Annotated in this window: 45 protein-coding genes and 2 pseudogenes (2 of these 47 cut by a window edge); 18 read left to right on the forward strand and 29 right to left on the reverse strand. The window is 59.4% G+C overall.

Annotation, left to right across the window (positions count from 1 at the left end):
* Together LD110_RS09520 and LD110_RS09525 are read left to right on the forward strand one after the other, a co-directional pair.
* Nucleotides 1–756 carry the 3' portion of an IS1380 family transposase gene (locus LD110_RS09520; RefSeq protein WP_225498559.1) on the forward strand. 639 nt of this gene lie to the left of the window's left edge, so the window shows 756 of its 1395 coding nt (coding positions 640–1395); the start codon falls outside the window, past its left edge; its stop codon occupies nucleotides 754–756.
* 642 nt (nucleotides 757–1398) lie between these two features.
* Nucleotides 1399–3945: a carboxypeptidase regulatory-like domain-containing protein gene (locus LD110_RS09525; RefSeq protein WP_225498560.1), complete on the forward strand. Its 2547-nt coding sequence runs from the start codon at nucleotides 1399–1401 to the stop codon at nucleotides 3943–3945.
* Nucleotides 3946–4082: 137 nt separating this feature from the next.
* On the opposite strand, the gene LD110_RS09530 is transcribed toward LD110_RS09525, so the two are convergent.
* Together LD110_RS09530 and LD110_RS09535 are read right to left on the reverse strand one after the other, a co-directional pair.
* Nucleotides 4083–6506 carry a fibronectin type III domain-containing protein gene (locus LD110_RS09530; RefSeq protein WP_225498561.1) on the reverse strand — a complete coding sequence of 808 codons (2424 nt, stop codon included), beginning with the start codon at nucleotides 6504–6506 and terminating at the stop codon, nucleotides 4083–4085.
* A gap of 241 nt (nucleotides 6507–6747) precedes the next feature.
* Nucleotides 6748–9285, reverse strand: coding sequence for a carboxypeptidase-like regulatory domain-containing protein (locus tag LD110_RS09535; protein WP_225498562.1), 2538 nt, complete (start codon nucleotides 9283–9285; stop codon nucleotides 6748–6750).
* 835 nt (nucleotides 9286–10120) lie between these two features.
* Here LD110_RS09535 and LD110_RS09540 point away from each other — a divergent pair.
* Nucleotides 10121–11572: an O-antigen ligase family protein gene (locus LD110_RS09540; protein ID WP_225498563.1), complete on the forward strand. Its 1452-nt coding sequence runs from the start codon at nucleotides 10121–10123 to the stop codon at nucleotides 11570–11572.
* Nucleotides 11573–11927: 355 nt separating this feature from the next.
* Here LD110_RS09540 and LD110_RS09545 read toward each other — a convergent pair.
* The 6 genes and pseudogenes from LD110_RS09545 to pdhA form a co-directional block, all read right to left on the reverse strand.
* Nucleotides 11928–12533: pseudogene (locus LD110_RS09545) on the reverse strand (response regulator transcription factor); the annotation flags it as partial.
* A 106-nt stretch (nucleotides 12534–12639) separates the two neighbouring features.
* Entirely contained in the window at nucleotides 12640–14166 is a 1527-nt protein-coding gene (locus tag LD110_RS09550; protein ID WP_225498564.1) for an O-antigen ligase family protein, read from the reverse strand.
* A complete protein-coding gene (locus LD110_RS09555; protein ID WP_225498565.1) occupies nucleotides 14163–15002 on the reverse strand; it encodes a sialate O-acetylesterase in 840 nt (279 codons plus the stop codon). Before LD110_RS09555 ends, LD110_RS09550 begins: the two co-directional genes overlap by 4 nt.
* 136 nt (nucleotides 15003–15138) lie before the next feature.
* Nucleotides 15139–16590 (reverse strand): dihydrolipoamide acetyltransferase family protein, encoded by a 1452-nt coding sequence (locus LD110_RS09560; protein ID WP_225498566.1) that lies wholly within the window; start codon nucleotides 16588–16590, stop codon nucleotides 15139–15141.
* Between the two features lie 2 nt (nucleotides 16591–16592).
* Nucleotides 16593–17720, reverse strand: a complete 1128-nt coding sequence (locus tag LD110_RS09565) for an alpha-ketoacid dehydrogenase subunit beta (protein WP_225498567.1) — start codon at nucleotides 17718–17720, stop codon at nucleotides 16593–16595.
* Nucleotides 17717–18943 carry a pyruvate dehydrogenase (acetyl-transferring) E1 component subunit alpha gene (gene pdhA, locus LD110_RS09570; RefSeq protein WP_225498568.1) on the reverse strand — a complete coding sequence of 409 codons (1227 nt, stop codon included), beginning with the start codon at nucleotides 18941–18943 and terminating at the stop codon, nucleotides 17717–17719. Before pdhA ends, LD110_RS09565 begins: the two co-directional genes overlap by 4 nt.
* A gap of 204 nt (nucleotides 18944–19147) precedes the next feature.
* Between pdhA and LD110_RS09575 the strand changes: the two genes are divergently transcribed.
* From LD110_RS09575 to LD110_RS09590, 4 genes are all read left to right on the forward strand, one after another.
* The gene (locus LD110_RS09575; protein WP_225498569.1) at nucleotides 19148–19612 is read left to right on the forward strand and encodes an Lrp/AsnC family transcriptional regulator; all 465 of its coding nucleotides are present in this window, start codon (nucleotides 19148–19150) and stop codon (nucleotides 19610–19612) included.
* A 1228-nt stretch (nucleotides 19613–20840) separates the two neighbouring features.
* Nucleotides 20841–22370: a polysaccharide biosynthesis tyrosine autokinase gene (locus LD110_RS09580; protein WP_225498570.1), complete on the forward strand. Its 1530-nt coding sequence runs from the start codon at nucleotides 20841–20843 to the stop codon at nucleotides 22368–22370.
* 71 nt (nucleotides 22371–22441) lie between these two features.
* A complete protein-coding gene (locus tag LD110_RS09585; RefSeq protein WP_225498571.1) occupies nucleotides 22442–23083 on the forward strand; it encodes a CatB-related O-acetyltransferase in 642 nt (213 codons plus the stop codon).
* Nucleotides 23073–23963 carry a glycosyltransferase family 2 protein gene (locus LD110_RS09590; protein WP_225498572.1) on the forward strand — a complete coding sequence of 297 codons (891 nt, stop codon included), beginning with the start codon at nucleotides 23073–23075 and terminating at the stop codon, nucleotides 23961–23963. The genes LD110_RS09585 and LD110_RS09590 overlap by 11 nt, the downstream gene beginning before the upstream one ends.
* Before the next feature lie 105 nt (nucleotides 23964–24068).
* On the opposite strand, the gene LD110_RS09595 is transcribed toward LD110_RS09590, so the two are convergent.
* From LD110_RS09595 to LD110_RS09635, 9 genes and pseudogenes are all read right to left on the reverse strand, one after another.
* On the reverse strand, nucleotides 24069–25301 hold the full coding sequence (locus tag LD110_RS09595; protein ID WP_225498573.1) for an oligosaccharide flippase family protein: 1233 nt from the start codon (nucleotides 25299–25301) through the stop codon (nucleotides 24069–24071).
* Between the two features lie 21 nt (nucleotides 25302–25322).
* Complete coding sequence (locus tag LD110_RS09600) at nucleotides 25323–26066, reverse strand: Coenzyme F420 hydrogenase/dehydrogenase, beta subunit C-terminal domain (RefSeq protein WP_225498674.1); 744 nt, start codon at nucleotides 26064–26066, stop codon at nucleotides 25323–25325.
* A gap of 12 nt (nucleotides 26067–26078) precedes the next feature.
* A pseudogene (locus LD110_RS24055) lies at nucleotides 26079–26456 on the reverse strand (coenzyme F420 hydrogenase/dehydrogenase beta subunit N-terminal domain-containing protein); the annotation flags it as partial.
* A 105-nt stretch (nucleotides 26457–26561) separates the two neighbouring features.
* The gene (locus LD110_RS09610; RefSeq protein WP_225498574.1) at nucleotides 26562–27653 is read right to left on the reverse strand and encodes a polysaccharide pyruvyl transferase family protein; all 1092 of its coding nucleotides are present in this window, start codon (nucleotides 27651–27653) and stop codon (nucleotides 26562–26564) included.
* Nucleotides 27654–27692: 39 nt separating this feature from the next.
* Nucleotides 27693–28127, reverse strand: coding sequence for a DapH/DapD/GlmU-related protein (locus tag LD110_RS09615; RefSeq protein WP_225498575.1), 435 nt, complete (start codon nucleotides 28125–28127; stop codon nucleotides 27693–27695).
* Between the two features lie 103 nt (nucleotides 28128–28230).
* Complete coding sequence (locus LD110_RS09620) at nucleotides 28231–29292, reverse strand: glycosyltransferase family 4 protein (protein WP_225498576.1); 1062 nt, start codon at nucleotides 29290–29292, stop codon at nucleotides 28231–28233.
* The gene (locus tag LD110_RS09625; protein ID WP_225498577.1) at nucleotides 29279–30409 is read right to left on the reverse strand and encodes a glycosyltransferase family 4 protein; all 1131 of its coding nucleotides are present in this window, start codon (nucleotides 30407–30409) and stop codon (nucleotides 29279–29281) included. Before LD110_RS09625 ends, LD110_RS09620 begins: the two co-directional genes overlap by 14 nt.
* Nucleotides 30406–30897: a DapH/DapD/GlmU-related protein gene (locus LD110_RS09630; RefSeq protein ID WP_225498578.1), complete on the reverse strand. Its 492-nt coding sequence runs from the start codon at nucleotides 30895–30897 to the stop codon at nucleotides 30406–30408. Before LD110_RS09630 ends, LD110_RS09625 begins: the two co-directional genes overlap by 4 nt.
* 170 nt (nucleotides 30898–31067) lie before the next feature.
* Nucleotides 31068–32258: a glycosyltransferase gene (locus tag LD110_RS09635; RefSeq protein ID WP_225498579.1), complete on the reverse strand. Its 1191-nt coding sequence runs from the start codon at nucleotides 32256–32258 to the stop codon at nucleotides 31068–31070.
* Between the two features lie 299 nt (nucleotides 32259–32557).
* On the opposite strand from LD110_RS09635, the gene LD110_RS09640 reads away from it, so the two are divergent.
* The 4 genes from LD110_RS09640 (at nucleotide 32558) to LD110_RS09655 (ending at nucleotide 37407) form a co-directional block, all read left to right on the forward strand.
* Nucleotides 32558–33988 (forward strand): sugar transferase, encoded by a 1431-nt coding sequence (locus LD110_RS09640; protein ID WP_225498580.1) that lies wholly within the window; start codon nucleotides 32558–32560, stop codon nucleotides 33986–33988.
* A gap of 128 nt (nucleotides 33989–34116) precedes the next feature.
* Entirely contained in the window at nucleotides 34117–35883 is a 1767-nt protein-coding gene (locus tag LD110_RS09645; RefSeq protein ID WP_374200322.1) for a DUF4012 domain-containing protein, read from the forward strand.
* Between the two features lie 162 nt (nucleotides 35884–36045).
* Complete coding sequence (locus LD110_RS09650) at nucleotides 36046–36663, forward strand: LPXTG cell wall anchor domain-containing protein (RefSeq protein ID WP_225498582.1); 618 nt, start codon at nucleotides 36046–36048, stop codon at nucleotides 36661–36663.
* A gap of 306 nt (nucleotides 36664–36969) precedes the next feature.
* A complete protein-coding gene (locus tag LD110_RS09655) occupies nucleotides 36970–37407 on the forward strand; it encodes a VanZ family protein (RefSeq protein ID WP_225498583.1) in 438 nt (145 codons plus the stop codon).
* Between the two features lie 15 nt (nucleotides 37408–37422).
* Here the strand turns inward: LD110_RS09655 and LD110_RS09660 are convergent, their stop codons facing one another.
* The 7 genes from LD110_RS09660 to paaA form a co-directional block, all read right to left on the reverse strand.
* Nucleotides 37423–38232: an alpha/beta fold hydrolase gene (locus tag LD110_RS09660; protein ID WP_225498584.1), complete on the reverse strand. Its 810-nt coding sequence runs from the start codon at nucleotides 38230–38232 to the stop codon at nucleotides 37423–37425.
* Between the two features lie 308 nt (nucleotides 38233–38540).
* Nucleotides 38541–39320, reverse strand: a complete 780-nt coding sequence (locus LD110_RS09665; protein WP_225498585.1) for an enoyl-CoA hydratase/isomerase family protein — start codon at nucleotides 39318–39320, stop codon at nucleotides 38541–38543.
* A gap of 9 nt (nucleotides 39321–39329) precedes the next feature.
* Entirely contained in the window at nucleotides 39330–40535 is a 1206-nt protein-coding gene (paaE, locus tag LD110_RS09670) for a 1,2-phenylacetyl-CoA epoxidase subunit PaaE (RefSeq protein WP_225498586.1), read from the reverse strand.
* Between the two features lie 9 nt (nucleotides 40536–40544).
* Nucleotides 40545–41012: a 1,2-phenylacetyl-CoA epoxidase subunit PaaD gene (gene paaD, locus LD110_RS09675; RefSeq protein ID WP_225498675.1), complete on the reverse strand. Its 468-nt coding sequence runs from the start codon at nucleotides 41010–41012 to the stop codon at nucleotides 40545–40547.
* Nucleotides 41013–41248: 236 nt separating this feature from the next.
* Entirely contained in the window at nucleotides 41249–42199 is a 951-nt protein-coding gene (gene paaC, locus LD110_RS09680; protein ID WP_225498676.1) for a 1,2-phenylacetyl-CoA epoxidase subunit PaaC, read from the reverse strand.
* 29 nt (nucleotides 42200–42228) lie between these two features.
* Nucleotides 42229–42702: a 1,2-phenylacetyl-CoA epoxidase subunit PaaB gene (gene paaB, locus LD110_RS24060; protein ID WP_374200324.1), complete on the reverse strand. Its 474-nt coding sequence runs from the start codon at nucleotides 42700–42702 to the stop codon at nucleotides 42229–42231.
* A 110-nt stretch (nucleotides 42703–42812) separates the two neighbouring features.
* Nucleotides 42813–43808 (reverse strand): 1,2-phenylacetyl-CoA epoxidase subunit PaaA, encoded by a 996-nt coding sequence (paaA, locus tag LD110_RS09690; RefSeq protein ID WP_225498588.1) that lies wholly within the window; start codon nucleotides 43806–43808, stop codon nucleotides 42813–42815.
* 210 nt (nucleotides 43809–44018) lie between these two features.
* Between paaA and LD110_RS09695 the strand changes: the two genes are divergently transcribed.
* The 4 genes from LD110_RS09695 to LD110_RS09710 all read left to right on the forward strand — a co-directional run bounded on the left by LD110_RS09695 (nucleotide 44019) and on the right by LD110_RS09710 (nucleotide 47356).
* Nucleotides 44019–45326, forward strand: coding sequence for an amidase domain-containing protein (locus LD110_RS09695; RefSeq protein ID WP_225498589.1), 1308 nt, complete (start codon nucleotides 44019–44021; stop codon nucleotides 45324–45326).
* Nucleotides 45327–45393: 67 nt separating this feature from the next.
* Nucleotides 45394–45756 (forward strand): hypothetical protein, encoded by a 363-nt coding sequence (locus LD110_RS09700; protein ID WP_225498590.1) that lies wholly within the window; start codon nucleotides 45394–45396, stop codon nucleotides 45754–45756.
* Between the two features lie 384 nt (nucleotides 45757–46140).
* Nucleotides 46141–46377 (forward strand): hypothetical protein, encoded by a 237-nt coding sequence (locus LD110_RS09705; protein ID WP_225498591.1) that lies wholly within the window; start codon nucleotides 46141–46143, stop codon nucleotides 46375–46377.
* Between the two features lie 148 nt (nucleotides 46378–46525).
* A complete protein-coding gene (locus tag LD110_RS09710; RefSeq protein ID WP_225498592.1) occupies nucleotides 46526–47356 on the forward strand; it encodes an alpha/beta fold hydrolase in 831 nt (276 codons plus the stop codon).
* Between the two features lie 20 nt (nucleotides 47357–47376).
* On the opposite strand, the gene LD110_RS23880 is transcribed toward LD110_RS09710, so the two are convergent.
* From LD110_RS23880 to LD110_RS09725, 3 genes are all read right to left on the reverse strand, one after another.
* The gene (locus LD110_RS23880) at nucleotides 47377–48678 is read right to left on the reverse strand and encodes a cell wall metabolism sensor histidine kinase WalK (protein WP_225498593.1); all 1302 of its coding nucleotides are present in this window, start codon (nucleotides 48676–48678) and stop codon (nucleotides 47377–47379) included.
* Between the two features lie 612 nt (nucleotides 48679–49290).
* A complete protein-coding gene (locus tag LD110_RS09720) occupies nucleotides 49291–49722 on the reverse strand; it encodes a chromate resistance protein ChrB domain-containing protein (protein ID WP_225498594.1) in 432 nt (143 codons plus the stop codon).
* Complete coding sequence (locus LD110_RS09725) at nucleotides 49719–50234, reverse strand: Chromate resistance protein ChrB (protein WP_225498595.1); 516 nt, start codon at nucleotides 50232–50234, stop codon at nucleotides 49719–49721. The genes LD110_RS09720 and LD110_RS09725 overlap by 4 nt, the downstream gene beginning before the upstream one ends.
* 149 nt (nucleotides 50235–50383) lie before the next feature.
* Here LD110_RS09725 and LD110_RS09730 point away from each other — a divergent pair, with 149 nt between their 5' ends.
* Both LD110_RS09730 and chrA read left to right on the forward strand, forming a co-directional pair.
* The gene (locus LD110_RS09730) at nucleotides 50384–51412 is read left to right on the forward strand and encodes a YncE family protein (protein ID WP_225498596.1); all 1029 of its coding nucleotides are present in this window, start codon (nucleotides 50384–50386) and stop codon (nucleotides 51410–51412) included.
* Complete coding sequence (gene chrA, locus LD110_RS09735) at nucleotides 51409–52656, forward strand: chromate efflux transporter (protein WP_225498597.1); 1248 nt, start codon at nucleotides 51409–51411, stop codon at nucleotides 52654–52656. Before LD110_RS09730 ends, chrA begins: the two co-directional genes overlap by 4 nt.
* A gap of 62 nt (nucleotides 52657–52718) precedes the next feature.
* On the opposite strand, the gene LD110_RS23885 is transcribed toward chrA, so the two are convergent.
* Nucleotides 52719–54764: a family 16 glycoside hydrolase gene (locus LD110_RS23885; protein WP_225498598.1), complete on the reverse strand. Its 2046-nt coding sequence runs from the start codon at nucleotides 54762–54764 to the stop codon at nucleotides 52719–52721.
* A 952-nt stretch (nucleotides 54765–55716) separates the two neighbouring features.
* On the opposite strand from LD110_RS23885, the gene LD110_RS09745 reads away from it, so the two are divergent.
* Nucleotides 55717–56316 carry a low molecular weight phosphatase family protein gene (locus tag LD110_RS09745; RefSeq protein ID WP_225498599.1) on the forward strand — a complete coding sequence of 200 codons (600 nt, stop codon included), beginning with the start codon at nucleotides 55717–55719 and terminating at the stop codon, nucleotides 56314–56316.
* Between the two features lie 60 nt (nucleotides 56317–56376).
* Here the strand turns inward: LD110_RS09745 and LD110_RS09750 are convergent, their stop codons facing one another.
* Nucleotides 56377–57671, reverse strand: the 3' portion of a protein-coding gene (locus tag LD110_RS09750; RefSeq protein ID WP_225498600.1) for a TrkH family potassium uptake protein. It continues 202 nt past the right edge of the window; the window shows 1295 of its 1497 coding nt (coding positions 203–1497); the start codon falls outside the window, past its right edge; the stop codon is at nucleotides 56377–56379.

A 57671-nucleotide genomic window follows, 5' to 3' on the forward strand; every position in this document is an offset into this window, starting at 1 on the left:
GTCAAGGACGCCCTGAGACAACTCCCGTCCGGGCACCGGTCCGGGAGGAAGATCATGATCCGCACCGATTCGGCCGGCGGCACGCACGAATTCCTGCACTGGCTCAGCGCAAAGCACCGGAACCTGGGCTACTCGGTCGGTTTCCCGATCCACGGCGCCGTCGAAAAGGTCCTGCCGCTCATCCCGGACAGGGCGTGGACGCGGGCCTACAACCCCGACGGGGAAGAGCGCGACGGTGCCTGGGTCGCCGACATCACCGGCATGCTCGAACTCTCGGCATGGCCCAATGGACTACGGGTCATCGTCCGCAAGGAAATCCCGCACCCCGGCGCGCAGCTGCGCATCACCGACCTCGACGGCATGCGCTACACGGCGTTCGCGACAAACCAGGCCCGCGGACAGCTCGCTGACCTCGAGGTGCGGCACCGGCTGCGGGCCCGCTGCGAGGACCGGATCCGGGGCGCCAAGGACACCGGCCTTCAAAACCTGCCCCTGCACTCCTTTGGAGCGAACACGCTCTGGTGCCACCTGGTCATGCTCGCCGCCGAGATCACTGCCTGGGCGCAAATGCTTGCCTTCGCCGGAACCAAGGTCAGACGGTGGGAACCCAAAAAACTGAGGGCAAGGGTCTTCGAGATCGCGGGGAAGGTCAGCCGGCACGCCCGCCTGGTCATCGTGCATCTGGCCACATCAGCTCCCGAAACAACCCTGCTAATGAACGGCCTCGCCAGACTGAGGACCATCACGCCGCCATAGCCGGCCGGACAGCGACGAATCGACAGAGGAAGAAAAACCCGGGCGGCAGTGGAACCGCCCGCGCCCAACCGCCACGGTCAGCGGCCGTACCGTCACACCCTCATGCCAGAATCGACCATGTCAGGCAGCCGGTAAGCCCTGGACCCGTCGAAATCCCGCCTCATGAAAGATCGAGGCTAGGGCGTGGTGGCACCAGTTTCTGTTGCCTCAAATCATCGCGGTGTCTGCTGCAGATAACCGACCCCATGATTTGGTACTCGTGGCCGCAAGGGATTCGGAAGTCGGCACAATGCGCATTTGGGTGCGAATTCTTTCGGCATCGACCCGGTCTGGGCTGAAAGACAGCGGCCACATTGTCGGAACTTCCTTCTTCCTACTCCTAGACTAATTCCCAGTTCCAGTCCACCGACTAATGGCCACTCTCCGGGGTCATCGTGAATAATGGGGGTTCTTTTGAAAGCGCGATCTACTCCTTTGCCCAATTATCCGTTCAATTGGCCAGCGCCCGTTCGCTTTCTGCTGTGCGCTGTCATGGCATGCCTTCTGATGCTTTCCAGCCTGGCCGCCTCGAAACCGGCCGTTGCTGTGACGCCCGCCGTCATATCAGGGAAAGTGTTTGTTCCGGCCGGGCAAGACCCCTCTTTGACCATTGTTGACTTTCACAGCTTCACGCCAATCCCGCCAGAAGCTGCAAGCGTCCAGCCCGGAGCTGACGGCAATTACACAAGCGCCTCCCTGCCGGCAGGGACATATTGGGTCTCAGTGCGTGCAAACTTTGCAGATGTAGTGGATGGTGTTTACAGCCCGGATGGATCGGGCCAACGCAGCTACATTGACCTCAGCAGCGGAGGCACACGGACAGGTGTGGACATTACCTTGGAAGCTGCAGGCCACATAACCGGGTCAGTGTCGCTACCAGTCGGCGTAAACCCAGCGGATATTGAGATCTACGCCGCCGGAACTAATGGAGGCGAGGGAAACGCCTACCTGACAGACGGACATTTCGACATCGGCCACCTAAAGTCCGACACATACACGGTTTCGTTCTTTAGCACGCAAAATTCAGTAGCCAGCCAGTTTTACAACGGAGTAGCGGCAAAGTCCGCGGCGACGCCAGTCCAAATTGGGACTGGACAGACTGTCCGGAACATTAATGCCGCGCTTACAGTACCGGCCACCATCAGTGGACGCCTCACAGGGCCAGATGGCCAGGCCGTGTCCGGGGCAATGGTGGAGGCATTATTCGATCCTGGCAATGGATCTCCGTTGGCAGGGGTGGTATCAACCGAAACCGACGGCGCAGGCTCATACACTTTCAATAGGCTTGGGGCTGGCAGTTACCGGATCAAATTCCTCTCCAACATTCCAGGAACAATAATTGAGGAATTTTATGGGCAGACCGATATTGCTCCCACGGGAGTTGCCGTGACGGTGGTCCCCGGGCAGGTGGCCAATTCTATTAACTTCCGGCTAAAGCGTCCTGCCACAGTGGGAGGGAATGTCTGGGGCAGCCAGTTCTACCCCTCCGTTGATCTGCTGGATATGAACGGGAGGCTCGTCCAACGTACCCACTCGGACGGTCGGGGAAGGTTTGGATTCGGCAACATCTATCCCGGCAACTACAGAGTTGCCTTCGCCCGGGAAGACGGTTCCGCCGATGAGGTGCAGTACTACGACGGGAAACCCGAATCGGCGGGGATGGGATCCGGCGCGGTGTTGTCCCTCGCCGAAGGAACATCCACCAACCTGAATGGCGCCACGCTGCGGGCTGGGGGCCGTGTCACAGGTTCCGTCGTCGGACCGGACGGCAAACCGTTGGTCAATGCCATGGTTCAGGCGTTCACCGACGGCGGCGTGCTGGTGGCCCGGAGCGCAACTACAGACCAGTTTGGCGGGTTCTCGATCAGCGGCCTCAGCACAGGGAATTACAAACTGGTGGCCAATCCAGACGGGCGCCTGCCCGGGATCGGGAGCATGTACCTCGGAGACACCAGGGACGCTACTGCGGCACGGTCCTTCGCAGCTGCCCCCGGAGCTCTGACCGAAGTCGGTGTTATATCCTACGCTCCCCCGGCGCCGACGCCGTCGCTGCCTGGCCTTGCTGTCTCCATTCCACCCACGCGGTTCCTGGATACACGGAATACCGCGAAGGTAGGCCCAGGCGGATCGGTGTCCTTCACCATCGCCGGGGCTAATGGGGTCCCTGCGGATGCCTCGGCGGTCGTTATGAACATCACGGTGACCGAACCCAGTTCGTTCGGTTTTGTCACTGCCCACGCGTCGGGCACGCCGAAGCCAAACGCGTCGAACCTGAACTACGCCACCGGGCAGACTGTGCCGAACCTGGCGGTGGTTCCCATCGGTGCTGACGGTAAGGTGACCCTCTCCAACACATCATCAGGCAGCGTTCAGCTCATCGCCGACGTGGCCGCCTACTACCGCGGCGGCGTTCCGTCGGTTCCCGGGGCTTTCCAACCGATTAGTCCAAGCCGATTCCTTGACACGCGCACGGCATCTCGGGTGGGTCCCGGAGGATCTGTGGCGGTCCAAGTGGCAGGAACAGGAGGCGTTCCCGCCAACGCTGCTGCAGTGGTGATGAATGTGACAGTGACCGAACCTTCATCCTTTGGTTTCATCACCGCCTATGCTTCAGGATCTGCAAAACCCAACGCATCCAACGTCAACTACGCGGCAGGACAAACAGTTCCGAACCTCGTGGTAGTGCCCGTGGGTGCCGACGGGAAAGTGATCTTGTCCAATACCTCGTCCGGTTCGGTGCAAATTATTGGCGACGTGTCCGGGTACTTCTTGCCGGGAACTGCCACCGAACCAGGTGCCTTCGGGAAAATAGCCCCTACGCGCTTCCTGGACACCCGTACGTCCTCTGGTCCTGTTGCGGGCGGAAGCCGCGTCTCGTTTGCTGTCGCGGGAGTCAAGGGTGTTCCAGCCAACGTGGCCGGGGTTTGGGTGAACCTAACAGTCACCGAAACCCAGTCATTCGGGTTCCTGACGGGCTTCGCATCCGGGTCCGCCAAACCGAATGCATCCAACGTGAATTACGCCGGCGGACAGACTGTTCCAAACCTGGCTTACCTGCCCGTCGGGGCGGACGGCCGCGTCAGCGTGGCCAACACGTCTTCCGGCACCGCACAAATCATTGCCGATGTTTCGGGGTATGTGTTGAAGTAGCCATCCCGTCGACACAGGCAGTGATGTGCTGTAACCGTTCACGCGGGCGACCCCGGCCAGGATACTTCCTGGCCGGGGTCGCTTGGTTTGCCCGGCTTATCTGCCCGTGACCACATTCAAGGTCGGGCTACCTATTCTCAGCGCAGGTAGTAGCCGGAGACGTCCGCTATCAACTGCACACTCCCGGAGGACCGGTTGAACAAGGTCACCTTTCCGTCCGCGCCAACCGGAACCGTGACCGAATTCGGCACCGTCTGCCCCTCGGCGAAATTCACATTCGACGCATTCGGCCGCGCGGTCCCGGAAGCATACGCGGTGACAAAGCCAAAGGACTTCGCCTCCGTCACCGTCAGGTTGAACACCACCGCCGAAACATCGGCCGGCACACCATTCACCCCGCCAACCAGAAACGACACCGTCGAATCCGCACCCACCGCAGCCGAAGCGCGCGTATCCAGAAGCCGGGAAGGGCCGATGCCCTGGAAAGTGCCCGGAGCCGTTGGTGTCCCCGGCAGGTAGTAGCCGGAGACGTCCGCTATCAACTGCACACTCCCGGAGGACCGGTTGAACAAGGTCACCTTTCCGTCCGCGCCAACCGGAACCGTGACCGAATTCGGCACCGTCTGCCCCTCCGCGAAATTCACATTCGACGCATTCGGCCGCGCGGTCCCGGAAGCATACGCGGTGACAAAGCCAAAGGACTTCGCCTCCGTCACCGTCAGGTTGAACACCACCGCCGAAACATCGGCCGGCACACCATTCACCCCGCCAACCTGAAACGACACCGTCGAATCCGCACCCACCGCAGCCGAAGCGCGCGTATCCAGAAGCCGGGAAGGGCCGATGCCCTGGAAAGTGCCCGGAGCCGTTGGCGTCCCCGGCAGGTAGTAGCCGGAGACGTCCGCTATCAACTGCACACTCCCGGAGGACCGGTTGAACAAGGTCACCTTTCCGTCCGCGCCAACCGGAACCGTGACCGAATTCGGCACCGTCTGCCCCTCCGCGAAGTTCACATTCGACGCATTCGGCCGCGCGGTCCCGGAAGCATACGCGGTGACAAAGCCAAAGGACTTCGCCTCCGTCACCGTCAGGTTGAACACCACCGCCGAAACATCGGCCGGCACACCATTCACCCCGCCAACCTGAAACGACACCGTCGAATCCGCACCCACCGCAGCCGAAGCGCGGGTATCCAACAAACGGGACGGAGATACTGCTATGAGTGATCCGGCGTCTTTGGGCGGCTGGAACACCTTGGGTTCCGTCATAAACGCGTTTGGTTCTGAATTCTCCGCGCAACCAACGGCGTTACATGGATCGACGACGACATGATAGAAAGTCCCGGGCTTGAGGCCTCCGATGGTGCCACTTCGCGTTCCATCTATGGGGACAACCGTCGACATCACCTTCCCGCCCACGGTAGTAGGACTCTCTTCAGCCGTAATTCGATAACCAGTCAGCGGAGAACCTCCGTCAAAGGAAGGAGCACCCCAAGACAGCGTCAGCGATGTTGTTGTTCGTGACTTCAAGGTGGGGGCATAGATGATCTCCGGCGGCGTTGGTGGAACCTTTATCACAAAGGGCGGCGAGGCCAATGACGACTGGTAGCCGCTCATCGCTGAGATGGTGATGCTGTACGTTGAGCCGCCGCGTAGGTCAGAGATGGTGGCGCTGGTGGCGTTGGCTGGCTGATCCACTACCCGGGGAAACTGTACGTCCGTACTGGTCAGTATCAGGCGGTAGGCAGTTACGGACAAACCACGTTCGCGCGCGGGGGACCAAGAAACAAGAATCTTTCCGTAGCCGGTGGAAACGGCCTGCGGCTGAAACATCTGGGCAGCTGGCTGGGCCTGGATGGCCCGCGCTGTGGCCGGGGCTGTGGCCAGCTGTATGGTCGAGGTGGTGTAACCCGAATGCACCTCTGTTCCCTTGTTGTAGAGAACTCCGGCCAGGCTGAGATTCGAGAAGTCGCACACCACGTCAACTTCATTGCACACGTCCACCGTAAGGCCGGACAGGGCGGACGAATAATGCGCCGCAGGATAAGCCGGCAATGCAACAGTTATTCCGTTGCCCGGTTGAGCATTGCCATAGTTTGGTCTGCCGGAAGTTGCGGTTCGTGCAGGATCTGCAATCATAATTACTCCGGAAATTCGCCAGGCCCAAGAGCTTAGGAACGAGCTGGTTTGGTTGATGACAAGGGCTCCCTGGGAATAACCGACAAGCACCCATTTCTCGTCTGGACAACGCAGTGCTTCGTCTGACAAGTGATTAATGAGCGACACCGTACCGTCTCCGACGGAAGCGAAGTAGTTCCAAGGAGACTGAAGCAATAGCGCTATGGCAAGGTCATCTTTCAATACATCAATTGATGCTGCCGGGTAGTTCAGAGCCATGCTTCGCACGGTTTTCTTGGATGAAATATTTAGGGAGAGTTCGTCCACGGCGATTTGCACTTCCCTGCCGAACCCGGATTGCCCAGAGCCGGCAACACCCATGATCAAAACGTCCCGGCAGGTGGGATCCATGGAAGTTGCAGCAGGTAGAGCGGCGCGGCTCACAGTTTCAGCGTGGGCCGGAGCATTGGCTTGGAAAACAAGTTGCAGAAGAAGAATCAAAGCAGTCAACGCCGTCAGACCGGCGCGACGTTTCCGGAAGCTCATAAATAATCGCTTTCGCTGAGGATGGTTTCAAGGCCAAAGATGGACTCTTCGGAATTTCCTAAGAAATCGTGTGGTGCATGAGGTCCAGAAAGACCCGGGTCCCTATCTATGGGACCCGGGTCTGACTAGCTTGGTTGCTTTACTTAAGGGTGTAACCGGAAACGTCGGCGATGATGTGGACCGTGGAATACGTTCCTGATTCGGTGTTGGCTATGGTGACCTTGCCGTCCGAGCCGATGGGCAGATATGCCAGGTTCGGCACGGTTTGGCCTGCTGCGTAATTTACGTTGGATGAATTTGGTTTGGCTGCGCCGGAAGCGTACCCGGTGAGGTATCCGAAGGAGTTGGACTGGGTCACCGTGAGGTTGACCCAAATGCCGGCCGCGTTGGCAGGGACTCCGTTGAGGCCAGCGGCTTGGAAAGAGACGGCACCGCCGGAAATGACCGGGCTTGTTGACCGCGTATCCAGGAACCTGGTGGGCGTGATCTTCCCGAAGGCACCGGAGTCCACCGGGTCGCCGGGCAGGAAGTAACCGGAGACGTCAGCTATGACCTGGGCGGTACCGGACGAGGTGTTCGAAATAGTGACCTTCCCGTCTGGTCCAACCGGCACGACGGCCAGGTTCGGCACCGTCTGGGCCGGGCCATAATTCACATTCGAAGCGTTGGGCTTCGCTGATCCGGACGCGTAGGCGGTGAGAAACCCGGCAGCTTTTGTCTCGGTGACGGTGAGGTTCACGACGACGGCAGAGGCGTTGGCCGGGATACCGTTCACTCCGCCGGCCTGGAAGGACACGTTACCGCCCGCTGCGACCGGTCCCGTGGAGCCGCGCGTGTCTAGGAACCGCGAAGGTGCCGTGGCAACGAACGCTCCTGGCGCCGTCGGCGTTCCGCCCTTGAAGTAGGCCGAGATATCGGCGATCACTTGTGCGCTGCCGGACGAGGTGTTGGAGATGGTCACCTTCCCATCAGGCCCGACGGGTACGACCGCCAGGTTCGGGACGGTCTGTCCGGGCCCGTAGTTGACGTTCGAGGCGTTGGGCTTTACCGATCCGGAGGCGTAGGCAGTAAGAAAGCCTGCTGCCTTCGTTTCGGTAACCGTCAGGTTCACCACCACTGCAGAGGCGTCGGATGGGATACCGTTCACGCCCGCAGCTTTGAAGGAGATGGATCCTCCGGCCGCGACCGGTCCCGACAACGAGCGCGTATCCAGGAAACGGGTAGGCGTGATCGGTACCGAACCACCCGGGATGCCGGGGGTCGGGGCCGGGGCATAGGAAAGAATCCCCACATCCTTGGTGGCGCCTGCCGTTGCTGAGACCAAAGCGGCCGTGGCTGAGTCTTTAGTGTTTCCCGAATAGAGGAATCCGATATCGGGAATGCGACCGTCGGCGTTGACCTTCAACTTGTATTGTCCTGTGGTCAAGCCACCAATGGTGAAGCGGCCGTCAGGTCCTGTGCGGGCGCTACGGGTGACGAGACTGCCGTCTTCGGTGTAAGCATGGACCGCGGCGTCTTGGAGCGGCTGGCCGTCGGGACCGTTCACTTGTCCGGAAAAGCTGCCGCCCAGAGTCAATTGAGAATCGGCAAGGTTGGTCGCCTGCCCAGCTGTCACGCTAACAGCGGCGCCGGAGGCGAGCCCTGCGGACTCGTGTTGCCCCTGGTAAAACTGCGCTTCCTCCAAGGCGTAACCACTGCCTCTGTTAAAGGCAACGCGGTAGGTGCCAGCCGCTAGTCCTGAGAGTTCAAACTGCCCGGTGGATCCACCATAAGGACCCGTGCTGGCAACTGCGAAGCCCTGGGAGTCCAGTACCTGTATTTCCGTGGAATAGCTCGGTTGCTGTCCTTCGAGGTTGAGGAGTTTTCCTTTGATCGATCCGCCAATTGACAGCGAAGCGCTAATGTTGCTTACGGTCTGGCCGCTTTGGACCGTCACCTTCGTGGCCTGTGACGGAGTTGATGAGTTGCTGTACCACTTCGCCGCAAAGGAGATTGGGGTTAAGTCACTGCTCGCACCGCTACCCGAGAACCGGACCCTGTAGTCTCCGGGCCATAGCGGGCCCGATGTATAAGTCCCATCACTGCCCAATGGTGGGCCGGAGTTATACCGAGCGTCCACGTTGTAATCTGCCGCATCGCTCCAGCGGGTTGTTGCGGCAAACAGCTGATAGGTGCTCGCCTGCGCAGGGGCTGTGACGCTGCCTTTGATGAATCCACCCAGCACGAGAGGTACCGTCACAGGCAGGTTGGTTTCCTGACCGAGAACAGGAAAAACTCGTTGGGCAGATGGAATATCAGGCACACCGGGATAGAAGGTGTGTGGGATTTTATCGCTGGAGAATGACACCGTGGTGCGTCCCTCGCTGACACCCAATACTCGAAAGGTTCCGTCTGCCTTTACCTTCGCGCCTTGGTTTCCGTATCCGACCGCGATGGAAACGTTGGTGGCGATTTCACCTGCGGGAATTGAGACTTTGCCCGAAACAATGGCGCCAACGGACATTGTGGTATTGGCGACGCTGGCTTGTCCTTCGGTCAGCGTTCCGTACGCATACTCCGGAAGAACGTTGATCTGGTTTTGTCCATCGAAGTTAACGTTGTAATTGCCCCCTGGCAGCCCTGTAAAGGAATATGTTCCGTTCGCTGCGGGACTGGTTTGAGCCTCAACACAATCCATGTAGCTTGGTGGGCACGCCCGCAGATGAACCAGAACCTTCGTAACGTCCTCACCTATGGGCACAGTTACCGTGCCGGAAAGTGATGCAGTATTCGCTGCTGAGGCAGGACCAGCCCCCAATGGGACTAATAGGGTTGCCAATAATAGGGAAAGGAAGGGCACAGGATACAGCACCCTTCGTTTAGGGACTCGCATTAAGGAAACCTCCGGTCGTTCTGATGCGCAAACGGCAGAGGTCAGGTGCCCCCCCACCTAAAATGAGAGCTTATAGTACAGTCGATGGACAAACGGAAGATGTTCGAATATTTCTTTCCCTTTTCTGCCATTGGACGCACTGTGTCCAATGGCGACATAATCCAATCCTGATGACCGTGCCGAGATAAGGTGACGTCCATGCCGTCATTCGAGGGGTTCAGTTCTGTTGCTTGGTAAATGGACAACGTCCCGCCTTCGACCAGACGCGTACGCCATCTTCCTTATAGTCTTTTCAGTTTGTGCATTCCAGCCGGGCGGTCTTTTCCGCTTCGCATGGATTAAGCTGACCATCGCATTGTTGGGTTGCGGAGCTGCGATTTGGGCCAAACGGCATGGGCGGCTTCCTACGGCCATGAAAGTGGCCCTGGGCATTTGCGGAATCGCTTTTGTCATCGCGTGTCTTGTTGGGCCGGATCCTTTTGTGTCCCTTGTTGGTCGCTGGCCCCGCTATGAAGGCCTGGTGGCGCTCGGGACGTACCTCGGCTGTATGTATACAGGAGCAAAACTCCTTCCGGGAAGTCCCGAAAACGCAGGCCTCCTGACGAAATGTGCCGCGGTAGCATCCCTTGCCCTTGCTTTAGTGGCTACCCTCGAATTCTTCGGTTTGCGCCCTCTTGGCGGGGGAGAATTCGACCGCCCCGGGGCACTTTTGGGTAATGCAACGGACCAAGGAATAGTTGGAGCACTCCTCTTTGCCACGCTGCTATTACCGGCTGTTCGTAAACGGAGCTGGCTGCTTGTATCCGGCGCCGCCGCAGCAGCTATAACGGTGGCCACGTCCGGATCTCGCGCGGCTTTTGTTGCGGGGTTCATGAGCCTGGTTATTCTCTTTGCCACGTCGTGGAAGTCCTGGTCCCAGGGGCAGCGTCGCGGCGTTGCCCTTTTCTCCTTGGCGGCCATCGCCGCAGTTGCGGTTGCATTAGTTGTGCCCGCCAGTCGTGCGAGACTCATGGCATCTTCCACGGTCGAGGGTCGATGGTTGTTGTGGACTGAGAGTCTGGCCCTTTTCCAAGACCACATTCTGACCGGTGTTGGCCCAAGTAGGTTCGTTGACCTACTTCCCGCCTATCACGACACAATTTGGGCCGCGCAGGTGGGAACGGATTACCCGCCTGATGCACCGCATATGTGGATACTCCAAGCGGCCACTATGGGGGGATTAATCACGCTGCTGCCGGTCATTGCCTGCGCGGTCGGAACCCTATTCTTTGGCATACGCAACCTGGTTACCGCCCAAAATCCACTGGAGCGGGAAAGCAAGCTGTCATACTTGGCGGCCGCGTGTTCCTACGGCGTTGCGCTGATGACGGCTTTCACGTCTCCAGGTAGCGGCCCCCTTGCGTTCTTCCTTGTTGGAGGGCTGGTGGGTCTCAGCCGAGTCCCTAGACCAGTCAAGCAAACCAACCCAAAGCTGCGTGCAGGGGCTCGCGCGGTAGGAGTGCGTGTAGCGCTGACGGCCGCAGTGGTGGTCGGTCTGGTCCAAGCGATCCCCGCAACCATCGCCGAGTGGCCAATGAAAGCTGGCAAGGACCTGGTGGCCCACGGACAGATCCCACGAGCGGACCAGCAGTTCCTGGCGGCGGCAGCCTTGAGACCTTGGGACGCGGATACAGCCATGCTTGCTGCGCAGGCTTTTGCAGCGGCGTCTTCTGAGGGCAACAGCAATGCTGGGAAATCTGCTGTGACGTGGGCTGAGAAAGCCCTAGCGATTTATCCGGGTTCTGTGGAGTCGAAGCTGGCGCTTGCCGTAGGACTAAACGCCACCGGGCAAGCCCAAAAAGCGCGGGACATCCTCAATGAAACCATTGCCTCAGCACCATACAACGCCGAACTGTACATGCAGCGGGCAGTTTCGCAGGCCATCCTCAAAGATCCCGAAAGGGCAGTGTCCGACGCCCGCCGAGCCACCGAACTCAATCCGCGCGATGCCGCCCCGTGGAATCTTCTCTCGTCGATCTACAACTGGACTGGAAACACCCAGGAAGCCCACGTTGCCAGAATGAACGCCGAGAACGCACGGAGTGGTCGGTAGCTCGGATCAGGGCTCGGGGACCTCGCGTGACTCGGAGTAGATCTGGCAGCAATTATGGAAGTCAAAAACTTAACCACATCTGCTCAAAGAGTGCATAGTGGGTCGACCACGCCGAAATTGCTGTTCTCCTAAACAATTTGGCCGTCTGCGACCGTGGCCGCTTGGCAGAAGCCGTGGCTCTCTACGCTGCTGAAGCCCTAGCCCCTTTCGAAAGGAACCTCGGCGCCGACCACCCTGACAAGCAAAGGTGCACCAACAATCGTCAGCGGTTCGAAGCCAGTGTCGATGCGGGAAAGCCCTATAGGGCCATTGCCCGCCAAAGCATGGAATGATGCACTCCTAGGCAGTTTGGCCACTAGTTTCCCGAGGTTTCTTTTCTGATGGTGTGGGCGGGCAGATCGCTCTCCAACATGTAGCCGGCACCGCGAACGGTCGCCAGCGTCTGCAGGCCGAACGGCGCGTCGATCTTTTTGCGAAGGTAGCCGATGTAGACCTCGACTACGTTGTCTCCGCCGTCGAAGGCTGAATCCCACACGTTGTCCAGGATGTCGCCCTTGGACACCACCTGACCTTGGTTTCGCATGAGGAAGTGAAGCAGTCCGAATTCGCGGGCAGTCAGGCTGATCGCGGTCTCGCCGCGCGTCACTCGTCGGCTTACTGGGTCAAGTCGGAGGGTTCCTGCTTCCAGCACCACGGGCCTGGCGGGCGCGCCCCGGCGGATCAGGGCATGGATGCGGGCCACCAGAATTAGGAAGCTGAACGGTTTGGTCAAGTAGTCGTCGGCGCCCAATTCGAAAGCGTCCGTCTGGTCGTATTCGCCGTCTTTGGCTGTGAGCATCAGCACGGGGGTCCAATTGTGGCGTTCACGCAGCTCACGCAGGACGTCGTAGCCGTTTTTCAGGGGCAGGTTGATGTCCAGGATGATGACGTCGTACGCGCTCTCCACCGCAGCCCAAAGCCCGGTGACATCGAGTTAATCAACACACTAGCGGTCACAACGGGGTGGTGGCCCAGTCTAGGCTCATTCCGAGCGGAAATGGGCCACGATATTGTCAAACGGACTTTCGTTACTTGCGATATTCAGGTAATTGGAGCGGCGTATGGGATAGGCGGAGCGGCACAGGCCCCTGGTCAAACTGCTTCGCCGGTGTTGCTCGATTATTGCGAATGGATGACGCGGTTTTGCGGGTGGCCGCATATGCACCGCCCAGCAGCAATCCGAATAGCGCGGCGGTAGGGAAGCCATTTGGCATCGGTGCAACCGTCGAAACAGCTAAGAATGCCAACAACACGGCTGTTATGGTCACTTGCCCTGCGTTGCGCGTTCTGAACGACGTAATGATGGGCAACGCCACTAGTACTAAAAAGCCCAGTAAGAGAACGCCGCCTCCTTTGAGCATGAGCCATAAGTAGTAGTTGTGGGCGTAGTATGGCGCAGTGGTTGCGGTAAAGTAGGTTGCTGGCCCGTACGGCGCCTTATAGGCAGCGCCGAAGCCGTGCCCCCAGATGGGAGATTCGCCGATCACTGGCTGTATCAGTTCGTTCTCCTGAACACGAAACTGAGCCGACCCGTCGTTGCTGATCCCTTCGGACGTTAGCCCTTCGATTACACGCTCGCTGAAGCCGTTGATCTGAGTCTGCAGCCAGTCGGCGTTGATCAAGACTAATGCGCCTCCCAAAACGGCGCTAACTAGCACAGCACCGAAGACTAGTCTTAACAGGGCTGAGATCCGCGAGCCTGCACTTCCTGATGCCAAGAAGGCCCAAAATAAAGCCACGGCCACGGCCACGAGGTTGTTGCGGCTAAACGACACAAACAAGATGGCGACTGCAGGCACCACCAACGTGAGGGCGTCCTTGCCCGACACCGCTTTCGTCACGAGTCCACTGAAGGCGGCGCAGGCAACGGCCAGCGCAAAGAACGTAGCCGGCGTTATCAACCTTTCAGCACCAACTGATGCTCCTTGAAGTGAGGCCACCTCGGAACGGCCCATTAGCTCAATAAACCCGAACGAAGCGCCAAGCGTCATCAACAGTGACGCCCACAAAATGAGTGCCGAGGTCTTGATCAGCCCTTTGATCTTGACGAAGCTCAGGATGCTTGCACCGGAAATGACCCCAAGAATCACATCTATAAGCGGGCGAATATCGATGATCATTGGCCCCAGGGGGTTCCCAACATAGGTTCCCAACAGGACAGCGCCTGCGCAGATCAGTACAAAAAACGCAAGCGGCCATGGCATGCGCGGTCCGTGGGGTTTCCTGATGAGACTTGCCGCCACACATCCCAGCAGAGCAGGCTCGAAAAGGAACAGGCCACCAAAAGGCGTGGAGATAACTGTTGGCACAATGGATGGCAAAGCCAAGAATCCCGTGATGAGGGCGAGATGGAACATCCAAGCGGGCCGATACCAGACGATTAGTATCCAAATCAAGACGACAACTAGCGCCGCCAGCAACCATGGCACGAATAATGCAGCCAATGTACTGCCAGCAGCGGCGGCAACTGCCAAAGTTGCCCACTTCAGATCGTCCCCAGCGAGTCCGTGCGAGCGGTCGAAGATCTTAGCCCCCAAAATGTTCACAGTGCTCATGATATGGCCCGACCGATATCGCCGCGGTGGCGGGCACCGGACGCCAGTTGCTGATAGGCCTCAAAGTATCTGAGACCGAATTCCCTCTGCCCGGCAGCACTAAAGTGAACCTTGTCATTTGCGGAGTTGTACAGCCCTGCCGGAGCCTCGACAAAGGCAGTCAACGACATTCGCCTTGGTGTGTCACGATGGGCAGCATCAATCTTCGGGTAGCCGACAATGCCTTCGGCTAGTCCTTCACTCATTCGGTCCGGACTCATCTGGCCAATGATAAACGGCACTTCTCCGAAGCGTGTCCGAAACCCGACGATTAGGTGGTCCAGCATGGCTGCATATTCGTCTAGTTCAAGGTGCCAGGTGTCGGCTTCCCCCTGATGCCACAAAACTCCACGCAGTCGATTCGCTGGATGCGTCGCCAAGGCTTTGGACAGCTGTCGGCACGCGAATTCGAACAAGTTTACCGCGCCAGACTTGTCATTTGGGTCCCAAGTGAAGCCGTTATGAGGGAAGAATCCGGTCTCCCCACGGGCGGTTGGAACAAGCAGGACGTGTTTACCGCTCGCTCCTGCCGCCCTATTGCCAAACTCGACACCGAATCCAACTCCAGTGGCCCGTGTAAAATGCCACAGCGGATGCGTTCCCTCGAGGATTTGACCGGCTTTCCTGCCACACCCTGCAAACTGGTGCACCATAGAGTCAGCACGATCTAAGTGTGGATCAAAATCGGTGACGCCAGCACCCAGAGCATTAGACTGACCAGCGATGAGATAAACGTCGTATCCATCATTGGAGGGCTTAGCCCGGCGGCCCCCAAGCGCGTTCATTAATCTGCCCACGGTTAGGATCGTAGCGCCCCAATGTAACGCCCAGGAGTCATGGGTGCACTGCATCGCATAAAGTTACGCTCCACACCTAGTTTGAATCAGCGGTTCCCGGCATCGCATTTTGATGGGATTAAGGCTGATTCCCATGTCACAAATCAAGTACGGCCCCGCCCGGGTTCTGGATGCACTCAGCCACGAACCGCAGGAACCCGGCTGCTGTCGCTCCATCACAAACGCGGTGGTCGAACGCAAGCGTCAATTCGGTCACCTTCCGAACTGCTAGCTGCCCATCAACAACCCACGGTTTGTCAATGATTCGGCCGAGGCCCAGGATGGCAACTTCGGGGTAATTGATAATGGCGGCTGATCCATCAACACCGAATACACCGTAATTGTTCAATGTGAAGGTGCCACTCCCGAGTTCCTCCGGTGTTGCCTTACCCTCCCGTGCAACGGTAGTCAGCCGGCGAATTTCGGCGTCAAGCCTTCGCGCGTTTAGTTTCTCGGCGTGTCGAATCGACGGAACCACCAGTCCGCGATCCGTCTGCGCGGCAATGCCAAGGTTGATTCCGTCAAACGCGACAATCTCCTGGGATCCATCGTCCGCCGACTCAATACGCGTATTTAGTTCGGGATAACGTCCCAATCCGGCGGTCACAAACCTTGCGATAAAGGAAAGCAGACTCGGGGTGTTATTCGGGTCCTGCTTCTTGAGGCCGGCTCGAAGGTCGATGAGAGCCGTGGCATCCGCGTCCACCCAGACCGTGGCTTCAGGGATCTCCCTTCTGCTACGGGCCATGGTTGCAGCGATGGCCTTCCGGACGCCTCGAACCGGCTCACGTGAGGTCACACCAAGGCCTGTGCGCGAATCGAAGGAACCAGGAACTGCAACCATCGCCACAGGCTGAGGAGCTTCACGGACTGCCGGCTCCGGAACGGTAGTGTGCGCGATGGCAGCCTCTACATCCCGCCGCATGATGAGACCGCTATCCCCCGTGCCCGCTATGTCCTCCAGCGAAACGCCGTGATCGCGGGCCATCTTTCGAACCAAGGGCGAAATCACTGCACTGAGCTTGCCAGGAATGCGAGTCCTGGAAACTGGGAAATCGAGCGTTGCCTCCGTCCCCGTTGCACCAGTCGCTGTGCTTCGCTTTGGGCGCGTTCTCCTGGCCTCTCCCCCTCCTGATGTCCCATAGCCGATGAGTACATTCCCAGAACCTGCACGCTCTTCAGTTCTATACGTGTCTGCTGCTGCCGCCTCAGAACCTTCAGTCGAGCCGGATTCAGCCGCCTTTTCCCCAACTTCTTCCTTCTCAACCTGCATTTCCTCGGAAGCATTTATCGCCGCAGAAACTGTAATAAGCGGCCTGCCGACGTCGATGGTTTCGCCCGGCTGGCCATGCAATTCGGTGACGATCCCCGCATATGGTGTGGGAACTTCCACCATGGATTTGGCTGTCTCCACTTCGGCAATGGGCTGGTCGACGTGAACCTCGTCCCCCACGGCAACCAGCCAATTGACCAATTCCGCTTCAGTTAGTCCCTCGCCCAAGTCCGGCAGCAGGAAAACTTGCGGCTTGCCCTGCGCAATTTCAGTCATTGTCAGTCCTCCCACTGCAGGTCGTCGACGGCGTCGAGGATGCGGTCGACGCTCGGAAGGTAGTAGTGCTCCAGCTTTGGTGCCGGGTAGGGAATGTCGAATCCGGTCACGCGCCGGACGGGCGCGGCGAGGTAATGGAAACAGCGCTCCTGGATTCGCGCCACAATCTCCGAGGATATGGACGCAAAGCCTGGAGCTTCGGCGATCACTACGGCCCGGCCGGTCTTTCGGACGGATGCAGTGATCGTTTCGTCATCGAGCGGAACGATGGAGCGAACGTCCACAACCTCCAGCGATCGACCCTCTTCTGCGGCCGCTGCCGCGGCTGCCATCGCCGTCGGAACGGACGGACCGTAAGTAATCAGCGTCGCGTCCGTCCCGGTGCGTGCGACGACGGCACGCCCTTCGGTGCGCTGCGCATGGGTGCCGCTTCCGCCGTCGCTTAGTCCATCGTGCTCCCGGCGCAGGGCTTCGAGGTCTACTTGGTCCTTGGACCAGTAAAGCTTCTTGGCCTCCATGAATACGACGGGATCGTCCGAATCAATGGCCTCCCGCAGCATCCGGTAGGCGTCGCTTACGGTTGCGGGAGTGAACACTTTCAACCCGGGCGTGTGTGCGTAATAGGACTCGGATGAGTCGCAGTGGTGCTCTACACCGCCGATTCCGCCGGCGTATGGGACGCGAATAACCAGCGGAAGCTTCAGGCGTCCGCGGGTCCGGTTGTGCATTTTGGCCACGTGGCTGATGATCTGCTGGAACGCCGGGTAAGCGAAGGCATCGAACTGCATCTCGATGACAGGCCTCATGCCATTCATCGCCATTCCAACTGCCATGCCAACAATCCCGGATTCAGCGAGTGGCGTATCGAAGCATCGCTGCTCGCCGAATGTGGCCATGAGCCCATCCGTGATGCGGAAAACGCCTCCCAGCTGACCGACGTCCTCGCCAAAGACCAATACTGTGGAGTCTGCCTGCATGGCGTCTGCCAATGCAGTGTTCAGCGCCTTTGCCATGGTGACAGGCTGTGGACCTGTTGCTTCGGCAACCGCAGCAGCCTTAGCTGCAGCTCTGGCTGTTGCCGCACTAACGTTGCCGTTCGCTTCGGAGCTGGTGGTGACTGTGGGGCTCATCGTGCAGTCTCCTCACGTGTAGTTGCTTCGCGTGACAACTCGTCGGCCAACAGGGCGGACTGTTCCCTTAACTGGGGTGTTGGTTCGCTGAACACGTTGCGGAAGAGTTCCTGGGGATCAACCGGGACGTCCTCGCCCAGGCCCTCGCGCAGCTGTTTGGCCACGGCTTCGGCGTGCTCTGCAATCCTTGCTTCCGCCTCTGCATCCAGAAGACCTCGGCCTTGGAGATAGGTCTTCAAACGGCTAATGGGATCCTTGGCCATCCATTCGGCCACTTCACTCTCCGCGCGGTAACGGGTGGCGTCGTCGGCATTTGTGTGCGCCTGCATGCGATAGGTATTCGCCTCGACGAGCAGAGGTCCTGAGCCTTCCCGGGCCAGCTTGACGGCGCGATCCAAAACGGCCAGCAGGGCTACGAGGTCGTTGCCGTCCACTCGTTCCCCGGCCATTCCATAACCAACGGCCTTGTGCGCAAGGGATGGCGCCACGGTTTGGTGGCTGAGCGGCACCGAGATGGCGTACTTGTTGTTCTGGATGAAGAAAATGACAGGCAGGTGGAAGACGGCGGCAAAGTTTAGCGCCTCGTGAAAATCGCCTTCACTCGTGGCGCCGTCACCGCACATAGCCAGGACAACTGTCTTTTCCCCGCGGAGCTTGGCGGCGTGGGCAACTCCCACGGCGTGCAATAACTGCGTTGTGAGCGGCGTGCACTGGATACCAACATTGTGTTCAAGCGGGTCGTAGCCACCGTGCCAGTCGCCCCTGAAAATCGTCATCGCTTCCACGGGGTCCACCCCGCGTGCCATAACGGCGACGGCGTCGCGGTAGGTCGGGAACAGCCAATCGCCTTCGGAGAGGCACAGTGCAGCGGCTACCTGGCAGGCTTCCTGCCCGTGGCTGGAGGGATAGACGGCCATACGGCCTTGGCGAACCAAGGCGGAGTTTTGGTCGTTCACACGCCGGCCCACCACCAACTGCTCAAAGGCAGCAACCAACTCTGCGTCACCGGGTAGCGGGTACTCGTGACCCGCCTCAGTGCCTTGCTCCTCCCGTGCTTTGAGCTGCCCCTCTGGGTCCACCATCTGAATCTGGCGGTGTGCCGGCAGCATGTAGGCCTCAAGGCTTATACCGAACTTGCGCCGAACCTCTGCCTCCTGGGCATCGGCCTGAACGGCGTTGAGGTCCGTATTTTCGGCTGCTGTGTGGTCTGCGGAGATCGTCATTGGTCCGTCCCTTCTGTAGCCACTATTCGCCTTCAGTATGGTCCTGAACCAAGTTTCGTATCCACAGTTGGCAGGAATCATGGAGATCCTGCCTGAAAGAGCCTAATCTGAAAGACAAAACGCATTTGTGACGGCCCTTACAGCGGTCGGCATAGACGATTTGAAAGTGGTTGTAACCTCGCTCGGGAAGGAAGATGCGAAACTGTGGCGGAATCTGAGATGGAGCCGACTGCTGTTCCCTTGGATGACGTGGACCGCAACATCATTGCGGAGCTGACGCGCGACGGGCGGATGTCCGTGACGCAGGTTGCCGAAAACGTCCATATCAGCCGCGCCCACGCCTACACGAGGATCTCGAGGCTCACTGGCGAGGGCGTCCTGACAAAGTTCACGGCTATTGTGGATCCGATCAAAGCAGGTTTGCGGTCTTCCGCGTACGTGACCCTTAAGGTCCAGCAACACTCGTGGCGGGAGCTCCGCGAACAGCTGCGGGCTATCCCCGAAGTCCACCACATCGCACTTGTGGGCGGCGACTTCGACGTGATTCTTCTAGTCCGGGCCGTAGACAACATTCACCTCAGGAAGGTGATCTTCGATCAACTTCAATCAATGCCAGGCGTCGTGGATACGCAAACGTTCCTGGTGTTTGAAGACTTGGATACTCGCTAATCCGCATTAATCCGACATCTCAACGTAAATTTCTGACGACGAGGAAATAACTCGACGTTTACGCCAAGGAAATGATCACCTGCCTACGATCGAGGCATGGGAACGAAACAGCAGCAGGCATTTTGCGATACATGCCGTGCAACGACCAACCACATTACGTCCTATGGGCATTCGGCCATAGGAGTACTCGTTGCCAGCGTCCGGTGCTCCGAGCATTCAGACCGCACGAAGTGAATCCAATTAGTCGGCGCAGTCGGTGACGACATCGCAACAATGAAGGAGCCAACTTCCCGCGACGAACTGGCCCCGAAAACGGGACTGAGAATTCAGATCAAACTTTCTGGGAGCAGCTCTTTGCGGAACGGCCTCATACACCTTGACGCGGAAACTGGCGCTAACTCACGAAACGCACGACTCCGTCAAGACGGGAGCTAAGATTTCACTCCCCGATGCGATGATGAAAATCGCCTTGCGGCATGTGCACCTGACCGACGCATCAAAGCGACAACCACGGAACGTCACACCCTGTCTCGGGACTCATAGCCCTGAGATCATGCCAAAGCCCGTAATCGCGTTCATTTAGTTGGATTTCGTGGCCGCAGCCCGCGGCGTCGACTCTGGCCCTGGCCCTCGAAGATGAGTGGATTTAACGCCCCATAACAGTCATTAGAAGCGACTTCGTCATTGGCTGGTTTCATACGAGACTGCCATTGGTTGCGGCGTTCTGTCAGCGGTCACGACAATATGGGCGTAGTCAGCCTCTATCTTCAGGTGTAACGCCCCGCACAAATTCATACAGCCACCCTTGGCCCTAGGTACATGACCACTAAACTTCAGCAAAGTCGTAACACGATTTGCTGCCAGCCGTAGACTGATGTCTACCTCCACTCGGAGATGCTGGCACACGATTATCTGTTCAACGAAAAAAGGCCCTGAGAACGCGGTGGATCGAAGAATCTTGGTGCGCTATTAGCGATTTCAGGACGATCTTCGACATGTACGTCACGGCCATACAGTTCCTGAGAGGCTATCGAAGACGTACCGCCCGACCTGATGGTGTTAGTAGTTTTGGCGTGACTGAAGTCGCCTTGAAAAGCGGTTCTTCTACTAACTTAGACGTGCCCCACGTTCCGCGGAAGCCTATCTATCCGAGTCGGATGACTACGCTCCGTAACACAATTCTTGCCCGGTAGAATGTACTTGACGGGTCCGGTAATAAGAGCCGAGCATGACCGGCGTCAAGACTGCCGTTACAGAAATCGACATAAGGGGAACCGGTTTGGATTTACGCGACTATTTGCGGGTCTTGCGTCGCAATTGGCTGGTGATCGTCGCTGCAGCCTTGACGGGCACGCTACTCGGCGGAGCTGCGACGTTACTCACGCGACCGACATATACAGCTGAGACGCAGCTGTTCGTTGCAATTCAAAACTCGGGTTCTGTTCTCGAACTTCAGCAGGGCAATACTTTTAGTCAGGCAAGAGTTCAGTCCTACGTTAAGACAGTCGGCTCACCCGCCGTACTACAGCCGGTCATAGACTCTCTGGGCTTATCGACCACAGCCGACGAGCTTGCCCAACGAGTTAAGGCTAGCTCGGACATGAATACAGTGCTCATCAATATCGCCGTCTCGGACGGGTCACCCGTACAAGCCGCAGCCATAGCCCAAGGAGTAGCGGACAGCCTCGTCAAGGCCGTTGACTCACTTGAAAGACCTAAAAATGGCGGATCTTCACCTGTTGGTCTATCGATCATTAAGCCAGCAAAAGCGCCGACGCAGCCTTCAGCGCCTAACACGAGGCTGAACTTGATCGCAGGTTTCGTTATTGGGCTCATTCTGGGAATCGGAGCTTCAGTGTTGCGGACCACGCTAGATAGTCGCATCAGGGGTGAGGCCGACCTGCGCCACGTGACCAAAGCACCCCTACTCGGGGGGATTGCGTTTGATGGTGAAGTAACAAAGAAGCCCTTGCTTACTCAGTCGGCGCCCCAAAGTCCGCGAGCCGAAGCATTCCGGCAACTGCGAACCAACCTTCAGTTCGCGAATGTTTCAGGTCGAGCGAAAAGCGTCCTTGTGACCTCTTCTTTGCCTGGTGAAGGTAAAAGTACTACGGCGACCAATCTGGCTATTGCCCTAGCCCAGGCCGGACAGACCGTTTGCCTCGTGGACGCCGACCTTCGACGCCCGAAGATCAACGAGTATTTAGGCTTAGATCGCAATGCGGGTCTAACTACCGCTCTCCTAGGGATCGCTGATGCTGGCGAGCTGTTACAGCAGTGGGGTGAAGACAATCTGTTCGTTCTTACGTCAGGGCAAGTTCCGCCAAATCCAAGCGAACTACTCGGTTCCACTGAGATGGAACAGCTCATCACTCAGTTGGAGCTGTCGTTTGACACTGTAATCGTTGACGCTCCCCCATTGTTGCCTGTGACCGACGCTGCAGTGCTGTCTCAGCATGTCGGAGGTGTTCTGGTCGTCGTTGGCTCACACAAAATTCGCCAACAAGACCTTGCCAAGGCTCTTGGCTCGCTTGAAATGGTGGATTCAACAGTTCTTGGCATCGTACTTAATCGGCTGCCCGTCAAGGGTCCCGATGCTTACTCCTACACCTACTACAGTAATGACGCGCAGGTGGAACAGCGCAACGAGGAGGGTCCAGGCAAGCGCAAAGGACGGTCGAACCGTTCACCCCGTCGGCTCGAGGATTTGCCATCACAAGAGCGTCCGGCACGCATATTCCCGGCCGGACGGCGCTAGCAATCATCAGGGTCCAGATGCACTGATTTCCATGTCGAACTAGCGCGTCATTCAGGAGAATTGTGCCAAACATGAGGCAGTCCACCGTCGGCAAGATCTTTGCGATGCACTATCTGCGGGTTCCGTTCCGACAACGTGTACTGAATAAAGTCGTCTCGCTGGAAGGCGGAGACATGTACTCAGCAACGCTGCGAGAGATACTGGAGAAGTACCATGGCATAAAAGTTGGAGACTTCAGCTACGGCTCGCTCCTTAACCTTGGTTACTGCGATCCACAAACTGTCATTGGTGACTACGTTTCAATCGGTCCAAATGTCAGGCGATTCGGAGCATCCCATCCCCTCGGATTCCCCGCTTTGCACCCACTTTTCTACAACCCAGGCCTTGGCCTTGTGGCAGCACATCAAGACGTAGAGCGAAGCCAATGTTGGATTGGTCATGACTCGTGGATTGGCGCCAATGTCACCATTCTGCCCGGCTGCACCCGAATCGGTATTGGTGCGGTCATAGGTGCCGGAAGTGTCGTAACTCGTGATGTACCCGATTTCGCAGTTGTAGCCGGCAACCCGGCGAAAGTGCTGAAGATCAGATTTACCGATGAGAAACAAGCTGAGATTCTTGCAAGCGAGTTTTGGACTTTGAACCCGTCTGACGCATTTCGAACTGTTACCTTAATCGGGTCCCGAATGGAGAAAAGTGACCATGAAAACTGAGTCAGTGGCCGCAATAGTTGTTCACTACGAGAGTCCGTCAACCCTGGAGAACACTCTCGCCAGTTTGGCGCTTCATATAGACAAGAACAAGATTGTTGTAGTCGACAACTCGTCAACCTTGGAACGCAGCCAAATCGATGCTGACATAACCATCCTGGATGACGGGACAAATCGAGGGTACGCTGGCGGGGTCAATCGCGGATTCAGACATGTTCAAGAATACATGCCTGAGGTCACAGAAATCCTCGTGTGCACACATGAGGCGATTTTCCGCAGCGGTTCTGTTGCCGGGTTGATGAACACGGCTGCCCTCCATCCCGATGGGCATGTCGTGGGACCAAAACTAGTCAGTCAGAATGCGGAAGGTAATGAAGTCGTTTGGTCAAACGGGGGCAAGCTGGCACTTCCCTTCTATTACCCCACCCACAACACGCGCCCAGGGGCGTCCGGCACTAAGCGCGCCGATTGGATTGACGGTGCTGCGTTCTTGATCGACGCCAAATCGCTTGCACGTCTTGGGGGCATCCCTGAAGAATTCTTCATGTACATGGAAGACGTTGCTCTCGGAGTCAAGTGCGCGAGCGCTGGCATCCCCGTTGTAGTTAATTTGGATACAGAGGTCGAGCAAACGGCTAATGGGCCTAAACGGAGCTTGGCCATACGAAACCGCACCTTGCTAGCCCTTCGTTACTTCAACTTCTGGAAACGGATGATTGTTCTGATCGAAGTCTCAGCGAGGCAATTGTTGATGTCCGCCTATCCCTCGCAGAATTTCAGAGCGAAGGCCGTAGAAAGTCGGAAAGCAATTCTTGAAGCGAGGCGAATTGCCGCTTCATTACCTCCCATTGGTTCAGGTCAAGCTACTACTGGGAAACTGTAACCGTTCACTATTAAGGGCTTTGAACAGAATTGTCTGTCTCTCTTGAGTGAAACGGGGAAATCTGCGAATCAATAGTACGACCGTTCACAGTGGGCGGATGGCTGATCAGCAAGCCCTACCATAGAGTTCCCGCCAGGACGATGGTGAAAACCGGAACAACTTTCCGCCAACCAGCAGGAAAGTGTAGAAAGCGCCCACAACTGTGAATGCAACACCGAGGAATGAAACAGCAATAGCAGCACTAGTGAAGAGTCCAACGACTGCGCACGCCACGGCTATCGCCATGAGGACAATCGGAAACCATGCGTCACCAGTTGGCGAAACTGCAAAGTGCTGAAGAACTGGCGCCATACCCGCAAGTCCCACAGTTACGGAAGCGGCTGGAACCAGTAATTCCAGCGCCGGCCGAAATGCTTCCCCGAAGAGTATTGGAATCAGCAGGACAGCGGCGACGGTGGCCGAGGCTACAAGGGGCACACTAATGCACAGCGACACCTGCCAAGATAGCCAAGTTCTGTCGCGAAGCTTCATCTTCGGTGATCGTGCGTACGACGTCTGAATAAGCGTTAGATAGATTTGATAGGCCGTTTGAGGTATGAGTGCCACGACCGAATAGTAGCCGACCGTTTGCACTGTCGCCTGTGTAATGAAGATCAGGCTATCTGCCCGAACTAGTCCGGCCTCTAGGACTTGGGATCTCCACGCCCGCCAAGCTCTGCGGACCAAGACCCTGACCCTCTCAGCGTCGAACGGCGACTCTGGCGTGTTGCGTAGAAGCCTGCGCCTTGGAACCACAATCAAAAACATTTGCAAAAGCAATGAACCCGCGTTGAGGCCAACAACCACCGAAAGCTGAAGTACGTTTCCGAGGAATGCAGCGACAATCCCCACGCATAAGAAGAGGGATGCAGTAAGATTCGCCGCACCAAATTGCTTTGTGTGTCCAGCTACGATCAAAATGTTGGCGTCGATTGATTTGCTGGCGCTCATTCCGGCCAATGATAAAAAGATAACCGTCGCGATCCCCTCTGCCGGATCGAGTCGAAGGTAGCTGGTCAGCCCAACGCCCAGCACGGCCGCCACGGCCGAGGAGTAGATGAGAAGCCGCCTACCGCGCCTACTCCAGCCGTGAGCCTGTCCAAGATCTTTTGCAACATCTTGACGGGCCAGCAGGCCCAGCCCGAAGGCGCCGACCAAGCCGATGAACACCGAAGAGATCATCAGGATCGCCAGTTCACCCCTCGCCTGGGGGCCCAAAGCACGGGCGGTCAGGGGTGCAGTAACCAGGCCGGCTATTAGTGGCGCAATATTGCCGGCGAGGTGAAGAAGGATTCTCATCCTATGGCTTCCGGCGAGAAGTCAACGGCGAGCATTACGCGTCTCAGCCAACGATCTCCTAAAGGATCCATAGGCATACCGGGCTGAGCGGACAGGGCGAGCGGCGGCCAGCCTCATGAGTCCGTAACCTCTAAATGACGGTGTTCTCCACCCGGCCAGCCGTCGTCCGACTAACCGGGCCCACAGGGTTTCCCGACGTTCAACCTGATACGGCTGGATTGAACTGATCTCTCGGAGGTCGAGGGGCTCTGCGTGAATGGCGTTGGCCTTCATCGCGGCGACGATCGTTTCGTGCCCTCGGCGTGTGCGGGCGATGAGCGCGCTAACCCCCGCACCCTCCTCGAACGTAGGATATCCGCGTTCATCGGTGGTCCAGAAATCACCTGCAACGATGTCTGCACTCTCGCCAACGCCATCGGGGCATACCTTGCAACGCCACTGCATTGAGGGACCTAGCTGTTTTCCCCAAGACTCCTCGTACGACGTTGCCGCGGCAACACCATCAACAGTTTCCGCATAAAACTCCCCGGGCCATCCATGACCGCGATACCTCAGTGTCCTTAGCGGCGATTCGTCCGGGATCCCCAGCTCTGATAACAGGCGATCTGTCGCCCACTGGCTGGGAACGCCGGCACAGAAGAAGGACAGGAGTAGAGGTCTATTCTCAAGCTGCCTAAAGTCGCTGAGCTGCTTAAGCGCGGCAGCTTCGCAAGGCTTACCGATAACGGCGACGTCGGCATCAAGGCTTGATTCGTTTTCTGCCACCGACACAGGAGCGTAGCGGGAACTACTCTGGCGTTCCCTAACCGTCGGCATGCCCAACTGCACGACAACTGTGCGACGCGGCTCTGCAGTATCGGCTGCAGCCCCAATTACTTTGGCGGTACGGCCGGAACTCAATAACCAATCAGATAACGCCGACAAGACACCTCCGCTACTGCCCCGGAAACGCGTCTCCGAATCAACAGCCCACGCCCGCCAAGACGAAACTGCCCAGCCGAGCGAAGCCTCAAAGTCCCCGCCCGAACTATCCGGTCGCCGAACAACGAGGCCGGGACAAGTGGCACGAAATTCTTCTGTCGCCCGGGCATCCTGGCTTGGGTCCAATTCAGTCACCCGAATTGGTCTGTTAAACCCTGCATTGTCGAGGCTCATCCTGAGGCCAGGATCAATTAGGGCGCATGCGCCGCATCCCGAGCAGTTGCCGGAACTAACCACCGCACGAACGGCGTTGTCGAATTCTTTCAAGGACTATCTCACCTATACCCGGGCAAAGTCACCCAGACGGTCAACGACCGCTGAAAGCCTTCGTTCCGCCAGTTCCCGGACCTTTGCTGCTTCTTCCCGCAAATCGGGACGAGCAAGGATTTCCAAGGTCTTGGCTACGATCTCTGTGTCCTTTTTTAGATCCAGCGTGTGGTTCCAGCCCAAGTCTCCGAGAAGGGGAGCAAACTTTCTGGAATAAGCAAGCGGTATGGCCGGTGTACCGACAGAAAGTGCGTTGAGACAGGCGTGCATGCGGGCCCCAATCACAACGTTGCACCCAGCCACAAATGCCCGCACCTCGGGCAGGTCGGAAGGCACATAAACCTGGACGGCATCCCCGAATTCCGTTTTGAGGTCTCTGACTGCATCCATGTCGTTGTCTGTTGAAGGGTTCTCAATCACGTGCGGTATCAAGGTGACAGACCTACCCGAATCGAGCAAATTTCTGATCAACTCGCGCGTCATGCTTCTGTATTCAGCTCCAGAGACATGGGAGTCCGTGTTCCACAAGAGACCCGACACGTTCAGCCCAACGTCGGCCCGTTCGGCGCGCAAGGTCGGTTGAGGCAAAGCAAAGACCACATCTGTGGCCAAGCGGTCTGGCTCCCGACCGAGCTCTCGGGCAAAGCCCTGGCTGATGCTGTCCCGTACAAACACGGTTTGTGCGTTCCTGAGCGTGTGGCGCCCTGTCAACCTTCCAATACGGGTTTTAAAGGGCCCGATGGTCTGCGGGGCCATAATGACCGGGACCCCAGCCAACTTTGCCACGTGCCGCGTGTATGCCATTATGGCCAGTCTTTTCAGACCGTAAATGTCCGTGAAACTGTCGCCGGCCCCCGTGTCGAGGACGACGTCGTACTTCGACATCGCAAGACGAAGATCCCGGCTTCTGGTCATCAGTCCCTTCGCCACGATCTTCCCGGACAGCTGGGTACCAAGCGGCCCAACGTCAAAACTTTGAAAGTCAACGGTTGTGTCGTCACCCCATGCCCGTTGGGCGAGAGCAAAAACACCTTGGCTGAGGGCACGAACGCCTAAATTGCTGGAATTATCGTCAGCCCATAGGACCAAGACGCGCTTCGACAAATCTGTCTCCTAAGTCAGTCAGATCTCCGATTTGATTGCCTACTGAAATGGCATATGGAAATCTAGGTCATATTCGAGTTCGCGGGTTCTCTTGCCAATTGGAACTGCGGGAACGCCGGCAACAATGTCATAGGGTTCCACACTCTTCGTGACGACCGCCCCAGCCGCCACGACAGCTCCTTCACCAATCGTCACCGAGGGCAGAATCGTGGCACGCGAAGCCACGTAGGCGCGGTCTCCAATAACAACTGGACCACCTTTAGTCCCAAAACTCGGACTTTGCGGATCGTGCCCAACGGTAAACACTTGGACGTGGCCCCCAATATTGACGTTTGAGCCAATAGTCAATCCACTTCGTCCATCCAAGAAACAGTCATTCCCAATGATCGAGTTACTCTCGATGGAAATTCCCTGGGGTGCGAAGAATGCCAAACGCCAGTGAACTGTGGTCCTAGGAGCGATCTTCATACCCATGACCTGGCGGTAGAAGAAGATCCTGAATCGATGCCACGGAATTCGACCAACCACGAAGCCCAACCACAGTTTGAAGCCTTGAAGATACAAGCGCACTTTCGACTCAACCCACCAACTGCCGACGGAGATGTCCAGTGGCGGTGAGCAGGGAGTGTACGGATGACATGAATGCCTCTTGGCTGAACTGAGCGCTGAATTCTTCTGAGGTGGGCGTAGCCGGGGGCCTTGGATTGTCGTCCAGCAAGTCCTCTATCGGTGCCACATACGCACTCCAATCAGGACTGAATCCGCTTGCGACGTGCTCCGTGCCATACACCGGAGTGCCATACGCCATTGCTTCAACAGCTTTCGCCTTGATCCCACCCCCATGATCAATGGGAACAATCGCGGCATCGATACCGGAGTAGAAGTCAACGAGCGAATCGACTTTGCCCAGGACTTCGACAGGCTTACCCCAAGTGTTTACGATCTCTGATCCGAAGCCAGCGACCCTAATTCGGATGCCACGACCAGCCAAGTTTTCAGAGTGATGGTCAATGAAGCGCCGAATAGACATGACGTTTGGCGAATAGTGAAAATTACCAATGAAACCGACAGCGCGGGGCCTGTTCCGGCTGGTTGGAACAGTGCGTGGAACCTGTTTGATGGGGGTTGGAATCCAGTGACCGGGAGCCGCCCCCGGTATCTCCGACAATTCTGTGTCTTGATACCCGGCGAACACGTTTGCTGACGGCGCCAAAACCAACCGCTTCTGACGCGATTCCCAGACCAGACTCTGAAACATTCCGCCGGGGCGGGACCATATCGAAGCGTCGCCCATGGTGCGCGCATTTACGCTCCATAGATCCATCCAGTCAAAAATCATGGATGAAGCTGGCAGTGCCCTCGACGCGGCTTCGAAAACGGACGGGACTGTAATGACGTTGAGATCGGCTTCAGGCATGTTCGGCAATTCACCCTGAAGAGGCATTGGAAGAAGCGCCTTCTTCAATTTCCTAGCTGCACCAGGTTTTTGAACTCCTTCACCTACCGCACGAAGTGCATGGATCTTTACGTCAAATCCGAGCTGCATCAAGGCGTCATGCCACGCAAGAGCCCTCAGGCCCCCGCCGTCCCGAGGCATTTCTGAAAGGCCATACCAATAAACGATATTAGCTGTGCGCATCGATCTTCCTGCCTTCGTAGTTCCCTGCCGGATTCCAGAACTCCTGAAATTCCCTGCTGTAGGCTTCTATCGAGTATTTGGCCTCGTAGGTGCGCCTCGCGTTGGCACCCATCCGGATTGCCGTGCTTCGATCCAGCGACAACAATTGCGACGAAAGATGCTGGGCGTCACTCATTGTGAATAGAAGTCCGTCATGGCCTTCACTAACAACATCCCGGGCGCCTCCACCATTGCTGGCCACGACGGCGCGCCCCCTCGAAAAGGCCTCCAGAAGCACCAGGCCAAAAGGCTCCGGCTGATCGGATGGCAAGACCAAAAAGTCGCACAAATCAAGATAGGGAGTGATGTCCGACACTTCGCCGACAATTGAAATCCGGTCGGAATGCTTCACCGAAGCTGCGAGTTGGCGCACATCAACGCCAATCCCCACGCTAGGGGGACCGCCGAGTACGACCAGGTTCCCCGGACACTCCTCCTGGTCCCACGCCGCCAAGAGAGTTTTGTGACCCTTCCAAGAGTTCCATCGGCTAGCAACCAGAAAGGTGAGTCCTGGGCCGTCATGTGCTACCGGCATGAAATCGCGGTCCGATTCGCGGTGAGCGTTCAGGAGAGTCACGGCGCGTCCCTTCAGCCGGTGGGGCAAGGATTCACGCACTGCGTCGGAGATGCAAACGATTCGATCTGCAGCGCGAGCAAACGTCCCCAGAACCGGCGCTTCTTTGGCGGACCATATTTCCTGGACGTGGAGAGTCACGCGTTTGACGCCCGCGAGCCTGGCAAGCGGCATGCAAAGGACCATTGCCGAAGTAGTGCAATAGACCAGATCCGGTCGATCTAGGCGGAGCTGCCTCCAGGTTCCCCACATGCGCTTGATTAGTGGAAGCACTCCGCGGGGTCTCAAGTAACGACGACGCAGAACCGGAAGCGGTGAGATCCGGTTTTCTGCACCAAGCGAACCTAGATGGTCTTCCAGTGCATTCTGAGATGGCGGGAGATCATCAGGGAGATGAACAGTGGACTGGCGGCGATCCTCGTCTGGCAGCGCCTTCATAATCTCAAGCAGGATCTTGTCCGCCCCGTACATCTCATTGCTGGAGTGCAGGAAGACCGATTTCATCGCGACCTCAGCACCTTGGCTGGTACGCCTGCGACTACGGCGTTGTCTGGAACGTCCTTGGTAACGACGCTTCCGGCAGCGATGACGGCACCGGATCCAACTGTAACGCCGGCCGTAATTGTTGCACCGCTACCCACCCATACGTTGTCCCCAATTATGAGGTGTTCGCGTAGGACACCCTGGGACTTAATGGTGGCAGCGTTATCGTCGAACAAGTGGTTCTCCGAAAAGAGCCTCACGCCCGGCCCGAGCATCACGTCGTCACCGATTCGAATTTCGCCCGAACACCCAATAAAGCATCCGGCACCAAAGCTCGAACGATCGCCCACCCACAGGCCTACGCCAACTTCGCCTCCGTAGTAACTGGAGGGACGGATCATGACGCCTCGGCCGATGGAAACGTCTTTGCCGAAGTTGAGACCGCCTTTTGCCAGTCCTTGAACTTCGGCGAAATCTTCTATGACGAGCCGGCCTTCGTGCGCAATCATCTGTGGATTCGACACCCTCGCCCCACGGCCAATGAAAAGGGGGCCCCCGGACTTCCGGAGCCACACCTTCGTGGGCGTGCCCCGAAGCAGCATCGGAAGCGTCTTCAGCAACATTTGGAAAGTTGCCAACGTGTTGTGTTTCGAAGGCAACCCATCAAAGCGGAGGAGTTTCAATTTGCGACCACCTCCGTGTCCGCATCCACTCGTGCTTGCTCACGAATAGCAACTTCGTACTTTTCGCAGACACTGTCCCAGGTAAACCCTTCGCTGAGCCGCCTCAGCGCAGCGGTTGAAAGCCTTTCCTGGAGCTCGGGAGAGTCCATGAGCCGCCGGATTGCCTGCTCAATGGAGTCCGCCGTTGGTTGGCAGAACTCCCCTGCGTCCGCCAGGACCTCGCGGTTGTAGACAGTGTCCCGTGCCACAGTAGGCGCCCCGTTCGCCATCGCTTGGACAAGCGCAGGGTTGGTCCCCCCAACGCTGTGGCCGTGGAAGTAGGCGCCCGCATTCTTCCAAAGACTTAACAAGCGGCGATCATCTGCCACATGCCCAAGCCATCGCACGTTTGGGGACTCTTGCGCGAGTGTCTCCGCAGCTTCATCCAAGGGGCCGCCATAGCCGGAAGACCCAACAATGACCACGACGTGGTCTCTGGCAAGGCTTCGCGCAGCCTCAAGAAACTCGGGAATTGTGTTTTCCGGCACGAACCTCGCGACGGCAAGAACGTACTTGCGGCGCAGCAGCGGCGCTTCCAGAGACCCGTCAGAGCGTGCGGCTTCGCCACCATACGGAATGTAGACAGACGATCTCGCGAAATCTACCTGCCAGCGCCGCTGAATCTCCACCGAGTCAGCAACCAGAACCGTGCCGAATCGGGCAGTCATGCGCGCGCCTAGGCGGAAGACCGCTTTTGCGGCTTTGCCCCACTTGGCACGCTCCCACTCGATTCCGTCAACGTTGACAATCGTCGGGATGCCCCTAAGGGCCAGCAATGGAAGCCAGAACCCATTAGCAACGTTCATCACCACAGCAACGTCAGGTTTTGCGACCATGGCATGAAGGCAAGACGTCAGACCGAAACTCAGCGTACTGAGAGATTTGCTTTCGACGCCGCGCGTTTCAATAACACGCACTCGGTGATCACGATTCGGATCGTCATTTTTCTGCCCAGGACGCCCGTAGACAGAGACGTCCCAGCCTTTGTCTGCCAAATACGGAGCAAGCTTACGAACCGCAGTTTCAAATCCGCCATAGTAACTCGGATAACCACGCGTGCCGATAATAGCGACGGATCCCACCATAATTTGTGCCCCCATTGATGACATATCTAAGGCTGCCGCCCAGAAGAGACCGAGATTTATCATCCGTCACCTTAGTGACTGATTGGAACACTTCGCCATCACGTAGCATCCCGCGGTTCACGGTCGCATGTAAAGCTGATGTGACACTTGTCACATGCTTTCATTTATCGGTCATACTTTCTTTCCATAGAGTCATAGCACACGGGTCCCCTCCTTGGAGAGTCGTGACCAGTTTGGAGTATCAACATCAACAATAGGTTTCATCTGTTGACGGTTTATGAAACATTCCGGTGGAAGCAACGAACACCTGTAATCTCATGTGGGAGGGTCTCCCCCTGCCGACAACACTATGGGGGTGTTAATTGGGGACTGTCACAGACTGGCGGAACCGTACAGCTCGTACATTGCGAATTGTCGATGCGTTTGTGATCGTATGGGCCGTTACAGGTGCCTACGTCATCAGATTTGGGTTTGACCCTGGGCTCACTGTCACTAGGCACGAATCCGCATATTTAGCGTTCTCAGCCGCGTTGGCAGTCGTTTGGTGGACCATGCTCGGCATTTGGAACACACGACAAAGCCGCGTGCTCGGGGCGGGCCCGGACGAATACAAAAGAGTTGCAGCGGCATCACTCTGGCTATTCGGCCTAGTGGCCATCTTTTCTTATGTCCTTCGGATCGACACAGCACGGGGATACGTCGGCATTGCCCTGCCAGCTGGCCTAACAGGCTTGCTAATCGCCAGATGGCTACTGAGGCAACACTTAAATGTCGATAGGGTTAAGGGCAAAAGAATGTCCCGCGTACTTCTTGTGGGCGGGCCTGGCGCAGTTGCTCACTTGGCCTCCAGCCTGGAAGAAACGCGGCACGCTGGTTACTTGCCTGTTGCCGTCTACACTCCTGGCTCTCCGGCCAAACAACAACAGATTTCGGACTTACCCAATCTGGGGTCCACACCGGAAACAGCCCCAATCCTAGAGGCAATCGAACATTGCGACGCAGATTCCGTGGCGGTGTCTGCTGGCGTGCAATTACACCCCCAAACGCTGCGGCAATTGGGCTGGGAACTTGCCGCACGTAACGTCGGTCTCATAATGGCACCGGCGCTAATCGACGTTGCCGGACCGCGGATACACACGCAACAAGTGTCCGGGTTACCGCTAATTCACGTCACTACACCAACTCTTGATGCCGGGCAGAGAGTGGCAAAACGGCTATTCGATGTCTTTGTAGCTGGCGCCATGATTGTTGTCTCCGCACCGCTCATGCTCGTAGTGGCAATTCTGGTCAAGGTCGACAGCAAAGGTCCCGTCCTTTTCCGCCAGGAACGAGTGGGCATCGAGGGCAGCACTTTCAAGATGCTCAAATTCCGATCCATGGTGGTGGACGCTGAGGCCAGGCGCGCCGAGTTGGAGGCCAAGAATGAGGGCAACGGGGTCTTGTTCAAGATCAAGAACGATCCCCGGATTACAAGGGTTGGAGGCTTCTTGAGACGCTTCAGCCTCGATGAATTGCCGCAGCTGTTCAACGTGGTCGGCGGGTCAATGAGTCTCGTCGGGCCCCGGCCGCCCCTCCCGCGGGAGGTCGAGGCATACGAGCGGGACGTGCGGCGTCGCTTACTGGTGAAGCCTGGAGTAACAGGGCTATGGCAGGTCAGCGGTCGGTCCAACTTGTCTTGGCAAGATTCAGTTCGGTTGGACCTGTATTACGTAGAGAACTGGTCGCTCGCCGGCGACCTTGTGATCCTGATGCGAACAGTCAGGGCGGTATTCCATAGCACTGGCGCTTACTAGCCAGACGTCCCCAACCAAAGGAAAGCCATCGAATGAGCCGCACGCGGGTTTCAGCATCCAGCGAGGTACAAGACCCACTACGACGCCGACCCGCCAAGAGGCGAAGGAAGGCGCTGGTTCTGGGGTGGGTGTTGACCATCATTCTGGCAACGGCTGCCGCTGTCGGTTGGCTCGTGATGAAGGCCACTACTGTCCGAGCAGAATTAGAAGCGGCAGCCGAACTACTTCCCCGGTTAAAGGCAGATATCCTTGCTGACCGGAAGGATGGTGCTCTGGCGACCGCCTCTGAATTAAGATCGCACACGGCATCCGCCAAGGCCGCGGTAGACGATCCGTTGTGGAACATCGCTGTGGCTATTCCGTGGGTGGGCCCGAACTTTTCGGCAGCATCCGAGCTTGCCCGCTCTGCCGACGACGTGGCGAACCTAGGGCTGATGCCGATCGTAAACGTCTATGACACTCTCGATTGGGACCGGCTTCTTCCGGGCTCGAAGGAGTCCAACCTCGAACCGATCCGAAGTGCATCGTCCACTGTCACCTCAGCGGCGAACGCCATCCGACTCTCCACCGAACGTCTTAACGCCATCGATACTGGTTCTCTTATTCCTCAAATCGAGCGGCCCCTGACTCAGGCCCGAACAGAACTCAACTCTGTGCGCGATGCGCTGGATGTTGCCGCTGACGTTACGCGCCTGGCACCGGGAATGCTTGGGTCCGATTCGCCCCGTAAGTACCTGGTGCTCATTCAAAACAACGCAGAAATTCGAGCATCTGGGGGGATTCCTGGAGCACTCGCCGTTCTGACGGCTGACAAAGGCAAACTGACTCTTGGCACGCGGAGCAGCGCCGGAGCATTAGGAACTTTCGTACCACCAGTCCAAGTGGACCAAGAGCAGACGAATGCTTATTCCGTTCGCCTGGGTAAGTACATGCAGGACGTCAATTTGACCCCGGACTTTCCAACATCAGCGTCAACTGCGAAAACCATGTGGGAGCGCGGGACCGGCGAATCAGTCGATGGTGTCATATCCATAGACCCGGTAGCGCTTGGCTATATCCTGGACGCCACTGGGCCAATTCAACTTACGGGAGATGAAGTGCCCGGCGCGCGAACCAGTCTCCCGAAACAGCTAACTGGCGCCAACGTTGTGAAGACGCTCATGTCGGACGTTTACACGAACATCACCGACCCCAAAGCCCAGGACCAGTATTTCGCGACAGTTTCCGGTGAAGTATTCGGAGCCCTAGCCTCAGGAAAATCTGATCCAAAGAAGCTCATAGATGGCATCAGCAAGGGTGCTGCGGAACGTCGCATCGCAATTTGGTCTTCACACCGCGATGAACAGGACAAAATTGCAAACCACACAGTAAGTGGTTCCGTATCCGGCCCCAGCGTATCGCCTGCCCAATTTGGCGTGTACTTCAATGATGGCACCGGGGCAAAGATGGATTACTACGTCAAGCGATCAGTTCAGTTGGTACAGGTTTGCCCTGTGGACGGTTACAACCAAGTGAAAGTCCGCATTACGAGCACTAACACGGCGCCGGCTGATGCTGCTACGTCGTTGCCGGCTTACGTAACGGGAAATGGCGCCTTCGGGGTCCCACCGGGGCAGGTTCAGACGAACATCGTGGCCTACGGACCTACGCAATCGCAGATTGAATCAGCTGTCCAAGACGGTAAGAAGGTGCCTTTCGCGGCTAATTTCCACGCCAAACGGCCTGTCGGCTCCGTAACTTCTCTGCTAGCACCTGGTCAAAGCACCACCATTGAGTTCACGTTTGGAAAAATTGTTCAACACACTGACCCTGAATTAGTTGTCACACCGACAACAGAATCAGTCAAGAACGTAGCACTTCCGACACAACAGGAAACCTGCAATTCGGGACAGTAGCCATCAGGTTAACCCTTTGTAACGGGTCTGGATTTACTTTGCCCGGATAGTCAAGCGATGATAACGTCTGAGTTGGCACGACTCATGGGGGTTGATCAGTGGATCGCATTGGGATCCACGCCTGCATCATCTTGTAATGCAAAGGTCTCAGGGGGGACAAAATTGAAAAAGCTTATCGCGGCCGTCGCGCTTGCGGCCACCGTTACATTTGCCGGTTCTGCACCGGCAATCGCGGCCACTTATCCGGCTCCAACAACTCCGGGTACCGTTTCTGACGGAACCGTCGCACCGGGTGAAGTTTTCACCTTCTCCGGCACCGGTTTCCTTGCCGGTGAAACCATCACCATTACCGTTACACTGACCAGCGCACCCACGGCGATTGGCGGCTTCTCCGGCGGCGCCAGCCTGGCTGCACCGTCCAAGATCACTATCCCTGCTGCAACGCAGACCTTCACTACCACCGCCAACAGCTCGGGAGCGTTCTCCTTCCCGGTATCCGTCAGCCAGCCTGGTACCTACGCACTGGCCGCCACCGGCGCAACGTCTGGCAAGACCGTCACGGCTAGCGTGACTGTTGCAGCTACCGGCTCGGGTCTCGCCAACACAGGTGGCGGAACTGGCACTGGCCTGGCCAACACCGGCACCGGAACCGCACTGGCCAACACTGGTGCTGACTCCAGCCTGATCCTGTGGTCGCTGGTTGGTGCCGGCGCGCTGGCCGCAGGTGCAGCCTCCGTCATCACCGTTCGCCGCCGTGCGAAGGCCACCGACGCAGCGTAAGGCTAAATAAGCTCCACCAAGGCAAAGGCGCGGTACTCCAGAGAAATCTGGAGCACCGCGCCTTTTGCATTTCAGTTCACAATCGGAGCCCATGGCTGATTTGACTTGCGTTTTCGCGCATCAGGTTCCCTACAGAGTGCACGTCCTGCGATACTTTCCAGTTATGGGGAGGCATTGGCGCAGGCCGCGGTTTCAGCTTGAGCTGAACGTGACCATGCCATCAATACACACGTGGCAGTTACTCGGCCTCGGTCTACTGGCCGTGGCTGCCGTCGGGATGGCGGCTCTCGCACTCATGAGGCCAATGTGAGTCGTCTCGAATTTCCCATTCCTACCGAGACCTTCTGGCGCAGACTCCTTTTCGGCTATTTCGCAGTGCTAGGCATCATTGGTTTTTGGCCGACGCCGGTGGATAAGCCGGCGCAGGGAATGCTCATGCGGACCTTGAGCTTCTTGCATCGCCACGGAATCCCCGACTGGGTGGACTACGGCTTTACTGAAGCTACCGGAAATGTCCTGCTCTTCGTACCTGTCGGATTCCTGGCGACCCTCGCCTACCGCTCCAGAAGTTGGTGGGAAAACGCGGCTTTAGGGCTCATGGCGTCAGCATGCATAGAGATTGGCCAATGGCTCTTTCTTCCACAGCGTTACCCGAGCATCGAGGACCTAATTCTGAACACCTCTGGCACGATAGCGGGAATCTTCCTGGTCTATGTTCAGCGTCGCGGTATCGCAGCAAGTTGAAAGACGCGAGCCCCATCAGCTCGCAGGCGGCTTGCCCACCGAGGTGAGGAACGCCGTCGTGTCTTCCGCAACACGCTCCGGGACCTCCCACAGTACGAGGTGTCCCACGCCTGGATAGACGACGAGCTTTGCTCCATCGATCCGATCCGCGAGGGTTTCCTGGTGGCGACGCGGTAGCAGACCATCGTGGGCGCCCCAAAGGATCAGTGTGGGTCCGCGGATTGTGCCGGACTCGCTGGGTGGGTCAGCCTGGATTAGACCGTTCAGGATGCCTTTCCAGGCCCTGACTGGCATGCGCACACCGTCACGGATCCTGTCCTCGACAAACCACGTAGGAACTCGGTGCAGGAGTGGGAACCTCAGCAACGAATCCCGTACCCATTGCTCACCGACGGGATCTTTCAACGCGTCGACTTCGTCAGCAAAGGACGGGCGTGTTTGCAGGCTCAAAGGCGCACCAACCAAAACGAGCGCAGCAACAAGATCGGGATACATGAGGGCCAATTGCTGGGCGACATATCCCCCACTGGAGGAGCCCAGAACGTACACTCTGGAGACTTTCAGTGCTTCCAGTAGTGCAGCCGCGTCTTCAGCCTGTTCGGGCAACGAATAGCCGTCGTCCGGTTTGCTGGCCTCGCCTTGGCCCCTCAGATCCGGGGCGATTATCTGGAACCCTGGAAGCAGCGGAATCAGCCGATCAAACGTTCTTCTCGACTCACCCCACGGATGCAGGAGCAACAATGGCACGTCCCGGTGCGGTCCGGTCAACAACGTTGGCAGGGTGACGCCGGTGCGGATAGGAACCCTGCGGACCTCGGTCTCCACAGCATCACCGTACGCGCGATTATGACCGAAGTCACCGCGCCGCCGGCTATTCGTCCGCCCCTCGAGAACTGAGCAAGACACGCCGTAAAAGTTTTGTAAATGGTCGTGGACCTGACGCTTCCCGCCAAGTACATTGATGGGCACGGCTTCGTCCCTGGAGAACCCCCAACTCCCAGGGGCGGAGTCCATTGCGAAACCTCCATTTGCGGGCATAAAGACTAGGCTCCGGGCAATTCTTCCCCCAAAGAATCGTCCGGAGCCTTTCCCGTGCCCACAGCCTTCCCGTGCCCACAGCCCTCCCGTGACTCCTACCCCTTGAAAACCGGGGCCCGCTTCTCCTGGAACGCGCGGAAGCCCTCGGCGTAGTCCTCGGTCTTGCAGAGGCGGGCCTGCTCGGCGTTCTCCTCAGCCATGGAATCCCACAAACCAAGTCGCTGATCCCGAATGTGCGCCACCAGTTCCTTGCTCGCCTTGAATGCGCCAGTAGCTCCCGTGGCCACCCGCGCCACGATCGCCCGCGTCGCGTCCAGAAGCTCAGCATCCGGCATCGCCCTGCTGAACAAACCCTGCGCCACAGCCTCGGCACCACTCATCAGCTCGGCCGTGTAAATCAGATCCAGCGTCCGATGCATACCCAGGCGCTCGGCAAACAGCCAGTGCCCGCCCGAGTCCAACGTCGCGCCCAACTTGGCGAATGGGGAACCGAACTTGGCGTTCTCCCCCACATACACCACGTCGGTAGCCAAAAGAAGGCCCAGCCCGACCCCCAGGCAGGCCCCCTGAGCCGCCGCAAAGGTGGGTGCGGGGAATCGTGCCATCTTCTTCAACAAAGGCTCCACAAGGCCGCCCAGATACGCCTGGGCGTCGTCGCTCTCAGGGGTGACCGCGGAGATATCCCGGCCAGCGCAGAAGGCGCGTCCCTCACCGCGGAGGAGCAGCGCCCGCACCTCACCACGATCGGCGGCGGCAGCGGCGTCGTCGTACGCTTTGTCCAGTTCGGCGAGCGCAGCCTCATTCAGCGAGTTCAGCTTTTCCGGGGCGTTGAGGACAACTTCGGCCACGCCGTCGGCGATGGAAAGGGAGATCATTCGGGCTCCTTAGACGTCAAAGTCGACGGTGACTGACTCGGATGTGGGGTGCGACTGGCAAGTAAGCACATAGCCTTTGTCCAGCTCGTCCTGCTCCAGCGCGTAGTTCTCGTCCATGGTGACGGTACCCGAAACGAGCTTGGCGCGGCAGGTGCCGCACACTCCCCCGGCGCACGCGAACGGCACATCGGGGCGGACGCGGAGAGCGGCGTTGAGGATGGACTCGCGGGCGTGCGTTGGGCTGGAGACGTCGCCGGTGAGGCCGTCCAGCTTGAAGCTGATCTTGAACATGTCGCCGGAGTCGTCCTCCACCACGGGACGGCCGGCGTTGCCCTCTGGGCGGTCCGGGCGGCCGGTGGTGAACAGTTCGAAGCGGATGTGTTCCGGGTCCACGCCCCTGGCGGCCAGGGTGTCGCGACATAGCTGTACTAGTTCGAACGGCCCGCACAGGAACCACTCGTCCACGTCCTCGGCGTGCAGGGCGGACGTCAGGAGGGTCTGCAGCTTCTCGGAGTCGATGCGGCCAGTCATAAGCGGCGCAATCCGCTGCTCCCGGGACAGCACGTGATGCAGGGCCAGCCGCGACGGGTACTTGTCTTTCAGGTCAGCCAGCTCCTCCAGGAACATCACGTCCATGGCGGCCTTGTTGGCGTAGATGAGGTCAAACCGCGTATCCGGGTGGGCGGCCAGCAGCGTCCTGGCGATGGCGATCACCGGAGTAATGCCCGAGCCGGCAGCGATTGCCACGAAGTTGCCCGCCTGCCCGGCCAGCTGCATCGGGTTGTTCATGGAATTCATGACGTTGTACTGGGTAGGGTTGCCGTCGCGGCCGTGGCGGGAGATGAATGCGCCCTGCGGGCTCATGACGTCCAGCGTGTCCCCGGCCTTGAGCTCGGCGTTGGCCCACGTGGAGAAGATGCCGCCCAGGTCCTTCTTGATGGCGACGCGGATCTCGCTGGAACCGTCTGCGAACGTGCGGGGTTCGGCGCAGATTGAATAGCTGCGGCGGACCTCGTGCAATTCACCGCCGTCGTCCGGCAGTTTGGTGCGGAGCGCGACGTACTGGCCGGGGAGGTAGTCGTACTGTCCCGACAGCTCGGCCGGCACAGCGAAGGTGACCTCGATTGCGTCCTCAGTCAGTCGGCGCACCTCGGACACGGTGAGGCTGTGGAAGGACGCACGACGGCGGCTGGCCGTCTGGATTTCGGTGGTCATCTTGCTTCCTTAGAGGACTTTGAAGTAATCGAACGGTTCCTTGCAGTCCTGGCACACATACAGCGCCTTGCAGGACGTGGAACCGAAGCGGGTGAGTTCCTTGGTGTTCAGCGACGAGCACTGAGGGCACTTCACAGCCAGCTTGAGGCGGATGGGGCCCGAGTGACCGCCCGCCGCCGCACGTCCGCTGGGCGGGGCGATGCCGTACTCTTGCAGCTTGGCCTTGCCTTCCTGGGTCATCCAGTCCGTGGTCCACGCCGGCGACAGGACCAGGTTGATTCGGGTGTCTTTGTAACCTTGCTTGGCGAACGCCGCACGGAGGTCGTCTCCGATGGCATCCATCGCCGGGCAGCCCGAGTACGTGGGCGTGATGGTCACTTCCACCGTGCCGTCTTCGTTTTCTTGGACGGCCCGGAGGATGCCCAGGTCCTCAATCGTGAGGACCGGAATCTCGGGATCCACCACCGTGGCTGCGATGGCCCATGCGGTTTGCTGCGCTTCCGCGTCACTACCGCGCCCGACGGCGGTGCTGCCGCCGTCGTACTTCTCAGCGGCACTGCGCGCTCGGGTGACGTGCCCGACGGCGGTGCTGCCGCCGTCGTACTTCTCAGCGGCACCGCGCGCTCGGGTGACGTGCCCGACGGCGGTGCTGCCGCCGTCGTACTCTTCGTGGCTGCGGTTGGTCGCGGTGCGGGTGGCAGTTTCCATGGTGATCACCAGCTTGCTCCGGGGTGTTCGCGGGCCAGGACCTGCATCTCGGCAAGGACGTAGCCCAGGTGTTCCGAGTGCCGGCCGTCGCGGCCGCCGCCGAGCGATTGCGGCACGTTGGGTGTTTCGAGGCCGGCTTCGGTGAGGACCTCGCCGAGGAGGCGGTCGAAGTCTTCCTTCAAGCTTGACGGCAAAACGGCGACGCCGGCGTCCGCCAAGCGGGTGGTGAGGCTGTCGTCGTCGAACAGTTCATTCACGTATGGCCACATCAACGTGAGCCCGTGGATCATGCGACGTCGGGACTCTTCCGTACCGCCGGCCAGGCGCAGCACCCACTGGGCGCTGTGGTCCAGGTGGTAATCCACTTCCTTGACGGCCTTGGCGGCGATCGCGGCGAGGGTGTCGTCAGCGGATTGCGTGAGTCGGGAATAGAGCAGGTGCTGGTAGTTGCTCACGATGAACTGCCGGGCGATGGTGGCGGCAAAGTCGCCATTGGGCTGCTCGAACAGGTGCGCGGAGCGGAATTCGTGCTCGCGGCGGAAGTAGGCCAAGTCGTCCTCGGTCTTGGCGGGCTGGCCCTCTTCGGCGAGGCCGGCACCGGCGTAAGTGAGGAAGGAGCGGGCGTGGCCAAGTTGGTCCAGGGCGATGTTGCCCAGGGCGATGTCCTCTTCCAGCTCGGGCGCACGGGAGATCCAGTGGCCAAGGCGCTGCGCGAGGATCAGGGCATCGTCGCCCAGGCGCAGTGCGTATTCGGCGACGTCTTTGGCCGGCTTGGCCGTGCCGCGGCGGACCTCCAGGGCAATGTCCTCGGGACGGAGGGCGTTGCCGGGGGTGATGCGGGTGGCGGAGGCGGAGCCGTCCCCGGAAGCGCCGGCACCGGTCACGCCGACTGAGATGTCGCCGTGGCCTTCGATGGCGAAGTCTGTGGTGTTTGCCGTGTTCGCGTTTGTGTTCAGGTTCGTGTTCGTGTTCGTGTTTGGGGCGGTCACAGGTGCTTCACGCCTTCGCTCTTGGTGTAGTACGTGGCATGGCGGTAGTCCTTGCCCTGCGGGGACTCGAAGAACGAGCCCTTCGCGTCGGGATCGCTGGCGGAGATGGCGTCGGCGGGGACCACCCAGATGGACACGCCTTCATTGCGGCGGGTGTAGAGGTCACGGGCGTTGCGGAGGGCCATGGCTGCGTCCGGGGCATGCAACGAGCCTGCGTGCACGTGGGACAGGCCGCGGCTCGAGCGCACGAACACTTCCCAGAGCGGCCACGCGTGCGGATGGCGGGGGTCCGGGGCTGGCGTGCCGTCGGGGAGTTGCGCGCTGGATGCCGGTGGCTGACTGGGGGTGGGGTGCTCACCGGGAGCGGGTTGCCCGCCAGGGGTGGGCTGCCCGCTGCTCGTTGGCGTGGTGGTCCAGCTGGCCGGGTCCGCGTCCTGTCCGGGGAATTCCGGGTTACCGTGTGGGGCCACGACGACAGGGGTCCCCGGCCGGGGGCCCCCAGCCGCAGGGTTCCCTGGCTGAGCTTGCGAAGCTAGGGAGCGGCTGGGGACTTGCGAGGTTGGGGTGTCGGTGGGGAGGATCATGCTGCGTATTCCTTTTCTGCTTGCTTGCGCGCGTATTCGGCTGCCGCCTCGCGGACCCAGGCTCCGTCGTCGTGCGCCTGGCGGCGGCGCTCAAGCCGCTGCGCGTTGCAGGGACCGTGCCCGGCAAGGACGGCCTTGAACTCTTCCCAGTCCAGCGGGCCGTGCTCCCACTTTTTGGTCTCTTCGTTGAAGCGGACGTCCGGGTCCGGGAGCGTGAGGCCCAGGACCTTGACCTGCTCCACCATCATTCCGACGAAACGGCTGCGGAGCTCGTCGTTGCTGAAGCGCTTGATGTTCCACGCCATGGATTGCTTGGAGTTGGGAGAATCCTCATCCGGCGGGCCAAACATCATCAGCGCCGGGGCGTACCAGCGGTTCACGGCGTCCTGGGCCATCTGCTTCTGTGCCGGGGTGCCGTGGGACAGCTCAAGCAGGATTTCGAAGCCTTGGCGCTGGTGGAAGGACTCTTCCTTGCAGATGCGCACCATTGCGCGTCCGTAGGGTCCGTACGACGCCCGGCACAGCGGCACCTGGTTGCAGATCGCGGCACCATCCACCAACCAGCCGATGGCACCCATATCTGCCCAGGTCACGGCGGGGTAGTTGAAGATGGACGAGTAGCGGGCCTTGCCTGCGATGAGGTCTTCCGTCATCTGGTCGCGGTGCTGGCCCAGGGTCTCAGCCGCCGAGTAGAGGTACAGCCCGTGGCCTGCCTCGTCCTGGACCTTCGCCATGAGGATCGCCTTGCGCTTCAGGCTGGGTGCCCGCGTGATCCAGTTGGCTTCCGGCTGCATGCCGATGATCTCCGAGTGTGCGTGCTGCGAGATCTGGCGGAGCAAAGTCTTGCGGTAAGCGGCCGGCATCCAGTCGCGGGGCTCGATGCGGGAGTCCTCCGCGATGATGCGGTCAAAGTACTTTTGTCCCGCTCGTTCTGCTTCCAGTTCTTCCGGGGACAGCTCCGCGGGCACAGACTGAAGGTTCTGCGTTGCCATGGTTGCTCCTATGCATTCACCGATAAATATTTACCGACCGTTCGTTCAGAATATGCGGACGGTGGGAGCGCCGTCAAGCGTTGGAGCGGGTCATGGCGGGTGGTTGACTGAGTGGCTTTGGGAGCGCGGGCGGGGTGAATTCCATTGACAGGCGGGTAGAAGGGCCATACGCTCGGCGTCACTCAGGGGGATGAGTATTAGGGGCACCACTTGAAATTGAATACTTTGCGCGTCTCCGCGTCCATCGTGATTGCCGGGTTGATCGGTGCAGGGTCCTCGGGCGTGCCAGCGAACGCCGCGGCGACTCCGAAACTGGAGGCCACGCCGTTTGTTCTGGCCAGCGGTCACACACTCACATCCTCTGAAGCTCAGACCATGCTCGAAACACTGGCCCGGCAGCGTGTCGCAGATGTTCTCGTAACGACATCACCAAACCGGCCAACTTTGGTACCAGCACGATCGAGCAAGAAATTCAATGCAAAACGGGAAATCGAGAAACCCATAGTTGCGGCCCGCAAAGAGAGACTGAAGGGTTTCGGCTTCTACTACAGTTCAGCTTCTACGACGGTCAACGTCGTGGACATTTCCGGGACTGCCATTGAAGCAACTGTGAAGTTCGACGAATTATCAAAGATGTATCTGGCCTCATATGCGTCAGGGCCAAGCCCCACACCAGAACAGACGCGTGTCAGACAAACGGCCAGGTTCATCAACACAGGGGCGGGCTGGACCCTCGACGATTGGTCTCCCGATAACCCACAAGGCCTCCCCTCAGCGATTGTGGACCACAGCGCATCCGCGACGAACTTGAGTCCAGAGGTAAAGAAGCCGCAGCAGCAGGCAAACCCTGGCCAAATAGGAGCCATCCCCGGCACTCCAGGGAACACAAAACCAAAGCCTGGAACGGCCAGTGCTGCCGCCCACGCAGCGGTTGCCAGGTCGAGTGAGAATTCAACGAGCAACCTGCGAATTGCTGCTGCGCGCACAACCAACGGCGACGGCAACTACACAGCCGCCCTTGCCTCCACCGGGTACAACTACACCGCCATGGTCAACTACACGTACCAGTACTGGTACTACTACAACCCGAGCTATAACGCATACCCATCTGACTGCACGAACTTTGTTTCACAGGCACTCAGAGCAGGCGGATGGGGCATGGTTGACAACGCTACTTGGTACACCGACAACAACAATTGGTATTACTACCCTTGGGTGGCCACCAGGTCATGGACCTCTGTCGCGGACTTCTTCACCTTTGCAATCTACGGCAGCGGACGCACATACGAACTCGCCTATCTCAACAGCATGGGTCCGGCTGACGTTGAAATCGCTGATTGGGATGGCAACGGCACGAAAGACCACGCCATGATGGTGACTTCGTGGGCCGCTGGCGGCGGGTGGGCAGGTTACAACGATATCCGAGTGACGTATCACACCAATGACACTCGCGATATGTCTATCTGGAGTCTGTATGTCAATAACCCGGGAGGGATCTGGTATGCGCTTCGCACCTAGGATCGCAGCACTTGTGCTGGCCGTGCTTACTCTCGCTTCCTGTGGCACAGAAATGCGGGCACCGGACATGTCCACCAGAGACGAGTTTGCAAATCGAGTGATGAACGCGGCGTCCTCCGGCTCAGTGGATCAGGTTGAGAGGCTGGTACCGCAGGACCGCATCGGTGTCCGTCCGGGAGCCCAGAAGTTAGTCGACGCGGCCCGAGGATGGGACCCAGCGTCTTGGAAGGTTGGGCTTCGGCAGGACGTGCCGGAGTATGTCTTCGTCACGGTGACCCAACAAGGCCAAACCGGTCCAATTCGATACGAGATCTCCTGGAGCGGCGACCGTTGGGGATTGATTCTGGGAACATCAAAAAATCGCCCCAGCGACGGCGCAGAACCGGGCACGCCGGGGACCGGAACACCAAAAGTCATTGACCCGAAGTAGGTACGAATCACGGCTACGGGAGGGTGAGCGCCGATGCGGTTCGCCTCTTCATGTGGAATCCGTGGCGGGCTTATCCGCTGTGGGGTGGTGTGGCCGGCCGTTTCTAGGCCCGGCCGGCCACGGACCCGATTGGTCTTCAAAGCGGGTCCGCGCCCGATTTCAGGGGGTCGACTTTCGGGCGCGCCATGCGGGGGATCCTCCCCCACATCGAACGCTAAGCCCTGCGACGGACCTCTAAGTGGCCCTTCGCGTGAATTTGAGTGGTCTCTGTTACAGGAATTGAGTGTTCGAAGGCGGACAGTGTCGGTTCAAGTGAGTGCTGGCGACTTTCCACTCAAACTAACTCAGCATGACTGACGAGTTTGCGGACTCTGAGAGGAAAACATGAAGTGGTACCGCTGGGTACACCAGTTGGTTTTTGCGGCGTCCCTGGTACCGCTGCTTACGGGCGTCTGGGACCTTAGGGTTCGAATCCTTCTGCCCTTGGTGGCTCTGATTCCCTATGGCATCAATGAATCGGTTCTGGATCGGAGGGAAAAGGTCACGCTTGAACGCGCCAGAGAACTCGATCACGAGGATTCACTAGCCCACGCATATCGGGAGCCACCTCTACGGGGCTGACGGCCAACATCGAACCAGGTCTGCGCCCTGAATAGCTGACTTTGGACGGCCAGTCCAACGGCAAATTAATGAGTCAGCACGGGGGTACCGGACGTTCGTCCCAGGGCATATATTGTGCGCGAGCCAACGATTCGGGGAGAGGACTGCAATGAACGAGGCGACCGTCGACGGCCGGAGAATCGCGTTCCACGACACCGGTGCTGGGGAACCAGTCGTGCTCTTGCATCCCGGATTTGTGGCCGACGGCATGCTGCCGCTCCTGGAACGGCCGGAGTTTGCCGGTTTCCGGCTGATCGCTCCGCATCGCTCGGGCTACGGCGCCTCGGAGCCGCGGACTGCCCCCGTCGGAATGCGCGATCTCGCTCTCGAACTCCTCGGGCTCATGGATCAACTCGGCATCGGGAAGGCGCACGCGGTGGGACATTCCTTCGGCGCCAACGTAGCGCTGGAAGCCTGCCGATTAGCGCCCGGACGCTTCGCCTCGCTCGCACTGCTCGAACCGCCCTTGGGGTTCTTCATGTCGGAGCAGGCCACGGGCGTGCTCATGTCGGCGATCGGCGAGGCAATGCAGCAGTTTGCGGCCGGCGACTTCGAGGCGGCGTCCACCACCTGGCTGGATGGCGCCTTCGGACCGGGTTGGCAAGAGCCCCTGGACCAGAGATTGCCCGGAGCTACTGCCCAAGTGGTCAAAGACGCGCCTACGGCTATGGCCGTCGAAGGACGTGCGCTGCAGACCTGGCAGTTCAGCCCCGATGACATAAGCCAAATCTCAGTACCGATTCTCTCCGTGGTCCATCCGCAGGAGGGCTGGTCAGGCTTCCAGGAAGTCCACCAGGGGCTCGTTGCAGCGGGCGCCGAATCGCTAGAGGTTGAAGTGCCCTCTCATCTCCTCCAGGTGAACGACCCTGCAGCGGTGGCAGAAGGGGTTGCCCCATTCCTGGGCCGGCACTCCATCGAGTCCGCCACCGGAGTCAATTGACCGGTTAGCCGGGGGCCTGTTCAATTAGCGTCCGCAAGGTTCGCTGGCAACGTGAATTTGACCGTTGTTCCCTTGCCCGGATGGCTGTTCAAACTAATCGTCCCTCCGTGCCTTTCGATAATGCTCTTGCTGATTGGTAGTCCCAATCCGGCGCCGGGAATAGAGCTTTCCCGGGCGTGGCCCGCGCGGAAGAACTTTGTGAATGCCTGCTCCACTTCCTCCGGTCGCATACCGATGCCCCTGTCACTAAAGGTGCAAACAACCTCCTGGCCGTCACGATGTGCGTTGATCGAAATGACTCCCCCGTCCGGTGAGTACTTGATCGCGTTGGACAGCAAATTATGCAGCACTTGGCTGACTCGCTCCGGGTCGAATGCTGCCTTCACTGGCCGCCGCAGATCCATAACCAAATCCAAGCCGGCGGCGTTTGCATCAGGTGCCACAAGTGCTGCCGCGTCTTCGATGATCTGCCCGAGATCAGCTTCGGCCCACTTCAGGTCGGCGCCGTCAGACCCTGCGGCCATAAGGTTGTCCAACAACACCAGCAGCCGCTCGGCATTACGGGCGATGACGGCAAGATCGTCCCTAATTCCGGCATTGCCCGGTTCATCCATGAGCATCTCGAGGTAACCAAAGATGGAGGTTAGCGGCGTACGGACTTCGTGGGACATTGTCGTTACGAATTCGTCCTTGGCCGCAAGGGCTGTGACCAATGAAGTGACGTCCGCGAACGACAGAACCGAGCCTGTGAAGGCGCCATTCCGACTCGACATCTGGCGGGCAGCAACGCTGAAAGCACGTTGGCTCTTACCAGTTCCCGCCCAATAAAGTTCCTCGCTGATGGTTTCCCCAGCGGCGGCCCGCCGGACGGGGCTCCTATCCGGATCGATCGGTGTGGCCCTATCGCCAGCCAGCAGCTGAAGCATTCCGGCATCAGCTGCCTCCGTCTCGTCGTCGTTGGCGCGCGCCACGGCCGCACGGTACCGGCGGTTGACCAGGATGCTGCCGCCGTCGGGATCCACCACCCTGACGCCGACGCTCACAGTCTCAACCACCGTGTCAAGCAACTGCTGACGTTGTTCGCTCTCTTGCAGCAGGGCTGCGAGGTTCTTGTCGTGACGCTCCAGCGCTTGACGCTGCTGAACGACTTGGCGGGCTACCACATGGGCGGTTAGGGCAATGGTCGCCATGACAACCGTGACGAGGATCGCCCGGATCATTAGCGAAGGATCAAAGCCTTCACCAATGGCAATCGGCGGAAGGACCATACTGAGGATGGTGGCCACAATGGCAAGGACAACCCGGCCCTGGTTACCACCCACGGATATCCACACGACCGGAAAAACCAACACAATACCAAGAACGGACAGGTTCTGGCCGCCCGCTTCCCTGCTAAAACCCACGGCCAGGCAATCCAGGAAAGGTATTACCACAACGCTGCCGGCGGGCAATCGATCCCAGGGCATCGCGACGCAACAAATGAGCAGAAGTAGATGGGGCATCAATGTCGCCTGGAAAAGCGGGTCCCATAAAGGTTCTGGGCGGAAAACCGCACACGCCGCCAACACCAGGGCAACTGCCAGTGGCAGAGGAAGTTGGAACAATGTGATTCTTGTTCGAAGGCTGCGACTCCGGAAATAACCTTCGATGACCGACGAAAGTGGGTTGTTACGCATTAGCACCGCCATTTGGGGTGCCGACTAATTGCATTCATCGATGACCCCCAGGTTCATCAACAGCTGCTTTTTGGTCCCGGGCTTCTTGAGACGCCAATCGATCCCAGATTAGCCCCAAGGTGTGGATTACAGCGATAAATGTCCGTGATCTGCACCCCGCTCCGCAGAAATGTCCCCGAAAGCGTTTCGGTGACAGGCGACCGGACAATGTTTTCATCGCTGAGCGAAACAAGCGTTGTTCCCGGAGGTGCTGCGCTTTTACGCTGGGGCGCGCCCAAGAATGAGTCCGCGTTTGAAGTATTCGTAGAGGCCGTCAAAGATTGGCGCGGTGGCGGCAAGGACGGCGTCGTCGTCGAGGGTGATGGACAGGCCCCGGATGATGATGTCCAGGCCCGGGGCGGCAGGAGCGTCGAAGCGGTCGTCTTCGATGTCCGCTTCATGGACAAGCTCCGCGATCGCGTTCAGCACGGGGTCGTGGATCTCGTACCTGTGTAGGATGGTCTCGAAGCTGCAGTCCGGGCCCTGGTGCCCCAGTTCGACGCCGGGCATGTCGAAAGGGGTCGCATCGCTGGGGACGTCGGCGGGGTCGTCAACGTAGACGAACTCAGCATCAGCGTCAACCGCGCGGCGGATGAGCCAGGCGCAGGCGGCCCGGTCGACGTGCACACCTGAACGTGTGGCCCACTTCATCGCCCCACCTCCCTGGCTGCGGACCCTGGCGCAACGGCCGATGGTGCCCGGAGGATGGCCTTGATGGCGGCCCGGGCTATGTCGCGTTCGGCGGGAGGGAAGTAGTCCCTACGTGAGATCTTCCTGTGCTGTTGTTGGAGGCGCCTGGCAGTGCGGGCCCGTGCGGCGTCGCCGAGCGCCGTCGCGTCCCGGGCGTCCTGGGTGAGAGCGAGGTACTCCTTGCGACGCTCGTCCTGCATCGCGGCGACGATTTGGCGCTCCTGCGATGGGCTGGAAGGTTTCCCGACCCAAACCGTGGCGGTGCCGGCGTTTGCCTCGACCTCGGCGGCGATCCACTCGAGATGCTCTTTGGTGCGCGCATCTGCGGGAAGGGCAACCAGCCCGTCACCGAGCTGGGCCACACCCAGTGACTGCAAGCGCCGCCAGACCGCGACCCGGGGGCTGGAAGGCACCCGCGGCATCCGGTAATTCAGCAGCACCCAGGAGTCTGCGGTGAGGGAGGCAGTGTTCACTCACCCATGGTAATCGTGTAACCGTGGTTGCATTACAGTGGACGCGTTGGCCCGAACGATTAAAACCCGGAGGCCGCCCGGTGAGGAGGGGGCGCCGTCAGCGCCTTCGTCGTCAACGTCGTCATCCTCTGATTGACAGGAGACCCACCGTGCCGTTCCCCGCAACCCCTCCCCGCGCCGTCACCGGCATAGTGCTGGCAGCCCTCGCCGCCTTTGCGCTGACCGCCTGCTCCGGCCCGGCCCCCGCACCGGGATCAGCCCTGCCGCTGAAGCAGGTGCAGGACCTGCCGTTGCCCGGCGGGGCGACACGGCTGGACTACCAGTCCATGGACCCGACAGCACGCCGGCTGTACATCGCCCACATGGGAGACGGCACGGTGGAGGCCGTGGACCTCGACAGGTCCGCAATAGCGGGAACCGTCCCGGGCACGGCCTCGGTCCACGGGTTGATGGTGGCCCCCGACCGGCACACTCTCCTGGCTGCCGCCTCCGGGACCAACGAAGTTGCCCTCATCGACACCACCACGCTGAAGGAAACCGGCAGGGTGAAGTCCGGGGACCTTCCTGACGGCATCGCCTACGACCCAGCCCACGGCAAGGGCTACGTCTCCAACGAGCACGATCACGCCCTGACCGTCGTCGACCTCGCCACGAAGAAGGCGCTGCCCCCGGTGGAGGTCGGCGGTGAGACGGGGAACGTCATTTACGATCCCGTCTCCGGGAAGGTGTTCGTCAACGAGCAGAGCCACGGCGTGCTTCTCGTCATCGATCCCGCCACGGATGCCATCACGGACCGGATCAAGGTGGACGGGTGCGAGAGGAACCATGGCCTCTTCATCAACGGGGCCGAGCAGCTGGCTTTCGTCGCCTGCGAGGACAACGCCAAGCTCCATGTCCTGGACTTGCGCACCAGGGAAGTCACCGCGCGGTTCGATATCGGCGAGACCCCGGACGTGCTGGCCTTCGACACCGGCCTGGGACGGCTTTACGTCGCCGCGGAGGACGGCACAGTGAGCATCTTCGACGAGCACGACCGCACCCTCACCGCCGTGGCGTCGGCCAAGCTCGCCGAACATGCCCACACGGTCTCCGTCGACCAGGCCACGCACAGGGTGTACTTTCCCCTCCAGGACGTCAATGGCCACGCCGTCCTGCGCATCATGGAACCCACCAAATGACCAACAACAGTACCGATGGCCACAGCGCCGACACGGGGACGACGCCCGGTGCCCCGCGCGAGGAGGTTCCGTTCCGGAAGTTCCTGCTCTATTTCCTGCGGTTGGGCACCACCGGGTTCGGCGGCCCGATCGCCACCGTCGGCTACATGCAGCGCGACCTCGTCGAGCAGCGCGGCTGGATTGACCGGCAGGAATTCCTCGACGGCGTTGCCCTAGGCCAGGCCATGCCCGGGCCGCTGGCTGCACAGGTGGCCATGTGGATCGGCTACCTGCAACGCGGAGCCTGGGGCGCCCTGGCGATCGCAGCAGCGTTCATCGGCCCCGCGTTCCTGATGGTCGTGGCCGCCGGTGCCCTCTACACCGTGTACTCCGGCACCGGCATCGTCCAGGCCCTCTTCTACGGCAACGCCCCGGCAGTCATGGCGATCATCCTCATCGCCGCCTACAAGCTCCTCAAGCTCACCGACCGCCGGGACTGGCGGCTTTGGGCGATCAGCGCCGTCGTTTTCACGGTCACGGCCCTCACCGGTTCCGAACCCATCCCCCTGATCCTCGGCGCGGGGCTCGTTATCCTCTTCCTCGACGCCCCGCCGCGATGGCGGAAACCGAAAAGGAAACCGGCAAGCGACGAACCGCCGGCACCGCCCACGGCCCAGGGGCATGCCCTGATCCCTGCCCTTGCCGCTGCGCCCATGGCGGCCCTCGGCGCGGGCGGGTTGGCCACACTGCTGCCTTTGGGCCTGTTCTTCCTCCAGACCGGTGCCCTCGTCTTTGGTTCCGGCCTCGCGATCGTCCCGCTCCTGCGCGACGGCGTGGTCGATCAGCACCATTGGCTCGACCAGGCCCAGTTCCTCGATGCCGTCGCCATGGGCCTGATCACCCCCGGCCCGGTCGTGATCACCGCCGGCTTCATCGGCTACCTCACCGCCGGGCTGCCCGGCGCGATCGTGGCCACCGTCGGAATCTTCACGCCGATCTACCTCGCCGTCGTCCTGCTCGGAAAATGGTTTGTCCGCCACCGCGACAACGCGCGCGTGCAAGCCTTCGTCGCCGGGGCTACCGCCGCGGCGGCCGGCGCCCTGGCAGGTGCCGTTGTCGTCCTCACCCGGCAGGCCGTCACCGACTGGGCCACCGCCGCTATCGGCCTCGTGACGCTCGGGCTGCTGTGGCGGTTCAAGATCGGCGAGCCCTGGATCGTCCTCGCTGCCGGCATCCTCGGCCTCATCCTCCACCTTCCCCGCTGACCCTGCTCCGCACCCCAGGGCACTGATCAAAGGAACCCAACACCGCCAGGGGTGCAATGAAGCTAGATCTCCTTAATCCGGATGTTCCTGAACGCAACGCGGCCGCTGTGCGCCTGGAGCCCGACGTAGCTGGGCGCTCCTGGTCCTGAAGGCAGCCCCCTGCCGAGGATGGTGTTGGTCACTGTGGTGCTTTGGTGGCCGTTCAAGGTGACGGTGTAAGTCTGCCCAATCACGTCGATTTGAATATCATTCCATTGGCCCGGGGGTCGGCAACTGACGAAACTGTAGTTGGGATTGTCAACCCCGTAGATCGCTCCTGTGCGATGATTGTCCGCGCCGTCGGGCCTGGCTGTGTCATCAATTTGGATCTCGAACCCAAAGTGGACGGGAACCCATGCCGTGTTCTCATAGCCTTTGCTGCCGGGATCCGGGAACCGGACGAAGATCCCGGAGTTATCGTCGGGCCTGGAAAGCCGGAACCGGAGCCGAAGGCTGAAGTCGGGCGGCGTCGGCGTATTGCACCACACGAGGCCGAGGTCGCCTCCTGGCTCACTGACCAGTGCGCCATCCACAAGAGGCCATGCTCCCGGTCCGGCCACGCGCCAATGGCTGGTGTCTTCCCCGTCGAACAGAGTCGTATAGCCGTCCTCCGGCTCATAGGGGATGGCCAGGCCCGGTTGTCCGTCCGGTTGCGGTCCGGGCAGTGACGCAACATGCCTGGCAAGGCGCCGTGCCAGGGCGACTCCTGTGAGCATGGGGTTGGGGCTGCCGAGCCGGGGGAACGTCGCAGGCCCCAATGCATAGGCGTTCTCGACCGCGTGAAAGCGGCCGTTCAGGTCGGTCGAAGACGAGGAGGGATCCTCACCCATCCGGAGACTGGAGGCCTCATGATGTGTTGTTCCGAGCCCGTCCCTACGCCCACCGTGTGGAAGGGCCTGCTCTGCCGAGATGTTGCTTCCCACCGGTTTCCACTGGTTAGTACGCGGATTCACCAGCACCTCATAGGGATTACCTCCCGCGAAGGCCAGGGCCACCTCATCGCTGCATGCGTCCATAATTTCCCACATGTCGCCGTCGGCTTGGGAGGCGTTGATGGAGACGTATGCCCGCGGCGTTCCATAGTCCGTGTCGGCATCCTGGGTGATGGATGAGGCGTTGTTCCCCTGTTCCATTTCCCCGTTGGCTCGAATCGTGATGACCACGTGGGAATCGCTGGCTGCTGTGAACCGGTTCACGGTATCGACGTCCGGGATCTTTTGCCACAGTTCCGCTTCAGAGTTGTTGCCCTGCGGCCCAAGCCCGGCAGCGGTGATTTGAAGGTGGAAGTACCTGCCGCTCGTGGGTTCCTGTCCTTTCAGGAACAGCGCTGCTTCCGAGAGTTCCAGCACCGCGGGGTCTACCGGCAGCGACTCTCTCGGAATTCTGATGGTCAGGTTTGACCGCAAATGTGCCGCGAGACCCTTTCCAAGATGCTGCGTTTTCGGCAACCCGCTGAAGGAATTGAGCGCGAGCCTGGTACTTTCTATGGTTCCGGCCGCGATGACGACGACAGCACCCTGGGGCACCTGCACGTCACCGAGATTGGTCCGCACCCCGGTGACGCGCTGGCCGTCATCCACAAGTTGCTGCACGTGGCAGTTGGGAACAATCATGAGTCGGCGGCGCAGATTGTCCTGCCTTGGCCATTCAGCCCAGGTCGTCCGGGCAGCCTTGACCAGCAGGGGAACGGAACTGAACTTGTTGTTCGGGAAGGAACCCGACCGTGCCGCCGACTGCACCGCAAGAGGTGCCTCGAGCCTGGCCTCTTCCTTGAGGCTTGCGATGGTGTGCCCGTCCACGCCGGGAATGCCCAGAAGCTTCGCCACATCGGCGGCATCTGCGCCAGGCCCCAGCGCAGCCACAGCCGGGTGGTCCGGCAAATTGGCCAGGGGAACCATACCTATAGGAGTTGCGGCGGCAAGAACTTTCCTCAGGGCATTTTGCAGCGGACCGTAGATGAAATCGTTCGTCGTATCGCTTCCCAGCTGGGCCGCGGCGTCGGGATAGCCCGAGTCGGCGGTCAAGTCGGCCACCACGTCTTGAGGCCAGCCCTGAAGTTCATCGGCCACAGGCTGAGGCGACCAACCGCCCCAATAAAGGGACCGGCCTCCCACGCAGTAGGCGAGACCGGGAAACTTTGCATTCGAGTGCCACGGCAACCCCCACACTTCCGCCCGTGACCTGAAACGTTCGTCCGGATTCATATCCTGGATTGAAGTCGCCGCCGGAACATCGAGGCCGATCATCGGCAGGTTCTGAGTATGTTCTCCAACGAGCATTGGCCCCGCCTCGAGGACAAGAATCCGATGCCTATGGGCCGTATCTTCCGTGAAAAGGTGTTGGGCAAAAACCCCGCCGAAGCTCCCCCCTCCGATAACGATGACATCAAAAGGCCGGGCATCCGGGTAGTTTGCAGGATCTTGGGCGTCAAATACCTCGCGCAGGGTATTGCAGACGTAACGACCAAGTACGTCACGGCTGAAGATAGTGTCTGGTGTTGAAATAATTGCCACGGCACAGTCCCTTTCTCCCCGCGGCTGCTGAATAAGCTCACCTCGTTGACGGTGACCGGTGGTTTCATGATCAACGCTGGCGAGGGAGTATATTTCCACGCACGTATTGTCGGCGTGGAACTGAAAACAGGAGCAGAACTAATCGGCGCCACTCTAATCGCCGAAATGGCATAGCGGCATGATTTTGCCCGCACAGGTCCCGAAAATCAAGAACAATTTACAAATACCGAAGGATAAATAAATAGTGCCGACGCACCCGGACGGCTGAGGGGTTGGCGCGGACATCACAACGATGCCAGTGGTTCAACAACGATGCCAGTGGTTCAACGTCGATCACAGGGTGGGTCCGCGTTGTCGGCGTCCCCAACTCTCGCAAAGAGTCCGCTGGACCCCTATGGATGACAGCGGCCTTCCACTTTGAGCGAACGCTGGTTTGTGACAAGCGGCTTCAAGCAGTGGCGTGTTAATTTGGGGGTTCATGCCTACACCGCAAGAAAGAGCTGCCGCCGTGGAATCGAACCGTCCCGTCCGAATCCTCACCGTCTGCACTGGCAACATTTGCCGGTCCCCGGTGGCCGAACGCCTCCTGCAGGCCGGGCTGGACCAGATTCTTCCCGATGTCTTCGAAGTCCGCAGCGCCGGAACCCGCGCCTTGGTCGACGAACCCATGCAGCCCCAATCGGCCGAGATCGTCCGGACGTACGGCGGCTTCCCCGATGGCTTCCTCTCCCGCCAACTGACTGCAAAGATCCTCCGCGAGAGCGACCTGGTCCTGACAATGTCTTCCAACCACCGCGGCGAGGTGCTGCAACTGGATGCGTCGCTGCTCAAACGCACTTTCACTATCCGCGAGTTCGCCAGGATGCTAGACGTCGTGGCCGAGCGCGGCGAAGGCGCCGCACCGACGTCGGACCCCGCCTCGTTCTGGCGCGAGCTTCCGCGGCTTGCCGCCTCGGTCCGGCATCTCGCGCTGACTCACGAGCCGGGCGAGAACGACGTAGTGGACCCGTTCCGTCGGGCCCCCGAGGTGTACCGGGAAATGGAAGACCAACTGGCCCCCGCAATCCTCACCATCCTGCGCTTCGCCCGCGTGACCTCCGGCGCCTAGCGCCGCCGGCACCGCTATCGCCGTCGGCACGCTTTCGCCGTCGAACCACGACGGCGACCGTCACCCGATGATGGGCCGCTCCTCCGGGAGGCGGAACAGGCGTGGGTGCGAGGACAGCGCCAGCGCCGACGCCACAGTAATGGTGCCGATCCGACCGATGAACATCAGGGCCATGAGCACCCACTGGGCAGACTCGGGCATCAGATGCGTGATGCCGGTACTCAGGCCCGATGCGGAAAACGCGGAGACGGCTTCAAAGAGCACACGCTCCAATCCGAAGTCCGTAAGCATAAGCAGCAAAAGCGTTCCGGCAAGCACCGTGCCGAGGCCGATCAGCGCCACCGAAAGTGCTTGTCGTTGGACCGACGGGCTGATGGACCGGTTTCCAATAGTCACGTCTTCACGTCCGCGGACCTCGGTCCAGATGGCGTAGCCAAGGATCAAGAAGGTGGTGATCTTGATGCCACCGGCTGTGCCGGCGCTGCCGCCACCGATAAACATCAGCAGGTTGGTGACCAGCAGCGTCTCCGGCGACGCCGCTCCATAGTCGATGCCTGAGAACCCGGCAGTCCGTGGGAAAACACTGCCGGACAGCGACTCCAAGACTTTGCCGCCACTGTCCATCTGGCCCAAGGTCCCGGGCCTGTTCCATTCGAACGCTCCGAACAGGAGGGCACCCGCGAGGATCAGGAATAGGGTGCCAAAGACCGTCAGGCGGACATGTACTGTCCACTTCCTAAGACGCAGGCCGTCCCGGGACAGTGCCACGATCACCGGCAATCCCAGGCCACCGACTATCACAGCAACACACACCGGCACCACGATCCACGGGTCGCCACCGAACGCAGCCACATTGCCCGAGTACAAAGTGAATCCTGCGTTGTTGAACGCGGACACCGATTGGAACAAGCCATGCCAAAGGGCCGGGCCGGGGTTGTGGTCGTACTCGGACCAGAATCGGGCAGCCAGGAGGAGCAATACGATGCCCTCCGTGATGACGGTGATGCGCGCTACCCGGAGCAAAACGGCCCTGACATCGCCAAAATCGGGAGTCTGCGTCTCTGCTTCAGTGACCAGTGTTCCACGCACTCCCACGCCCTTGCGGACCTGGGTTGTCAGGAGGGTTGCCACCGCCATGATCCCGAACCCTCCCAGTTGGACGAGCACCAGGATCACTGTCTGGCCGAATGGGGACCAGTACGTGGCTGTGTCCACTGTGGACAGCCCGACAAGGCACACCGCCGAAACCGAGGTGAACAGCGCGGACATAACGGCATCCAGTTCGCTGGCCTCGGTGATGCCCGATCCAGCCTCAGAAGCGGCGTGGGAGGCTGGCAGCAGCAACAGAGCAGCGC

The sequence above is a fragment of the Arthrobacter sp. M4 genome (genome assembly GCF_020251205.1).
Classification (GTDB): Bacteria; Actinomycetota; Actinomycetes; order Actinomycetales; family Micrococcaceae; genus Arthrobacter.

Coding starts and splice junctions, on each gene's coding strand:
- LD110_RS09535 (WP_225498562.1), bottom strand. CDS start 9,285: ATGGATTGTGTTGAGGCTCAAACCAGTCCCGCAGCGAACGGAACATAT.
- LD110_RS09550 (WP_225498564.1), bottom strand. CDS start 14,166: ATGAGCACTGTGAACATTTTGGGGGCTAAGATCTTCGACCGCTCGCAC.
- LD110_RS09560 (WP_225498566.1), bottom strand. CDS start 16,590: ATGACTGAAATTGCGCAGGGCAAGCCGCAAGTTTTCCTGCTGCCGGAC.
- LD110_RS09565 (WP_225498567.1), bottom strand. CDS start 17,720: ATGAGCCCCACAGTCACCACCAGCTCCGAAGCGAACGGCAACGTTAGT.
- pdhA (WP_225498568.1), bottom strand. CDS start 18,943: ATGACGATCTCCGCAGACCACACAGCAGCCGAAAATACGGACCTCAAC.
- LD110_RS09580 (WP_225498570.1), top strand. CDS start 20,841: ATGACCGGCGTCAAGACTGCCGTTACAGAAATCGACATAAGGGGAACC.
- LD110_RS09585 (WP_225498571.1), top strand. CDS start 22,442: ATGAGGCAGTCCACCGTCGGCAAGATCTTTGCGATGCACTATCTGCGG.
- LD110_RS09590 (WP_225498572.1), top strand. CDS start 23,073: ATGAAAACTGAGTCAGTGGCCGCAATAGTTGTTCACTACGAGAGTCCG.
- LD110_RS09595 (WP_225498573.1), bottom strand. CDS start 25,301: ATGAGAATCCTTCTTCACCTCGCCGGCAATATTGCGCCACTAATAGCC.
- LD110_RS09615 (WP_225498575.1), bottom strand. CDS start 28,127: ATGGGTATGAAGATCGCTCCTAGGACCACAGTTCACTGGCGTTTGGCA.
- LD110_RS09620 (WP_225498576.1), bottom strand. CDS start 29,292: ATGCGCACAGCTAATATCGTTTATTGGTATGGCCTTTCAGAAATGCCT.
- LD110_RS09625 (WP_225498577.1), bottom strand. CDS start 30,409: ATGAAATCGGTCTTCCTGCACTCCAGCAATGAGATGTACGGGGCGGAC.
- LD110_RS09630 (WP_225498578.1), bottom strand. CDS start 30,897: ATGATTGCGCACGAAGGCCGGCTCGTCATAGAAGATTTCGCCGAAGTT.
- LD110_RS09635 (WP_225498579.1), bottom strand. CDS start 32,258: ATGATAAATCTCGGTCTCTTCTGGGCGGCAGCCTTAGATATGTCATCA.
- LD110_RS09665 (WP_225498585.1), bottom strand. CDS start 39,320: ATGATCTCCCTTTCCATCGCCGACGGCGTGGCCGAAGTTGTCCTCAAC.
- paaE (WP_225498586.1), bottom strand. CDS start 40,535: ATGACCACCGAAATCCAGACGGCCAGCCGCCGTCGTGCGTCCTTCCAC.
- paaA (WP_225498588.1), bottom strand. CDS start 43,808: ATGGCAACGCAGAACCTTCAGTCTGTGCCCGCGGAGCTGTCCCCGGAA.
- LD110_RS09700 (WP_225498590.1), top strand. CDS start 45,394: ATGTCCACCAGAGACGAGTTTGCAAATCGAGTGATGAACGCGGCGTCC.
- LD110_RS09705 (WP_225498591.1), top strand. CDS start 46,141: ATGAAGTGGTACCGCTGGGTACACCAGTTGGTTTTTGCGGCGTCCCTG.
- LD110_RS09710 (WP_225498592.1), top strand. CDS start 46,526: ATGAACGAGGCGACCGTCGACGGCCGGAGAATCGCGTTCCACGACACC.
- LD110_RS09720 (WP_225498594.1), bottom strand. CDS start 49,722: ATGAAGTGGGCCACACGTTCAGGTGTGCACGTCGACCGGGCCGCCTGC.
- chrA (WP_225498597.1), top strand. CDS start 51,409: ATGACCAACAACAGTACCGATGGCCACAGCGCCGACACGGGGACGACG.